Annotated in this window: 51 protein-coding genes (2 of these 51 cut by a window edge); 25 read left to right on the top strand and 26 right to left on the bottom strand. The window is 55.8% G+C overall.

Translation table 11 applies throughout. The features are described 5' to 3' along the window. Positions 1–665, bottom strand: the 5' portion of a protein-coding gene (locus MWU61_RS00780; RefSeq protein WP_247127187.1) for an inositol monophosphatase family protein. Its footprint begins 139 nt before the window's first position; 665 of the gene's 804 nt are visible here — the first part of the coding sequence; the start codon lies at positions 663–665; its stop codon lies beyond the left edge, outside the window. Positions 666–738: 73 nt separating this feature from the next. Beyond that, the gene (locus MWU61_RS00775) at positions 739–1113 is read right to left on the bottom strand and encodes a helix-turn-helix transcriptional regulator (protein WP_247125954.1); all 375 of its coding nucleotides are present in this window, start codon (positions 1111–1113) and stop codon (positions 739–741) included. A gap of 285 nt (positions 1114–1398) precedes the next feature. On the opposite strand from MWU61_RS00775, the gene MWU61_RS00770 reads away from it, so the two are divergent. Next, positions 1399–2358, top strand: a complete 960-nt coding sequence (locus tag MWU61_RS00770) for an NADPH:quinone oxidoreductase family protein (RefSeq protein WP_247127186.1) — start codon at positions 1399–1401, stop codon at positions 2356–2358. A 189-nt stretch (positions 2359–2547) separates the two neighbouring features. Next, positions 2548–3285, top strand: coding sequence for a Bax inhibitor-1/YccA family protein (locus MWU61_RS00765; RefSeq protein ID WP_247125953.1), 738 nt, complete (start codon positions 2548–2550; stop codon positions 3283–3285). A 62-nt stretch (positions 3286–3347) separates the two neighbouring features. Here the strand turns inward: MWU61_RS00765 and MWU61_RS00760 are convergent, their stop codons facing one another. The 4 genes from MWU61_RS00760 to MWU61_RS00745 are packed head-to-tail and all read right to left on the bottom strand — an operon-like array spanning position 3348 to position 6512. Continuing rightward, complete coding sequence (locus tag MWU61_RS00760; RefSeq protein ID WP_247125952.1) at positions 3348–4361, bottom strand: LacI family DNA-binding transcriptional regulator; 1014 nt, start codon at positions 4359–4361, stop codon at positions 3348–3350. Between the two features lie 5 nt (positions 4362–4366). After that, complete coding sequence (locus tag MWU61_RS00755) at positions 4367–5251, bottom strand: NAD(P)-dependent oxidoreductase (RefSeq protein WP_247125951.1); 885 nt, start codon at positions 5249–5251, stop codon at positions 4367–4369. Then, positions 5248–5745, bottom strand: coding sequence for a gluconokinase (locus tag MWU61_RS00750; protein ID WP_247125950.1), 498 nt, complete (start codon positions 5743–5745; stop codon positions 5248–5250). Before MWU61_RS00750 ends, MWU61_RS00755 begins: the two co-directional genes overlap by 4 nt. Then, positions 5745–6512, bottom strand: a complete 768-nt coding sequence (locus MWU61_RS00745; protein WP_247125949.1) for an SDR family oxidoreductase — start codon at positions 6510–6512, stop codon at positions 5745–5747. The genes MWU61_RS00750 and MWU61_RS00745 overlap by 1 nt, the downstream gene beginning before the upstream one ends. Positions 6513–6615: 103 nt before the next feature. Here MWU61_RS00745 and MWU61_RS00740 point away from each other — a divergent pair, with 103 nt between their 5' ends. Continuing rightward, positions 6616–7647, top strand: coding sequence for an L-idonate 5-dehydrogenase (locus tag MWU61_RS00740; RefSeq protein ID WP_247125948.1), 1032 nt, complete (start codon positions 6616–6618; stop codon positions 7645–7647). On the opposite strand, the gene MWU61_RS00735 is transcribed toward MWU61_RS00740, so the two are convergent. Further along, entirely contained in the window at positions 7644–10238 is a 2595-nt protein-coding gene (locus MWU61_RS00735) for an ATP-binding protein (protein ID WP_247125946.1), read from the bottom strand. The two genes, MWU61_RS00740 and MWU61_RS00735, sit on opposite strands and share 4 nt — an antisense overlap. Beyond that, positions 10238–10717: a molybdopterin-dependent oxidoreductase gene (locus tag MWU61_RS00730; protein WP_247125944.1), complete on the bottom strand. Its 480-nt coding sequence runs from the start codon at positions 10715–10717 to the stop codon at positions 10238–10240. Before MWU61_RS00730 ends, MWU61_RS00735 begins: the two co-directional genes overlap by 1 nt. 308 nt (positions 10718–11025) lie before the next feature. Between MWU61_RS00730 and MWU61_RS00725 the strand changes: the two genes are divergently transcribed. After that, positions 11026–11631, top strand: a complete 606-nt coding sequence (locus tag MWU61_RS00725) for a response regulator transcription factor (protein WP_247125942.1) — start codon at positions 11026–11028, stop codon at positions 11629–11631. A 55-nt stretch (positions 11632–11686) separates the two neighbouring features. Here MWU61_RS00725 and MWU61_RS00720 read toward each other — a convergent pair whose 3' ends face one another. The 4 genes from MWU61_RS00720 to MWU61_RS00705 all read right to left on the bottom strand — a co-directional run bounded on the left by MWU61_RS00720 (position 11687) and on the right by MWU61_RS00705 (position 15735). Continuing rightward, complete coding sequence (locus MWU61_RS00720; RefSeq protein ID WP_247125940.1) at positions 11687–12862, bottom strand: AGE family epimerase/isomerase; 1176 nt, start codon at positions 12860–12862, stop codon at positions 11687–11689. A gap of 8 nt (positions 12863–12870) precedes the next feature. Then, positions 12871–14181 carry a TRAP transporter large permease gene (locus MWU61_RS00715; protein WP_247125939.1) on the bottom strand — a complete coding sequence of 437 codons (1311 nt, stop codon included), beginning with the start codon at positions 14179–14181 and terminating at the stop codon, positions 12871–12873. Next, a complete protein-coding gene (locus MWU61_RS00710) occupies positions 14178–14672 on the bottom strand; it encodes a TRAP transporter small permease (protein ID WP_247125937.1) in 495 nt (164 codons plus the stop codon). Before MWU61_RS00710 ends, MWU61_RS00715 begins: the two co-directional genes overlap by 4 nt. 73 nt (positions 14673–14745) lie before the next feature. Continuing rightward, a complete protein-coding gene (locus MWU61_RS00705) occupies positions 14746–15735 on the bottom strand; it encodes a TRAP transporter substrate-binding protein (protein ID WP_247125936.1) in 990 nt (329 codons plus the stop codon). A gap of 151 nt (positions 15736–15886) precedes the next feature. Here MWU61_RS00705 and MWU61_RS00700 point away from each other — a divergent pair, with 151 nt between their 5' ends. Beyond that, on the top strand, positions 15887–16666 hold the full coding sequence (locus MWU61_RS00700; RefSeq protein ID WP_247125935.1) for a FadR/GntR family transcriptional regulator: 780 nt from the start codon (positions 15887–15889) through the stop codon (positions 16664–16666). Between the two features lie 7 nt (positions 16667–16673). Here MWU61_RS00700 and manD read toward each other — a convergent pair whose 3' ends face one another. Continuing rightward, positions 16674–17900: a D-mannonate dehydratase ManD gene (gene manD, locus MWU61_RS00695; protein ID WP_247125934.1), complete on the bottom strand. Its 1227-nt coding sequence runs from the start codon at positions 17898–17900 to the stop codon at positions 16674–16676. A gap of 10 nt (positions 17901–17910) precedes the next feature. Beyond that, positions 17911–19050: a Gfo/Idh/MocA family oxidoreductase gene (locus MWU61_RS00690; protein WP_247125933.1), complete on the bottom strand. Its 1140-nt coding sequence runs from the start codon at positions 19048–19050 to the stop codon at positions 17911–17913. A 242-nt stretch (positions 19051–19292) separates the two neighbouring features. Between MWU61_RS00690 and MWU61_RS00685 the strand changes: the two genes are divergently transcribed. From MWU61_RS00685 to MWU61_RS00675, 3 genes are all read left to right on the top strand, one after another. Then, the gene (locus MWU61_RS00685; RefSeq protein WP_247125932.1) at positions 19293–21743 is read left to right on the top strand and encodes a heavy metal translocating P-type ATPase; all 2451 of its coding nucleotides are present in this window, start codon (positions 19293–19295) and stop codon (positions 21741–21743) included. Continuing rightward, the gene (gene cueR, locus MWU61_RS00680) at positions 21740–22132 is read left to right on the top strand and encodes a Cu(I)-responsive transcriptional regulator (protein WP_247125931.1); all 393 of its coding nucleotides are present in this window, start codon (positions 21740–21742) and stop codon (positions 22130–22132) included. The genes MWU61_RS00685 and cueR overlap by 4 nt, the downstream gene beginning before the upstream one ends. A 68-nt stretch (positions 22133–22200) precedes the next feature. Next, complete coding sequence (locus MWU61_RS00675; RefSeq protein WP_247125930.1) at positions 22201–25110, top strand: AMP-binding protein; 2910 nt, start codon at positions 22201–22203, stop codon at positions 25108–25110. Here MWU61_RS00675 and MWU61_RS00670 read toward each other — a convergent pair. After that, complete coding sequence (locus MWU61_RS00670) at positions 25088–25852, bottom strand: SDR family oxidoreductase (RefSeq protein WP_247125928.1); 765 nt, start codon at positions 25850–25852, stop codon at positions 25088–25090. The two genes, MWU61_RS00675 and MWU61_RS00670, sit on opposite strands and share 23 nt — an antisense overlap. A 222-nt stretch (positions 25853–26074) precedes the next feature. Here MWU61_RS00670 and MWU61_RS00665 point away from each other — a divergent pair, with 222 nt between their 5' ends. The 12 genes from MWU61_RS00665 (at position 26075) to MWU61_RS00610 (ending at position 41921) form a co-directional block, all read left to right on the top strand. Continuing rightward, positions 26075–26659 carry an ANTAR domain-containing protein gene (locus tag MWU61_RS00665; RefSeq protein WP_247125926.1) on the top strand — a complete coding sequence of 195 codons (585 nt, stop codon included), beginning with the start codon at positions 26075–26077 and terminating at the stop codon, positions 26657–26659. Continuing rightward, entirely contained in the window at positions 26656–27789 is a 1134-nt protein-coding gene (locus tag MWU61_RS00660) for a CmpA/NrtA family ABC transporter substrate-binding protein (protein WP_247125924.1), read from the top strand. Before MWU61_RS00665 ends, MWU61_RS00660 begins: the two co-directional genes overlap by 4 nt. Before the next feature lie 260 nt (positions 27790–28049). Continuing rightward, on the top strand, positions 28050–29423 hold the full coding sequence (locus MWU61_RS00655) for a CmpA/NrtA family ABC transporter substrate-binding protein (protein ID WP_247125922.1): 1374 nt from the start codon (positions 28050–28052) through the stop codon (positions 29421–29423). Between the two features lie 107 nt (positions 29424–29530). Beyond that, complete coding sequence (locus MWU61_RS00650; RefSeq protein WP_247125920.1) at positions 29531–30604, top strand: ABC transporter permease; 1074 nt, start codon at positions 29531–29533, stop codon at positions 30602–30604. Between the two features lie 5 nt (positions 30605–30609). Continuing rightward, positions 30610–32286, top strand: a complete 1677-nt coding sequence (locus MWU61_RS00645; RefSeq protein ID WP_247125919.1) for a nitrate ABC transporter ATP-binding protein — start codon at positions 30610–30612, stop codon at positions 32284–32286. Between the two features lie 5 nt (positions 32287–32291). Next, the gene (nirB, locus tag MWU61_RS00640) at positions 32292–34724 is read left to right on the top strand and encodes a nitrite reductase large subunit NirB (RefSeq protein WP_247125918.1); all 2433 of its coding nucleotides are present in this window, start codon (positions 32292–32294) and stop codon (positions 34722–34724) included. Next, on the top strand, positions 34721–35062 hold the full coding sequence (gene nirD, locus MWU61_RS00635; RefSeq protein ID WP_247125917.1) for a nitrite reductase small subunit NirD: 342 nt from the start codon (positions 34721–34723) through the stop codon (positions 35060–35062). The genes nirB and nirD overlap by 4 nt, the downstream gene beginning before the upstream one ends. Further along, positions 35059–37635: a nitrate reductase gene (locus MWU61_RS00630; RefSeq protein ID WP_247125916.1), complete on the top strand. Its 2577-nt coding sequence runs from the start codon at positions 35059–35061 to the stop codon at positions 37633–37635. Before nirD ends, MWU61_RS00630 begins: the two co-directional genes overlap by 4 nt. Then, positions 37632–38555 (top strand): glycosyl transferase family 3, encoded by a 924-nt coding sequence (locus tag MWU61_RS00625; protein WP_247125915.1) that lies wholly within the window; start codon positions 37632–37634, stop codon positions 38553–38555. The genes MWU61_RS00630 and MWU61_RS00625 overlap by 4 nt, the downstream gene beginning before the upstream one ends. Next, the gene (gene cysG, locus MWU61_RS00620; RefSeq protein WP_247125914.1) at positions 38552–39958 is read left to right on the top strand and encodes a siroheme synthase CysG; all 1407 of its coding nucleotides are present in this window, start codon (positions 38552–38554) and stop codon (positions 39956–39958) included. The genes MWU61_RS00625 and cysG overlap by 4 nt, the downstream gene beginning before the upstream one ends. Before the next feature lie 41 nt (positions 39959–39999). After that, the gene (locus MWU61_RS00615) at positions 40000–40755 is read left to right on the top strand and encodes a DeoR/GlpR family DNA-binding transcription regulator (RefSeq protein WP_247125913.1); all 756 of its coding nucleotides are present in this window, start codon (positions 40000–40002) and stop codon (positions 40753–40755) included. Positions 40756–40787: 32 nt separating this feature from the next. Further along, positions 40788–41921 (top strand): MFS transporter, encoded by a 1134-nt coding sequence (locus tag MWU61_RS00610; protein WP_247125912.1) that lies wholly within the window; start codon positions 40788–40790, stop codon positions 41919–41921. 26 nt (positions 41922–41947) lie between these two features. Here MWU61_RS00610 and MWU61_RS00605 read toward each other — a convergent pair whose 3' ends face one another. The 7 genes from MWU61_RS00605 to MWU61_RS00575 all read right to left on the bottom strand — a co-directional run bounded on the left by MWU61_RS00605 (position 41948) and on the right by MWU61_RS00575 (position 49476). Then, positions 41948–44515: an HWE histidine kinase domain-containing protein gene (locus MWU61_RS00605; protein ID WP_247125911.1), complete on the bottom strand. Its 2568-nt coding sequence runs from the start codon at positions 44513–44515 to the stop codon at positions 41948–41950. Next, positions 44512–44928: a hypothetical protein gene (locus MWU61_RS00600; protein ID WP_247125909.1), complete on the bottom strand. Its 417-nt coding sequence runs from the start codon at positions 44926–44928 to the stop codon at positions 44512–44514. The genes MWU61_RS00605 and MWU61_RS00600 overlap by 4 nt, the downstream gene beginning before the upstream one ends. Positions 44929–45282: 354 nt before the next feature. Beyond that, complete coding sequence (locus tag MWU61_RS00595; protein ID WP_247125908.1) at positions 45283–45822, bottom strand: hypothetical protein; 540 nt, start codon at positions 45820–45822, stop codon at positions 45283–45285. A 28-nt stretch (positions 45823–45850) separates the two neighbouring features. Beyond that, positions 45851–46090 (bottom strand): hypothetical protein, encoded by a 240-nt coding sequence (locus MWU61_RS00590; protein WP_247125906.1) that lies wholly within the window; start codon positions 46088–46090, stop codon positions 45851–45853. 89 nt (positions 46091–46179) lie between these two features. Then, entirely contained in the window at positions 46180–47505 is a 1326-nt protein-coding gene (locus MWU61_RS00585) for a HAMP domain-containing sensor histidine kinase (RefSeq protein ID WP_247125904.1), read from the bottom strand. Next, positions 47474–48157, bottom strand: a complete 684-nt coding sequence (locus MWU61_RS00580; RefSeq protein WP_247125903.1) for a response regulator transcription factor — start codon at positions 48155–48157, stop codon at positions 47474–47476. Before MWU61_RS00580 ends, MWU61_RS00585 begins: the two co-directional genes overlap by 32 nt. Positions 48158–48186: 29 nt before the next feature. Continuing rightward, complete coding sequence (locus tag MWU61_RS00575; RefSeq protein ID WP_247125901.1) at positions 48187–49476, bottom strand: ferric reductase-like transmembrane domain-containing protein; 1290 nt, start codon at positions 49474–49476, stop codon at positions 48187–48189. Between the two features lie 230 nt (positions 49477–49706). Here MWU61_RS00575 and MWU61_RS00570 point away from each other — a divergent pair, with 230 nt between their 5' ends. Continuing rightward, complete coding sequence (locus MWU61_RS00570; RefSeq protein ID WP_247125899.1) at positions 49707–50621, top strand: endonuclease/exonuclease/phosphatase family protein; 915 nt, start codon at positions 49707–49709, stop codon at positions 50619–50621. 30 nt (positions 50622–50651) lie between these two features. Here the strand turns inward: MWU61_RS00570 and MWU61_RS00565 are convergent, their stop codons facing one another. The 4 genes from MWU61_RS00565 to MWU61_RS00550 form a co-directional block, all read right to left on the bottom strand. After that, the gene (locus MWU61_RS00565; protein ID WP_247125898.1) at positions 50652–52142 is read right to left on the bottom strand and encodes a malonyl-CoA synthase; all 1491 of its coding nucleotides are present in this window, start codon (positions 52140–52142) and stop codon (positions 50652–50654) included. Continuing rightward, on the bottom strand, positions 52139–53437 hold the full coding sequence (locus tag MWU61_RS00560) for a malonyl-CoA decarboxylase (RefSeq protein WP_247125896.1): 1299 nt from the start codon (positions 53435–53437) through the stop codon (positions 52139–52141). Before MWU61_RS00560 ends, MWU61_RS00565 begins: the two co-directional genes overlap by 4 nt. 75 nt (positions 53438–53512) lie before the next feature. Then, a complete protein-coding gene (locus MWU61_RS00555; RefSeq protein ID WP_247125894.1) occupies positions 53513–54175 on the bottom strand; it encodes a GntR family transcriptional regulator in 663 nt (220 codons plus the stop codon). Between the two features lie 12 nt (positions 54176–54187). After that, on the bottom strand, positions 54188–54574 hold the full coding sequence (locus tag MWU61_RS00550) for a YciI family protein (protein WP_247125893.1): 387 nt from the start codon (positions 54572–54574) through the stop codon (positions 54188–54190). An 88-nt stretch (positions 54575–54662) separates the two neighbouring features. Here MWU61_RS00550 and MWU61_RS00545 point away from each other — a divergent pair, with 88 nt between their 5' ends. The 4 genes in view from MWU61_RS00545 to MWU61_RS00530 are tightly spaced (at most 41 nt apart) and all read left to right on the top strand, a layout consistent with a single transcriptional unit that may run on beyond the window. Further along, positions 54663–55544 carry a fumarylacetoacetate hydrolase family protein gene (locus MWU61_RS00545; protein WP_247125892.1) on the top strand — a complete coding sequence of 294 codons (882 nt, stop codon included), beginning with the start codon at positions 54663–54665 and terminating at the stop codon, positions 55542–55544. Then, positions 55541–56206: a malonic semialdehyde reductase gene (locus MWU61_RS00540; RefSeq protein WP_247125891.1), complete on the top strand. Its 666-nt coding sequence runs from the start codon at positions 55541–55543 to the stop codon at positions 56204–56206. Before MWU61_RS00545 ends, MWU61_RS00540 begins: the two co-directional genes overlap by 4 nt. 10 nt (positions 56207–56216) lie before the next feature. Then, on the top strand, positions 56217–56675 hold the full coding sequence (locus MWU61_RS00535) for an OsmC family protein (RefSeq protein ID WP_247125889.1): 459 nt from the start codon (positions 56217–56219) through the stop codon (positions 56673–56675). Positions 56676–56716: 41 nt separating this feature from the next. Then, a protein-coding gene (locus MWU61_RS00530) for a C4-dicarboxylate TRAP transporter substrate-binding protein (protein ID WP_247125887.1) crosses the window boundary here: on the top strand, positions 56717–57671 show its 5' portion. The gene runs 119 nt beyond the window's last position; 955 of the gene's 1074 nt are visible here — the first part of the coding sequence; the start codon lies at positions 56717–56719; its stop codon lies beyond the right edge, outside the window.

The raw sequence follows: 57671 nt of genomic DNA, 5'->3' as shown, positions 1-57671 counted from the left end.
GCGATTGGCGCATGGATATCATAAGGGTGAAGACCCGCTTCGATCACAAGATCGACCTGACCCGCCGCCAGCAATGCGTAGCCATAACAATCCATCCCATAGCGGGTCAGCTGAACCTGTTCCGCGACTTTGCGAAATGCTTTTGCGTCGGCGGCTGTCCCGACTTCAGGGAATGTCGTCAGCAAACGCGCTTCGCCAATCGCAACCGATTTCCGTGTTCCGAGCGGACGTTCCCCAAGCGGTCCAGTCATTGAAGACTGACCAAATCCACCGACAAAACGCTCATTGATGTAAGGTTGGTCAATCACGCCAAACAGTGGGCCAGTCGCATTGGCCACCGAAATCAGAATGCCCCATGTCGGGGTTCCACTGACGTATCCACGCGTTCCGTCAATCGGGTCAAGAACCCACGTGAAACCGGATGTGCCGGGTTTTGTGCCGAATTCTTCGCCTAAAATACCATCGTCCGGCCGTTCCTCCGCGAGAATTGCGCGCATGACCTGTTCGGCGGCTTTATCGGCGATTGTGACTGGATCGTATCCATCGACATCTTTGTTATCGGTCGAAAGATCGGTCCGTCTAAAATGCTTTAGCGTTTCTGGCCTGGCGGCGTCTGCCAACAGGTGCGCGACACGTACAAGATCGTTTTGAGTTTTGGTATCAATCGGTTGCACGTAAATCTCCCTGACGCGGTCAATGTAGCGGTATCCCGCCAGACCGCGTCAGGTCAACAATCGTTTAAGCAGCTTCGCTGAGTACGCGCGCAAGATCGAACAAGCGACGGCGCTGATTCTCTGGGATCGCGTAGTATGACCGCAGCAATTCAAGCGCTTCTTTGTCGGTCAAAATGTCCGAAGGCATATCTGCGGCGCCAGTTTCTACTGGGTTGCCAGCATCTTCGATGCCTTCAAAGAAGAATGACACAGGTACGCCCAACACGTTTGCGATATCCCAAAGGCGGGATGCGCTGACGCGGTTCATTCCGGTCTCATACTTTTGAATCTGTTGGAACTTAATGCCGACTTTTTCGGCAAGCTGTTGTTGTGTTGTCCCGTTCATCCACCGGCGGTGGCGAATGCGTTTCCCGACATGTACGTCTACTGGGTGACTCATTTCATTTTCCTAACTGTCACGTCCCATGCGCGGCGTTTAGCGCTACGACTAGGTTGTTTTGTCTCGACCATCCCGTCCCGGATTGTCTTGTACAAACGTGCAATCACCTTATAGCACAAAACACGCAACGGTTGCAGCGCCTGACCTTACCTTAAGGACAGGTATAATTGTTCATCGGCAGCATTTTGGTCGTTTTACATGCTCTAGATAGGATGCTTCACCTTCAGTCTTACCCGATATAGGTTAATATGAACTGAACGAAAAACGATGACGGAATCCCCTTTTATGCGCGCATACCTTGTTACCGATCACGAAAATCCACCGTCTTTCGCCGATATCGAGGCCCCGAAACCTGCATCAGGACAGGTCCAGTTAGACATTGCAGCGTGCGGTTTGAACTTCGCCGATCTCTTGATGGCAAAGGGCACATATCAGGAAACACCTAACGTACCTTTCACCCTTGGCATGGAGGTTTGCGGCACTGTCACAGCGCTTGGCGAAGGCGTCACATCGCCGGCTATCGGCACGCGTGTTGTCGTTTTTGGTGGATCGGGCGGGTTGGCTGACAAGGGCGTCTTTCAGGCTGATCTTTGCCGCGAAGTCCCTGAAAACATGCCACCTTCCATCGCCGCCGGTTTCATGGTCGCGTACGGCACATCGCATTTGGCATTGACGCGTCGGGCCAATTTACAGGCGGGCGAAACACTGTTGGTTTTGGGTGCTGCAGGCGGCGTTGGCCTGACTGCTGTTGAAATCGGCAAGGCCCTTGGCGCGAAAGTGATCGCCGTCGCGCGCGGCGCTGACAAGCTGGCCCATGCGCAAGCGGCTGGCGCCGACCACCTCATCGACAGCAAAGTTGAAGACGTCAAAGAAGCAGTCAAAGCGCTTGGCGGTGCCGATGTCGTCTACGATCCAGTGGGCGGCGACCTGTTTGACGCAGCGTTACGCGCTTGCAACCGTGAAGCGCGTATCATCACGATCGGTTTCGCAAGCGGCAAAGTGCCGCAAATTCCGGCAAATATTATTTTGGTGAAAAATATCACCGTCATTGGGTTCTACTGGGGCGGGTATTTAAATTTTTGCCCGGATGCATTGACCGAAAGCATGGCAGAATTATTCCAGATGTACGTGGACGGGAAACTGAAGCCCCACGTCAGCCATATCCTTCCGCTTGATCAAGCACCGGACGCCTTGGAACTTTTGCGCAGCCGTCAATCCACAGGCAAAGTCGTCGTCACCCCATAAATTGGCCGAACTTCTGTCGCAGAATGGTCCGTTTTTAGTGCCGTATTTACCAAGGTGAGGCTTTCCTGCGTATTTCGGTCAGAATAACGCACTTGCATCACCTTACCCCCTTGAAAAACCGGCCTTCCCTGCCAATATCTACACTAAGACGTCGTCCTTGGCGTCCGCAGTTCTTTTTTGGAGGTATCCATGGCTGAATATCAAACAATCCGGACGGCGGGCGGGGTCCGCACGGCGGCGATTGATGAAGGGCTTCGCGCCCACATGAACAAAGTCTACAGCACGATGTCTGTAGGTATGCTGGTCACATTCGCAGTGGCGTGGGCCGTAGGCTCTAGCCCCGCATTGCTCAGCATCTTTCGCGACCCAAACACATTGCAGCCAAACATTCTTGGCTGGATCGCAATGTTCGCACCACTTGGCATGGTTTTTGCCTTTGGTGCCGCGATCAACAAATTGTCCGCTGCTGGCGCGCAATTGTTCTTCTACGCATTCGCAGCCGTGATGGGCCTGTCGATTTCCTGGATCTTCGCAGCCTTCACAGGCATGTCGGTGGCACAGGTGTTCCTGATCACATCGATCTCTTTCGCGGGTCTGTCCCTTTGGGGCTACACCACGAAGAAAGACATCTCTGCATGGGGTAGCTTCCTCATCATGGGTGTGATCGGCCTGATCGTCGCGTCCATCGCGAACCTGTGGTTCCAGTCCGGCGCAATCGCGTTTGCTGTGTCCATCTTGGGTGTGCTGATCTTTGCAGGCTTGACTGCTTATGACACACAGAAGATCAAAACCGACTATATCGCGCACGCCGCACACGGCGACAAAGAATGGTTGGCAAAGTCTGCGATCATGGGTGCCTTGAACCTGTATCTCGACTTCATCAACATGTTCATGTTCCTGCTGCAGTTGCTCGGCAACCGCGAATAAGAGATACGAAAACAACAATACGAAGCCCCATCAAACCCAACGTTTGGCGGGGCTTTTTCGTTCTAGGCCTGCACCAACGTTGATCCACCGACCCGTAGCACGGGGTCCATCCCAACCACCACTTTATCCTGCGGCCCATTCATCATCGCGATCACATGCTGCGCCGTCGTTTGCCCTATCGCATTTGGTCGCGGATCAATCGTCGTCAGCGTTGGGACACAAGCGCCTGCAATATCGTAGGCCCCGAATCCGACCACAGCCATATCGTCCGGTACCGCAATCCCGCGCCGCTGGCATTCTGACAGGGCACCAAACGCCACCAGATCAGACACACAAATCACGGCAGTCGTATCCGGCCAGTCTTCGTGCAATGCAGCCATCGCTTTGGCCCCGTTCTGCATAGGGTTCTGCGGCGCGCCCGAACCGATCAACCGCGTCGGATCAAGCCCATGCACCGCCATCGCAGCCACAAAACCCGCGCGCCGATCAACGCCCCGCGTATCGCTGTCAGTATCCCCGCCGATAAACCCGATCTTGCTGTGACCAAGCCCCACAAGATGATCCACAAGCGGCGCAATCACAGCGCGGTTCGAAAACCCCACCACATGTCCAATTGGATCATCCGGCAAATCCCACGTTTCGAACACTGGCACGCCAGCAGCGGCAAGCAGCTTGCGTGCCCGCGCCGTGTGCCGCCCACCTGTGACCACAATCGCCTCTGGTCTGCGTTGCAGGAAATCCGCGATCAGTTCTTCTTCGCGGTGCATGTCATAGTTCGTGTGCCCGAGCAGCACTTGATAACCTGCCGCCGACAAAACACCCGTCAGCGCCTCGACCATGGTTGCAAAGTTCGCATTGTTTAGCGACGGGATCGTCACGGCGACAAAGTTGCTGCGCTGCGCCCGCAAGGTCGCGGCAGTGCTATCGAACACATAGCCCAATGCGTCCGCCGTTTCCTGAATGCGCGCGCGCGTCCCCGCCCCGACCGATGCATCCAGCTTGAACGCGCGGCTCACGGTCATGACCGAAACGCCTGCCGCTTTCGCGACGTCCTTCATCGTGGGGCTGCGTTTCATCCGAATTAATCCGCCAGCTTTGGCGGGCCCGTGAAATACACCATCAACGCCGCCTGATCTTCACCGCCCAATCCCGCAGCCGTCAAAAGCCTGTGTACTTCGGCGCAGGTCGCCGTCATCGGCATCGCGGTATTGGTGCGACGCGCAAGGTCCTGCGCCCCGTTCAGGTCTTTCACCATATTGTCGATCCGGCCCGTCCGGCGGTAATCCTTGGCGACAAAGCGCGGCATATATTCCTGCAGGATCGCACTATCCGCCCGCCCGCCTTTCAAGGCAGTCGGAATTTTCGCGGCATCGACGCCCGCATCAAGCGCCAATTGCGTGGCTTCAGCCACCGCAAGAAAATTCAGACCACACAGAACCTGATTGATCAGCTTTGTGGTCTGCCCCGCCCCCGCAGGCCCCATATGCGTGATATTGCTCGCCAGATGCTGCAGAACCTCACGGGCTTCAGCAAAATCGTCGTCCGCCCCGCCAACCATCAATGTCAGTTCACCAGTGGCCACCTTTGGCGCACCACCCGACAACGGGCTATCGACCCACCGCAGGCCAAGACCAGCAGCACGTTCCGCAAATGATTTTGTGGCATCGGGATCAATTGACGACATATCAATGATCAACGTGCCGGGCTTTGCACCATCAGCGACACCGTGCTCACCAAACACGGCGGCTTCCACGATATGCGGCGCATTCAAACTCGTGATGACGTAGTCGGCATGGGCCGCGGCCTCTGCCGCTGAATTTGCGCCGACCGCGCCCTTTGCGATCAACGCATTGGCTTTGTCCGCGTCGAGATCAAAGACCACAACAGACTGCCCAGTCTCAACCAAACGCGCCCCAATTGCGCCGCCCATAGCCCCTGCCCCGATCAATGCAATTTGAAGCGTCATGCGAAATCCTTCCCTGTTTTCGCCACGAAAGCCGCAACAATCGCAGCGGGCGGTTGATCAATATCGACCGTTATAGCCGTTTCATCCGTGTCCGGCATTTCAAGTGCGGCAAACTGACTGTCGAGCAACGCTGTCGGCATAAAATGATCTGCCCGCGTGGCCATACGTTCCGCGATAACGGCTTGAGAACCATGCAAATGCAGGAACGCCACAGGCCCGCCCGCCGCGTCACGAATGATATCACGGTACGCGCGTTTCAAGGCCGAACAGCCAATCACCACTTCACCTTCATGTTCACGAAACGCAGCCCCGACATCGCGCAACCACGGCGCGCGGTCGGCGTCATTCAGCGGCGTGCCAGCCGCCATTTTCGCGACATTTGTTACAGGATGCAGGTCGTCGCCATCAACAAAAACGCCACCAATTGCATCTGCAAAAGCGGCACCAATCGACGACTTTCCGCAGCCGGATACGCCCATCACAACGTAAAACATTACAGCGACGCCGTGATGCCGCCGTCCACAAACAGGCAATGACCGTTCACAAAAGTCGACGCATCCGAGCTCAAGAAAATGCACGCGCCAACCAGTTCTTCGACATTGCCCCAGCGCCCCGCTGGCGTGCGCTTGGCCAACCACGCGCTAAATTCCGGATCAGCAACAAGGGCCGCGTTCAACGGCGTATCGAAATACCCCGGCGCCAATGCGTTGCAGGTCAGACCATATTGCGCCCAGTCGGTCGCCATGCCCTTTGTCAGGTTCGCAACCGCGCCCTTTGTGGCCGTGTAAGGCGCGATACCGGGGCGCGCGAGTGCCGTTTGAACCGACGCGATATTCACGATCTTACCTGCCTTGCGTTTAATCATATGGGTCGCGCAGGCTTGGCCAACGTGGAAAACCGATGCGATATTCGTCTGCAAAAGGCGCTCGAACGCATCAGCCGGAAAATCTTCCAGCGCGGTCCGGTGCTGCATCCCTGCATTGTTCACAAGGATATCAATCGCGCCGGTTTCAGCCTCAAAACCATCCACAGCCGCCCTTACCGCATCATGGTCCGTCGCATCAAAGGACAAGACATCAACAGTCGCACCCGTCTCGCGCAACGCGGCAGCGGCGGCATCCAGTTTCCCGGTATCGCGCCCGTTCAAAACAATGCTTGCGCCTGCTGCCGCCATTCCTTTTGCCAAGGCGAAACCGATCCCTTGGGATGAACCTGTAATCAAGGCGCGCTTGCCTGTCAGATCAAATAATGCCGTGCTCATCCGCGTTTCCTTTACTCTCGACAAGTGGTTTGGCGATATTTATGTTATCGTTAACAATTGGTGTCAAGCAATGCTGGCCACCACCCCGAAAGGCACCGCAGATATGAAATCCATTGTCATCCACGCGCCCAAAGATTTGCGGATACACGAAAGCGAAATCACCCCACCCGCAGCGGGCGAAGTGCAGATTACCATGGCGGCTGGCGGCATTTGCGGGTCCGATTTGCATTACTATCACCACGGTGGGTTTGGCGCGATCAAGCTGCGCGAACCCATGGTTCTGGGGCACGAAGTCTCCGGTTACGTCACAGCATTGGGCGCAGGCGTCATAGGCTTGAGCATTGGTCAATTGGTGGCCGTGTCCCCGTCCCGTCCGTGCCAATCCTGCAAGTTCTGTTTGGAAGGCAGCCAAAACCAATGCCTGAACATGCGGTTTTACGGCTCCGCGATGCCGTTCCCACATATCCAAGGCGCATTCCAACAGGTGTTAAACGTCGATCCCGCACAATGCGCCGTGGCAGACGGTTTGACGCCCGCAGAGGCGGCAATGGCTGAACCGCTCGCCGTCTGTTTGCACGCCACGCGCCGCGCTGGCGGCATGGTCGGCAAATCTGTTCTGGTGACGGGCTGCGGCCCGATTGGTATCCTGTCGATCCTCTGTGCCAGACGGGCCGGCGCCGACCACATCGTCGCAACGGACCTGTCCGACTTCACACTGCAAATGGCGCAACAGGCTGGCGCTGATGAAGTCATCAATACGGGCACCACGCCTAATGGTCTGGATCGGTTCTGCGCGGACAAGGGCACATTCGATGTGCTTTACGAATGCTCTGGCGCGGCCCCTGCCCTGGCGGCGGGTATCCACGCGATGCGGCCTGGCGGGACCATTATACAGCTAGGTCTCGGTGGCGACATGACCCTGCCAATGATGGCGATCACGGCCAAAGAACTGATTTTAAAAGGGTCCTTCCGCTTTCATGAAGAATTCTACACGGGGGTAAGCCTGATGCAAAAAGGGCTGATCAACGTGAAACCACTGATCACCCACACCGTTTCACTAGATGACGCTGTGAAAGGCTTTGAAATTGCATCAGATCGCAGCCAAGCCATGAAGGCGCAAATCGCTTTTACCTAACCGGCGCTGTCCAAATCCAGCATGTCCCGCAAAGCATCTTTGGTTACAGACCAGATCTCAGTCACATCCCGCAAAGCATCAGTCACGTCTGCTAATTCTTCTGCAACAAGAAGACTTTCGACATGGTGCAACCGATCACGCAAGGCAGGTGCGCCAATAACCGACGCAGATCCCGCAAGACGGTGGATTTCTGATCGCAACGCGTCCCCCTGCAGGTGGTGATCCTCAGGCCCAAAACGGCCCGTCGCGTCATCAACTTCCGCGATGAAATCGCCAACCAATGCGTGATGCTTTTCGGTTCCAACGGCGTCTGCCAAATCACCGATCATTTCATGATCCAAAAGGTCATCACCCTGCGCCGGACTATCGGCGGTCACACCGTTCAACAGTTCGTTCAGGCGCGCAATACTCAGCGGTTTCACAAGAACATCGTTCATGCCTGCCGCAACAAACCGTTCAATGTCAGCTGGCATCGCATGGGCCGTCACCGCAAAAATAGGTGTATCGGCATTGGGCCCTGCGCCCGCGCGGATACGTTTGGTCGCTTCGACCCCGTCCATCACGGGCATGCTGACATCCATCAAAACAACATCGAACCGTCGGCGACTAGCGATTTCGACACCTTCGACGCCATTGTGCGCCTCGATGATGGTGTGGCCCATTTTCTTAAGCATCGCGTCGGCCACAATACGGTTGATCGCGTTATCTTCGACCAGAAGGATATTCATGCCGTCTGCGATCTCTGACTGCTCATCAGCGTTCTGCGTTTCACTTTTCGCCTTGGGTGCAGTCTGGCTGTCCATAGCCAGATTTGTCGGAAGCCGGACCCAAAATACAGTGCCTTCGCCCAACGTGCTTTCGACGCCAATTTCGCCATCAAGGTGTTCGACCAGTCGACGGACAATACCAAGCCCCAATCCCGTGCCCTGTTGCGCACGCGTGTAGGACGGATCAAGCGTCACAAAGTCATCAAAAATGCGGCGCTGATCTTCTTCGGAAATACCGACACCTTCGTCAGACACCCGCAATTCCCAGAAACTGCCATCCGCATCGCGTTCTATTTCAACATCAATCTTACCATGCTTGGTAAATTTGATCGCGTTGCCCACAAGGTTCGTCAGAATTTGGCGTAACTTCGTCGCATCGCCCATCACACGGTCAAACTGCGGATCTAGAACTTTCAATTCCAGCGTATTTTTCGATTTCTCAGCTGCGACCTGTAAACTTTCCAACAATTCGTGCGTGACAGCGACCGGGTCGTAGGGCCGTTGAATCTTTTCTTCAGCGCCGGCTTCAAGGCGCGACATATCCAGCACGTCATTGACGTGTTGCAGCAACATGTCAGACGACGTGCCCATCACATCAGCCATGCTCGACTGGGTTTTGTCCAAATCGGTAGACCGCAATAATTCAAGCGCCCCGACGATGCCATTGAGCGGCGTACGCATTTCGTGGCTCATCACCGCGACAAGATCGGCTTTCGCCCGTTCGCCAGCGACCGCTTCATCACGGGCGCGCACCAATTCTTCTTCTTTTGCGACCTGTTCGGAAATATCGCGCAAGTAAGACACGAAAATCTCGCCCTCCGGCCCTTCAGCCGACGAAATCGAAAATTCGACAGGGAAAATGCGCCCGCTTTTGTGCATCCCTTCCAACTGAATACGCCCTTTACCCACAACATGGGCTTCCTTGGACCGAATATAGCGCGCCATCCCAGCTTCATGGCCTTCACGATACTTCGGCGGCACAATCGAGTCGGACATTTTCGTCCCGACGATTTCGTCGCGTGTGTAGCCGAATACTTCTTCAGCGGCTTCATTAAATTCAATGACTTTGCCGTCCAGACCAACCACAACAATTGCATCCAGCGACGTCTGCACAATGACGCCCATCCGACGTTGGGTCATCAACTTTTCGACAGCATCGCGATCAGCGCGACGCATGGATCGCATCAGCGCAAAGACAACTAGGAAAAGTGCGGTCACGAGCAGGAAAACGAGAATGCCAAGGCGCGTCAACGCATTGGCAACGTTTTCGCGCTGCTCACCAGAGAGCTCTGCAAAATGTTCGATTCCCAAGATGGACGTCGCGCGCGCCAACGGTCGGACCGCTTCAATCCTTGTAACTAAATCTGGCAGCATAGCCGCCAACGCATCGTCAGGTCCGTCGATGATTGGGACGAGATCATTCACGAAAACGGACATGGCATCCAGATTGTCGACAGCATCCGGATTAGTGCGCAATCCCGCCAATGCGGGGCTTTCGCGCAGCGTATCGACCCGTGAATAATAGATATCGAACCGCTGACGGACATTGCGCAACTGTTCCTCTTGCGGCAGGTCCGTCCGTCGTGCTTCGGACAAAAGCGCAAATAGTTCAACTTCGGTCTGGGCCAACGACCATTGCGTGCTGTCAGCGTTTGCAGTGGCCAATGCGTTGATTTCGCGCCGTGCGTCGGAGCTGAGAACGTAAATCCCAACCATGCACGCCAGCACAACGCCGCAAATCAACGCAGCGCTAAACCACGCGCTTCGTCCTTGTGATTTTTTGCGATTCTCCAGCAGGCCCTGCTGCGGCTGAGCAAATGGCATTATTCGCTCGTCTCAATGCGATCCAACTGCCAAATGCTGCGCGAATACGTCACTTCCGACTGGTAATCAGGGTTATCGTCATACGGGTAAACCACCCAAAGCGGGCCTTTGTCGCGTACCGACATCGGTTCACCGTCCTTGAGGAACGCAATCACTGCGCCGCCTTCGACGGCATCGGACATCGGGATTTCGACCGTGTAGTCATTGATCGCGGAAGCTAGAAAAACGCCCTCCGTGACCTCAAGCGTTTCTGCCAGATTGCGCAGCGGGACACCGGTAAAGGATGACACCCCGTCAGTCCAGATCGTTGATGTGTCCACGGTCACGGTGCCCAAACGGTCAAGGCCGTCTTGGTCGTATTCAATAACGCTCTCGCCGTGTGTCACGGTCAAAAGCACTTCACCCTCAGCATGTGCGATGCTCGTCAACAAGGCGAAACTCAGAAACGTTTTGGCTAACAACTGATAAGCTTGGGTCATTGGCAGTTTTTACCTCTTATAAGGCCCAGATACGCGGGCGCGTCCCCGTCCTAGCACGAGTTGTCGCAACTTCATTATGTTCATACGCATAACAAACTATCCGAAAGGATAGATTCCAGCGTCCAAAGAATCGCACACTTATGCATCAGGCAATATTGGTACAAAGAACCTTAAAAGTTATCTACTTTAGCAGAAATTTGCCACAAATGCGTGGTATCTAGGTTGTAAAAGGTCCATCATACCAATTCGGTTAGGTCCCCAATCGTTTTTATTGTAGTCTGCCAAAAGAGGTAGATAGAAAGTATAGTATGCGTATTCTAGTTGCTGATGATCATGATCTTGTGCGTGAAACGATCGCTTCGTTTCTGTTGGTGTCTGACGGTATAAACGTCGTCGAAACTGCGGGCACGCTTGATGAAGCACTCTCCATAGTTGAAGACAGCGTCGCGTTTGATTTGGTCCTTTTGGATTACAATATGCCCGGCATGAATGGCCTCACAGGCCTCAAACGTATGAAAACCGCGACAAACGACGGTCGTGTCGCGCTGTTGTCCGGGACTGCGTCACCCCAAATTGCCCAAGACGCAATTACAGAAGGCGCAGTGGGGTTCGTCCCCAAAACGCTCGGTTCCAAATCAATGGTCAGCGCCGTTAAGTTCATGATTATGGACGAAGTTTACGCGCCCTTTGATTTCATGAAACAGGTGCAGGAAAAGGCCGTTGGTAACCTGTCTGAACGCGAAACGTCCGTTCTGATGGGCATTTGTGAAGGCAAATCCAACAAAGAAATTGCGCGGGACTTAGATCTGCAAGAAGTGACAATCAAGCTGCACGTGAAAACGCTCAGCCGCAAATTGGAAGCCCGCAACCGCACCCATGCAGCGATGATCGCTAAAGAACGCAATCTCGTTTAACAGCGGGCAACCTGCGCTAACTTGCAGTGTTCCGGATCACATCAAAACCACTGGCCTAATTGGCCAGTGAACGTGGTGCAGCGCCCCACAAACCTGCCCGCGCGCCTTCGGTCATTGCAATCACCACGTGATACATCAACCGCGTTAGTGCCTCCGGCCAGATCGTGTCGCCCGCTGTATCAATCTGATTGATGTAAACAGGGCGACCTTTGAACCACCGTTCAAACATCAAACACATCAGGGTACAGGCCTTATCACCTGCCGTTTTGTCCCCCGCCGCGTGCCGCAATGCGTAGGCTTTAATCGCTTCGGTCTGGGGCCACAAAAGGAACGTTTCTTCCAATACCGCCCCATCAGCCAACACCGCATCAAACGCCAGACCATCGCGCGCAAATCCATGCTGGTCGGCAAAGGCCAACAGTTTCATCGTAGTGTCATGCAAACTCGGATCGTTCGCCAAATCCACCTCTTCCAGCAACAACCAAGCCCATTCACATTGGTGCCCGACTTCACGGCGCAGCCCATCGTTGCCCGGTAGCGGGTCAAGATCAGGTGACACAAACTCGACAATACTGCCGTTGTCCTGATCCATGAAATGCCGCAATCCGATCCGCCGCACACCAGCAGCCCGATCCAACCACAGCGGCTTTCCCGTCATACGAAACCCCTGCAAACACGCCTCGTAAAGGTGCATATGCGGGTTCTGCGCGGGATTGAGTTCAGCCCCGATGTCGTCGTTCAATAACAAACCAGTCGCCGAATCCGTCAACGTGGTCTGCAAAGCAGCCCAGCAGTCCTCGATCAACGCGTCGTAGCTAGGATCAGGGGCCAGTTTATTCAGCGTCACCAACGCCAAAATCACAAAGGTCTGGTCATAACTGCGCGCCGCTTCATCCAGTGCATCTCCCGTGGGCGTCCCATCCGCGCTCATCGCACAACGATATAGCCCCGGTGCCTTACCATAGCGATCCAAGAACGCCGCCTGCGAAACCGCCGCTGCAGTCAACGCAGGATCACCCGACTGCATCGCTGCATGGGCCACGGTAAACACAGTCCGCGCCTGCGCCAGCACCGACTTTGTCGCCGACGGTTCAGGCCGTCCCTGCGCGTCGAGCTTGTCAAAGACACCCGCATCGCCATCGCGGACTTTCGCTAACCAGTCACCAAAATAGTCGGTCCAAAACCACTTTGCCCAAATCTGCGCATCCTTGCGGCACGTATCCGTCGTCATATCAAAGCCTAGTTAATGGTGTCGGGCATCAATTGGCGCGGCAGCCAAAGCGCGATTTCAGGGAACAGGATGATCAGCAACAAAATCGCCAACATCGGCAGTAGGATAACCACCACCTCGCGCATCACCTGCACAACATTCATGCCGCCAATCGAGGCCGAGATCAACAAACACAGCCCATAAGGCGGGGTCACCAAACCAAAGGCCAGCGACACAATCCCGATGATCGCAAACGCAACCGGATGGATGTCTGCCGCGGTCGCGACGGGCAACAGCACTGTGCCCAAAATGATGATCGTAGGGATCGCATCAATGAACAAGCCAAAAAACAGGAACAAACCGGCGATCACCAAGGCCGTACCAAAGGTGCCAAACTGCCAAGCCGTCATCGTATCCACGACCAATTGCGGCACGTGATAAAACGCGAGCAACCAGCCAAATGCCGACGCCGACCCAATCGCGAACAGTGAAATCGACGCAAAACGGCCCGTGTCATAAAAGATGTGACCAAGGTCTTTGATGGTCACGGTCCGGTAGACAAACATGCCCAAAATCAACGAATAGCCCGCGGCGATAATCGCACTTTCCGTCGGGGTGACCACGCCGCCCACGATACCGCCAATCACAAGGATCGGGGTCAGCATCGCCAAGAACGCGCCCTTAAAGGCAGTCACAATATCGCTGAAACTTGGTTTCCCGATGATCGGGTAGTTGTAGACCTTTGCGTAGCCATAAACCGTCGCCATCAAGGCTAAACCGATCATGATGCCGGGCACAGCACCCGCCAAAAACAACGCCCCGACAGAGGTTTGCATCACGCCCCCCCAGACGATCATCAGGATCGAAGGCGGAATAATAACGCCCATCACGGACGAACAGGCGGTGATCGCGATGGCAAAGCGGCGGTCGTAGCCTTCTTTGATCATCGCAGGGATCAGGATTTTACCACAACCGGCAGCGTCCGCCGTGGAGGATCCAGAGATCCCCGCGAACAACATCGACACGGCGACGTTCACGTGGCCCAATCCGCCGGGCATCCAGCCGGTCAACACGCGGGCCAAATCGATCAACTTGTCTGTCACCTTCCCTGAATTCATCAGGTTTGCAGCCAAAAGGAAGAACGGCACAGCCAGCAGAATGAACGAATTGTAAGACTGGAACATCCGGTCAAGCACGATGAACGGGGTCAGACGCAGTTCCATCACCACAATCGGGACCGTGGAAATCGCCAGCGCAAACGCGACAGGCACGCGCAATGCGACCAAAAGGATGAAACCGCCAACCAGAATGGCGCAGGCAAGCCCTGTTGAAATAATCATGCCGCTGCCTTCTTCGTATTTTTGTAAGTCTGGACCGCTTCATACAGTCGGTAGCCCGTGAAAACGGTCCACAATACGCCCGCGATGGGCACAGAAATATAGGTGATCATCATATTCGCCCGCATCATCGTCGAATTCTGGATGTAGCCAAATTCAGCATATTCCACGCCGTACCACGCAAATATCAAAGCAAAGCCAAGGATCATCAGCAGGACAAACCCGTCCTGAAGCAACTTCAAAAATGGACGTTTCGCATCAGGGATCACACGCACATCAAAATGCGTCCCATCCCACACGGCAATCATGGCACCGATCATCACGGCCCAAACGAAGATGAACGTCGCCAGTTCTTCGGTCCATAAAAAGACAGGGATCACGCCGGTATAGCGAGCCAAAACCTGCATCCCGACAGGGATTGCAAGCGCTGCAATTAGAAGGCCAAGCAACACCCGCAGGCCATCGCAAAGGCGGTCCAAGAAACGTCCAATCATATTGGGGGTCCGTTCTAGAAAAAGAACCACCGGCGCCCCAAAAGACGCCGGCAGTAGGGAGATTTAGGAACGTTTATTGGTCGCGGATCGCAGCAAGCAGATCAGTCGCGCCCAGCTCTGCGGCATAGGCGTCCTGCACAGGGATCACCATTTCCAGCAGCGCATCACGGCCTTCGAATTCTGCAACAACAACCTGACCCGCGTCGATCATCTCTTGCATCTTTTCGCCATCTTGGCCGCTTTCCAACGCACGACCGAATGCACCCGCTTCTGCACCTGCTTCCAGAACAGCCGCCTTCAGATCGTCAGACAAAGCGCTGAATGTGCTTTCGGACATCACCAAAGGACGTACTGTGATCGCGTGCTTTGTCAGCGTGATATTCGGGGCCACTTCGTAGAACTTCAGGTTCTGAATCGACGCCGCTTCGTTTTCGAAACCGGCAATCACGCCCGTCTGGATCGCGTTGTAAACTTCGTTGTAGGCAATCGCAGAAGGTGCGGCCGTCAATGCGTTAAAGATTTGCGCCTGAATAGGGGCACCCATCACGCGCATCTTGTGACCAGCAAGCTCTTCAAGATTCGTGATTGGTTCAGCAGAGGCAAGGTTACGCACACCGCCACCCGCATAGCCGATCACGCGAATGTTCGCTTTTTCCAGCAGTTCAGCTTCAAGCGGGGCCATCACGCCGCTGGACAGCGCAGTGTTCCAGTGGTCCAGATCGCGGAACAGGAACGGCATGTCCATCAACGGAATAGACGGGGCAAATGTCGCCATGTTGGACGGGGCCATGATCGCGAAATCGATCGCAACGCCTTGCTGCAGGAACGTGACAAAATCGCTTTCGTCGCCAAGTTCACCGTTCAGGCTCAGATCAAATGTGACGTCTTCGGCTTTTTCACCAACCAGACGTTCGAATTCGCGCAATGTCTTTGTGTAGGCGTGTTCTTCGTCGAACATGCTGGCACCACGCAACGCAGTTTCAGCGGCAGCGGACGTGGCGGTCATGGCCGCAACAGAGACAGCACCGATCAAAAGGGCTTTCAAAGATTTAAAGTTAAACACAGGTTTCCTCCCAGAACTTCATCGCCCGCTAGTGGCAACGCGCCCCAGCAGTACAATCATGTGGTTCGCGCAGTTGTTCAGATTCGGTAAAATTTGTAAACACTTGTAAACGTACTGCCAAAAATTGCAGCATGTTTGGAAAGAATCCGCTATGAAACACAGCGCCCACCACATCGCGTCACGGCACAAGGAGACCTACGTCATACCCCATTCGATCCTGCCCCCCGTGTCAGAAGCACCACCTGCGACGAACGACAGGTCCCTTTCAGATCAAGCCTATGAAAGCGTGTTAGCGATGATTGTCGCGGGTGATTTCCCCGCCGGACAAAAGTTGCCAACAGAACACGCGCTCAGCGATCAGTTAAAAGTCTCGCGGCCGATTTTACGCCGTGCTTTGAAACAGTTACGCGAAGACGGCGTGATCGTTTCCCGCCAGGGATCGGGGTCATTTGTGCAGCGACGCCCCGAAGGTGTCATGCTGGATTTTGCGCCTGTGGGGTCCATCGCCGACATCCAACGGACGTTCGAATTTCGCGCCGCCATCGAAGGTGAAGCCGCCTATATCGCCGCCCAGCGCCGGACCGAAGATGATCTCGTGCGGCTCAAACAGGCGCTCGATCAGCTTGATCGCTGTGTGGTGTCAGGCAAGCTGGGCGTGGACGACGATGAACGGTTTCACGTCGCTGTTTGTGCCGCCTCCGATAACAAATATTTCCTCGCCGCGCGCAGTTCGATGCAATCCAACATCCTGACAGGCATGAATCTAACCCGCAGTTTGTCCCTCACCAAAACACAGGCGCGCCTCGAACTGGTGCAAGCGGAACATCACGCGATCTACGACGCACTTGTCGCGGGCGACGCGGACGCAGCACGGGACGCGATGCGCGACCATGTTAACAACGCGCGCCAACGGGTTTTTGAAGGGACCTAGCGCCGCGCTAGTAGTCCCACATCGTACCATCTTCCAGCCGCACAATCGGGTGACTACCCGCTTTGTAACTGTATTGCGCGGCCTCATCTTCGTTGAATTCAACCCCAAGACCAGGCGCGTCACTGACGTAGAACATCCCGTTTTCAAGGTAATGATCAGACGGGAAAAGGGCGTCACACTCCGGCGTGCCAAGCACCAAATATTCCTGAATGCCGAAATTCGGCGCCCAGACGTTCAGATGCGCCTGCGCCGCCATTGAAATCGGCGAATGGCTCGGTGCGCCGTGAAAACCCGTTCGCACATTGTGCAACCCAGCCAGATCAACGATCCGCTTTGCATGGGTAATGCCGCCTGCATAGGTCACGCTGACGCGGATGAAATCAATCAGGTTTTGCTCGATCAGGTTGTTACATTCCCAGATCGAATTGAAGACTTCGCCTATCGCGACAGGCACCGTAGAATGCTGGCGCAACATCTTCAGCGCGTCTTGATCCTCGGCAGGCGTCGGGTCTTCGAGCCAGAACAGATCGACAGGTTCAACCGCCTTCGCAAAAGCAGCCGCCTCACGCGGGGTCAGGCGGTGGTGGACGTCGTGCAGGATTTTCAAGTCTGGCCCGAACCGGTCGCGGATTTGCAGCAGCGCATCCGGCATGTAGCGCATGTAACGCCCCGTATCCCAGATTTCGACCTTGGGCTTAATGCCACTGAAATCGGTGATGTAATTCTCGACGTCGCCCTTGGTTTCGGACACCCCGTACCCCGCCGTCGGCATGCCCGGAATTCCGCATTGCACACGCACCGCCTTGTAACCCTGATCGACGTAGAACTGGATCGACGTCATCAGATCGTCCAGATCAGCGCCGGTTGCATGGGCATAGACCATCGCGGCTTTGCGGCTTTTCCCACCAAACAGCTGATAAAGCGGCATATTCGCGAGTTTGCCTTTGATGTCCCACAACGCCATATCAATCGCGCCAAAGGCCGCCATCGCAATCGGGCCTTTGCGGAAATAGGCACCGCGATAAAGGTACTGCCAGATGTCTTCGCTATTGCGTGGGTCCATTCCGATGATCGCGGGGATCAGGTAATCCGTCAGATACGCCGCAGGTAGTGTTTCGCGATTGTTCAGCGTCGCATCGCCCAGCCCGTAGACACCCTGATCGGTCATGATTTTAAGCGTGACATAGTTCTTGCCGGGGCCGCCGACAAAGACTTTTGCGTCCGTGATTTTCATGGTGGTCCCCTTATGCCAAGCCCGTCACATCGGTCCAACCGTCCGATTTGCGGATGATATCAATGATCTGCTGAAATTGCGCGCCTTGGACGAACGTCGGGTAAGGATCGACCTGTTCGCCCTTGATATCGCGCACCAATTCGCGGGCGAGGTAGTGCCAGCATTGTTCGGTTTCACCCGCCATATCCGGATTTGCATCGACAATATCCTGCGGTAGTGGCAGGTCCGTCCATGTGCCGTCGCTGCCGTAATGCGACAGTTGACCGGTGCCATAATGGCCCTTCAGATATATCGCGCCTTTGGTGCCGTAAAAGATGATGTGATCGTCTTGGAACCGCGGCACAAGCCCGCCGTGTTTGAACAGAACCGACACCGGTTTGGCGGCGAAAGGTCCCGCCAGTTTGGCAAGGACCGTATAGGACCATTCCACGTCGCTTTCGCCCCATTTCAGCGTCGGATCGTTCAGGTCCTTGGGAATATAATCGCGCCGCGTCATGAAGTTATGCACGCCGTCCACAATGGGCGCACGGCCCATATCATCGCGGACATCGCCCATGATTTGCAGGATTTGATCCCCGACAACTGACGTCACAATCGCAAGCGAATGGGTGAAGTTGTTATTCAGCCGCCCGCCCCCTGCGTCCTTGCTATGGGACCACCCAAAGGGAATGTTGCGATCAAGGTTGAAGTGCGAAATGCTCTCGACCTCTGTCGGCTCGCCAATCGCGCCTTCGGCCACGAGCCGTTTCGCGTGCAGCACGCTCGGCGTGTAGCGGAAACTGGCGGCATAGGCAGTTTTAACGCCTGCCTTCTCCGCCAGATCGCGCAGCTCCACCGCAGTCTCCCCGCTATGGGTCATCGGTTTATCGCAGAACACATGACAACCAGCCGCAATCGCCTGTTTGATCGGTTCCACATGCGCACCACCCGGTGTGGCGATTGATACGACATCCGGTTTACAGGTCTCCAACGCAGCCTGCCAATCGGTCCCCGCAAAAGGAATATCCATTTTCGCGGCGACATCTTTCACAACGCTTTCCGTACGGCCAACCATGCCGACAACCTCGGCCCCCGCCCCGCGAAATGCATCTGCGTGACCTTGTCCCGCGAACCCTGTGCCTGCGATCAGGACTTTCAAATTACGCCCCATATGTTGACCCGAGACATAGACAAAGTGATTGCAGTGAACGTTTAGACACACTGACCTCCCAATTCGGTGTTGATCGACCCAACGCTCCCCCGCGCTTGGGCCTACGGATTCTAGTATACCAGATCGGCAATCAATTTGTCACCAGACTTTCATTTCGCAGCAAAAGGTCATCTATCGCCCTTGACCTTCCAGTCACTGGAAGCCCTATATCCCTTTGTGATGATCACACGAAAGCAATCACAATGAACGACCCGCAAACACTGACCCTTGGCGTCACACAGCTTAGCTGTGCATCCTGCGTGGGGCGGGCCGAAACGGTTTTGCGTGCGGTCACAGGGGTCGTGGTGGCAGACGTCAACCTTGCAGCGGAAACCGCGAAACTGCAGGTCTCACCAGATTTCGCAGCCACTGATGCTGTTGCAGCGCTCGACACGGCTGGCTACCCCGCAGCCTTAAACACCACACGCTTCACGGTCGAAAACCTCAGCTGCGCATCCTGCGTCGGCCGCGTTGAACGCGCCGTCTCGGATGTGCCGGGCGTCGTGTCCGCCGCCGCAAACCTCGCAAACGATGAACTGACCGTGGTTTCTATCGACGCACATGTCACCCCTTCAATCACAACTGCCGCCGCAAAAGCCGGATACCCCGTCACACTAATCGCAGACGATCACCCCGCCCCCGATGACACCAAAGCCGCAGAGGCCGCGACCCTGAAGCAGATGACCGTCATCGCCGCGATGCTCACGCTGCCTGTCTTTATCCTCGAAATGGGCGGTCACATGATCCCCGCCTTCCACCATTGGGTCATGTCCACCATTGGAATGGGCACCAGTTGGACGGTGCAATTTGTGTTGACCACCATCGTGCTGGCGTGGCCCGGACGGCAGTTCTTCACCAAAGGCATCCCTGCCCTTGCCAAAGCTGCACCCGATATGAACAGCCTCGTCGCACTTGGGTCCGGGGCTGCGTGGACCTTTTCCACCGTCGCGCTTTTCGCGCCCGCTATTTTGCCGGACGGCACACAAACCGTGTATTTTGAGGCAGCAGCAGTCATCGTCACGCTCATCCTGCTCGGAAGATATCTAGAAGCACGCGCCAAAGGCCGCACTGGCGACGCCATTCGCAAACTGGTCAAACTCAGTCCGCAAACCGCCCTTGTTGAACGTGATGGCACCTTTACCCCCACAGATGTCGACAGCATCATCACCGGCGACGTCATCCAAACCCGCCCCGGCGAACGGATTGCAGTCGATGGCACAGTGACCGCTGGCACATCCTACGTGGACGAAAGCATGATCACGGGCGAACCTGTGCCGGTCGAAAAAACCACAGGGGCCGCACTCGTCGGCGGCACGATCAACGGCAACGGCGCGTTAACCTACACGGCGACAAAGGTGGGCGCAGACACCACTTTGGCACAGATCATCCGCATGGTGTCCGACGCACAAGGTGCCAAACTGCCGATCCAAGATCTGGTCAACCGCATCACCCTATGGTTCGTTCCCGCAGTCATGGCGATTGCCTGCCTGACGATCATTGCATGGCTGGTCTTTGGCCCATCGTTTAGCTTTGCATTGGTCGCAGGCGTCGCGGTCCTGATCATCGCCTGCCCTTGCGCAATGGGTTTGGCGACACCAACATCAATCATGGTCGGCACAGGACGGGCGGCAGAGTTGGGCGTTCTTTTCCGCCGTGGCACCGCGCTGCAAACGCTCAGCCAGGTGCAAACAGTCGCCTTTGATAAGACGGGCACATTGACCAAAGGCCGCCCCGAACTGACTGATTTTGAAACACTGAATGGCTTTAGGCATGACGACGTGCTGCGACTTGTGGCCTCTGTCGAAGCGCAATCCGAACATCCCATCGCCGCCGCCATTGTGCGTGCAGCAAAGGCGCACGGCCTGACCCTGACACCCCCTGACGATTTCACTGCGATCACAGGGTACGGTGCCAAAGCAACCGTCGCAGGCCACGAAATACTCGTCGGCGCGGACCGCCTAATGGCGCGCGAACAGATCGCAATTGACGTCCCGCACACAAAGTTCGGCGAACAAGGCAAATCACCGCTCTATGCGGCAATCGACGGCAAACTTGCCGCTATCATCGCGGTCGCTGATCCGATCAAGCCAAGCAGTAAAACGGCGATTGCAGCCCTGCATGACCTTGGCCTATCCGTCGCCATGATCACGGGCGATAACGCGGCCACCGCACAGGCCATCGCATCCCAGCTGAACATCGACACCGTCGTGCCAGAGGTCCTGCCCGATGGCAAAGTCGCCGCGATCCAATCGGTGCAGCAAAACGGCACACAGACCGCATTTGTAGGGGATGGCATCAACGACGCGCCCGCTTTGGCCGCATCGGACGTCGGCATCGCCATCGGCACAGGCACCGACATCGCGATTGAAGCCGCCGACGTCGTACTCATGTCGGGCGATCTGCGCGGCGTCGTCAACGCGCTGCACCTCAGCCAGAAAACCATGCGTAATATTAAGCAAAACCTGTTCTGGGCGTTCGGCTACAACGCGCTTTTGATCCCAGTCGCGGCAGGCGTTTTTTACCCGCTTTTCAATCTGTTATTGTCCCCCGCGCTCGCGGCGGGCGCGATGGCACTTTCCAGCGTTTTTGTTGTCACCAACGCGTTACGACTTCGCTGGGTCAACGCCCCCATGACAGAGGACGCACGCTCATGAACATCGGAGACGTCGCAAATCGCACCGATCTACCGCCCAAAACGATCCGCTATTACGAAGACATCGGGTTGATCAAACCGCAACGCGATGCCAACGGGTATCGCAGTTTTCAGGACGCCGATATTCACAAGCTGGCCTTCATCGGGCGGTCCCGCGCCTTGGGGTTCACGATTGACGACTGCCGCAATCTATTGGCGCTTTGGGACGACAAAGACAGGGCTAGCGGCGACGTGCGCGCCATAGCCAAACAACACCTTGCTCAGATCGAAAACAAGATTGCGGATTTGCAATCCATCCACGATACGCTGTCGACCTTAGTGACCAAATGCGCAGGCGATGATCGCCCCGATTGCCCGATCTTGGAAACGCTCGAAACCCTGCCGCGATAGCCCGCCACTCCGCTTAACATCTGTGCAAATTTTCGCCCACCTCGTCCATTCGGTCGAGAGGTGCCGCTTTGATATTGCCAATCCCCACGTTTTTCGCGATGCAGTCTCCACACATTCGCACAATGTCGCAAATCGCGGACAAAGTGACGCTTTCGGAGCCTGCATTTTTGACCCAATTCGTACCCGGCCACCACACCATCCCAGACCAAATCGCGAAAGCAATTGCAAAATACGCAGGCGCCACAGCATTTTCTGACGCCGATCTTTGCCTGACATATGGCGACATCGCAGCGCTGGCCCACGCCTTAAAGGCACATCTTCCCACCCACGGTCCCGTGGCTGTTTTTGGCAAGCCTTCGACGGCCTTTGGGGCCGCAACGACAGCCTGCATCGTGATGGGCCGCCCCTTTGTGCACCTTGATCCGGCGATGCCCACAGACGTTTTGGCCAATATCCTTGCCGAACTGGAAACCAAAACCGTTCTGCAATGCCAACCCGCCAAAGACGGGCAATTGCCAGCGGGCTGCGACTTGATCGATATCCCGCAAATCATCTCCGAACGCCCACCCGCACCTGACGACACAATCGAAGCGGGACACGTGAAATCGGACGACGCGATCTACATCGTCGCGACCTCCGGCACGACAGGCAAACCAAAGTGCATCCCCGTCACGCAAGAAGCCGCATTCTTGTCCTACGCATGGCGCGACGCCTACACGCCCTACGCGCCGGGCCAATCCATCGGGGCCTATATCTTTGCGATCTGGGAAATGTTCCGCCCTTTACGCGATGGCGCGCGCGTCTGCTTTCCAACTTTCGAACAGTTGCTGAATCCGCGCGAATTGGCTGCATTCCTGATCGAACACAACATTTCCGAGATGCTGTTCACGCCGTCCGCCTTGGACAAAACGTTGCAAGCATCGACCACAGAAATGATGCAAAACGTGCCGCTCAAACGGATCATCCTCAACGGCGAAGTTGTCACCGACGCCCTGATCGCAGCCGCGCAGGAAAAGCTGCCAAATGCCACGCTTTGGAACCTCTACAGCATCTGCGAAACCCATGACATCGCGATGACCAACGTCTCGGCAACCGACCGCAGCGCAGGCGCCGTTGGCGTCGCGATGCCGTATCTGCGCCCAGTCATCTTGGATGATAACGACGCCCCATGCCCCACAGGCACCCCCGGTTTGTTACACTTCGAAGGGCCGCGCATGTTGGGGCCTGGTTACGTCAACCGCCCGCAAGAAACGGTACTGCGTTTCCGCAACCTGACGCTTGATGGCCAAAAGACACGGCTCTACGACACTGGCGATCAAGGCTTCGTCGATGAAGACGGCGTGATCCACGTTTTGGGCCGCGTGGCGCATATGCTGAAACTGCGCGGGCACAGCATCCAGACCCAAGACCTGACGGCATCCTTGGCAAGCTTTATCGGATTTCAACAGGCGGTCCCATGGATCCAGGACGTCGCGGGCCAAGGCAACGCATTGGTGTTCTATTACGCAGCCAACGCGGCGCAAACGACTGATAACGCCACGAAATGGGGCCTCAGCGCAGGCGAAAACCGTATTCCCTCTGCGTTGGCGAAGGCGTTGCGCAAAGCCCTGCCCGCCTATTGTATCCCCAGCTATCTGGTCGCTCTGCCTGAAATCCCGATTAATACGGTGTCCGGAAAATGCGATTTCAAAGCATTGCCCAAGGTCGCGGGCGCACATGCGCAAACCACTGAAACAGACAAGCGCGCAACGGTCTCCGAAGCGGCCAAAGCGCTTGGATGCACGGCCGACATGATCGACCCGAGCCTGTCATTTCATGACCTTGGCGGGGATTCATTGATGGCCGTGACGCTCGTTCTCGCGCTTGAAACCGCTTATGGCCGTCGGGTCGATTTCGATTTTGCGTTGAATGTCCCGCTCGACCGTTTGCACAACATCTTGACTGAACCGATGATCCCGCCAAAGCCGGACAGCACATTCGACACCCCCGGCATATTGCTGACTGGTGCGACCGGGTTTCTGGGGCGACACGTGCTCACAGCAGCAGCCAAATCATTGCCGGACGACCACGTCATCTATTGCCTCGTCCGCCCCAAACGACGGGACGCGACGGACCGGATGCGCGACATCGCGACCGACAGCGGCGTGCCGATGAACCGGATCAGGATCATCACCGCAGCACTTGAAGACCCGCAATTTGGGCTGCCCGCAACCCAGTATCAATCGCTCTGCGATGCCACACAAAGCGTGGTGCATTGTGCCGCGATGGTGAACCTCGCCGTGGATCGCGACACGATGGAAGATTGGTCAAAAGACGGCATGGAAAACATCCTGCAGTTCTGCAAGGACGCGCAGGCCGATCTGCGGTTTTCGTCCACCTCTGCGGTGTTTCCCGACACAGGCGGGCGACACGCCGAAACAGCAACGAACGTCTACGAAAATTGTGGTGGCTACGGTGCTGCAAAAATCGCGGCCGAAGCGTTGATCGCGGCCTCCGGTATTCCGGCAACTATCGTGCGGCTTCCGTCACTTTACAGCGTCACGCAGCCAAACCCGAACGACATTTACGAGACGATCATGACCGCCTGCCGTACGGTCCATGCGGTGCCCGAAGGCCTGATGTTCCGCATGATTGATGTGCAGCACGCGGCGCAGTTCTTAGCAGAGGTCGGGCAGATCCACGGGCCCCAAACCTACAACCTGACACCCGACATTTGGGCCACTATTGACGACACTGATTATACAAAACTACCAGTGCAAACGTGGTTGGACAAAGCACCGCTCAGTGACGCACAGAAAGCGCTGATTGCCGCTGATCTATCCGTCTTGCACGCCGATGCGACCCTTTCCCACGAAAGGGCGCAGGCGGCATGGCAGGCCATATCTGACCTGCCGTTCGATCACATCAGCGACCCCACCGCATTGCTCAACGCACGGTTTGGCCGCGACGCGGTACCTACCAAAGCGATCCCGCGTTGACCTGAATATCTTCCATCGTGATGGCGCGACCAGCGTCGCTGACCAAGAACGCAACGAGATCAGCGATTTCGGACGGCTGGACCAACGCGCCTTGCGGATTGGACGCCTCGTATTTGGCCTGCACCTCTGCACGGGTGGCACCCGTATCTGCAATTTCCTGATCGACAAATTGCTTCAGCATCTCGGTTTCGACCCACGTCGGGCTGATGCTTGTGCAGGTCACGCCATGTGCCGCGCCTTCCAGGCTGACACATCGACCAAGCCCCAGAAGACCCGCTTTTGATGTACAATATGCGGCGTTATCAGGCATCCCGTTGTGGGCGGCCACGGACGCCAGATTGATGATCCGGCCAAATTTCTGCGCAACCATCCCCGGCATCACGGCGCGGATCATTTTGAACGTACCCGTCAGGTTTGTATCAATGGTGTCATCCCAAATCTGGTCGGAATGGCCAATGACAGGGGCTTCTTCATATACGCCGGCAGTATTCACCAAAATATCGACACGCCCGTGATCCGCTACGACCTTTTCAACAAAGGCTGCCACGCTCGCGCTGTCACGCACATCCAATCCAACGACCGCAATAGGTGCGCCGATCTGTTCATGTAGTTTAGCCACAGCTGCAGGATCATTACCGCGCCGCGCCCCGATGCAGACAGTTGTGCCCGCCGCATGCAGCCGCTTTGCAATTGCAAGTCCCATACCGGACAGGCCGCCCGTGATAATTGCCACTTTCGTCATTGCTGATCCATCCATGTACTGATTGGGGATAATTATTGGTTCGGTATGCGCAGAACGCTTTCAAAGTACAACCAATGGTTCACTGTCGCCCGATCCCGCGCTTGACTAAAAAATGTGCGTTTCGCCCAAAATCCTAGCGTCCCGTCGCGCACGCAAAATCGAAGGCCCGAAACACAGGTCCGCCTCTCGTGTTTGCCGCCCCTGTGGGACACATCTTGCGCCATGCAAATGGCCACCCGTATTCTTGTCGTCGAACCCGACCCCGAAAAAGCACGCGAAATTATCGACGCGCTTGTAGATGGTGGCTGGCCCGACGTGACCGTCATCGGTCAAACCACCGGACTGGCCGAAGCCGTCCGCACATCATCCCCCGACATCGTGCTGATCGATATCGCCAATCCTGACCGCGACACGCTGGAACATCTCAGCCTGATCTCCGACACCAAGGCCCGCGCCGTCGCCATGTTCGTCGATCAAACCGACGAAGGACTGACCCAAGCGGCCCTGAACGCTGGCGTCAGCGCCTATGTCGTGGACGGCCTGCAAAAGAACCGGATCAAACCCGTGCTGGAAACGGCCATCGCCCGTTTTCAGATCATGCGTAAAATGCAATCCGAACTGTCAGCCGCGAAACAAGCCTTGGAAGATCGCAAGACCATCGACCGCGCCAAGGGCATCCTGATGCGGCAACGCAAACTGGACGAAGATGCAGCCTACGCCCTGTTGCGCAAAACCGCGATGGACCAAAACCGCAAGGTGATCGACGTCGCGTCGGCGCTCGTGACAGCGGCGGATCTGCTATCATGAAGGGACACGTTCTTAATTGCGGCTACTTGCCACTTGTTGACTGCGCCCCGCTGCTCATTGCAAAGGAATTGGGCTTTGCCGCTGAAGAAGGGCTTGATCTGCGGCTGATCAAGCAACCCTCTTGGTCGGCGCTGCGCGATAACCTAATCCTTGGGCAGTTGGATGCGGCCCAAATGCTGGCACCGATGCCCATTGCACTGCGGCTTGGCATCGGCGGGGTCCGTGCCGACGTCGATGTGCTGTCGGTGCTTTCCGTCAACGGCACCGTCTTCGGGCTCAGCCAAGCTTTGATCTCGGCACTTGCCCCGGTTCCCTACGGCGACCCTGACGCGATCCTTGCCAAACTGGCACAGCACGGCAAAACGTTGCGGATCGGCGTGCCATTTCATGCATCCACGCATCGGCTACTACTGTCTTACCTGCTGGCACGTTGTCCTGACATTAAAACTGACGTCATCACTGTGCCGCCGCCGCGCATGGCCGCAGCTATTGCTGACGGACAAGTTGATGCGTTTTGGGTCGGCGAACCATGGGGCAGCGTTGCTGTCAAAAACAATGCAGCGGCTATCGTCCTGACAGGATCGCAAATCTGGTCCTTCGCGCCGGAAAAAGTGCTGGCAGCGCGGTCCAATTGGGTAACCGACAACCCCGAACCGACACGTGCATTAATGCGGGCGACCTACAAAGCAGGACAATGGCTCGGCCAACGCAGTAACGCGGCCTTGGCCGTCGATATTCTCGCACGCAGCGAACACCTCGACTTGACCGACGACCTGATTGATCCGGGCATCAGCGGTGAAGTGACGCTTGATCCGACCATTGGCCCCCGCCACATCGACAACTTCTTACTGTTCTTCCGGAATGCGTCGCAGTTCCCGTGGCGCAGTCAGGCCGCGTGGATCGCAACCCAGCTTGGGGCCGACGAAAACGAAATCGCGGAAGCGAAACGGTGCTTCCGCAGCGATCTGTACCGCGAAAACCTAGGCAGCCTTGGCGTTGATCTTCCCGGTGCATCCGAAAAAGTCGAAGGGGCGCTCGCCCACGAGACGGCAGTCGCATCAACCCGTGGAAACATGATTCTCGGGCCTGATGCCTTTTTCGATGGCAAAACTTTCGATTTTCACGGCTAAAACCGCACAGTTTTTAGGCAACCTCTGCACCGCAGCAGATTCTGACGCTGCATTGCAGAATCCACGTTGAAGTTCCGACACCCAGCCCGCAAATTATCTTCAAGGGGCATCGAAGCCCGTTACGCGCACAGACCAACGATGGTGGTGCAGCATTCAGAGCAAAGCCGCTCGTATGGACTACGGATCTCCTCCCCCGTGTCCCTACGTGCGGCTTTTTTCGTTTCCAAAGGTCTAACAGGGCCGCCAACAAGGACAGATAAATGAAGACTTCTTTTGCTTTCACACTTGCCACGGTGGCCAGTCTTATGGGGTCCACCGCGACGGCCCAATTGCTTGAACTGGAAAAGGACGAACTGACGTTCGGCTTTATTAAACTGACAGATATGGCCCCGCTTGCCATCGCTTATGAACTTGGCTTCTTCGAAGACGAAGGCCTGTTTGTGACGCTGGAAGCCCAAGCAAACTGGAAAGTATTGCTTGACGGTGTGATCGGCGGTCAGTTGGACGGCGCGCACATGTTGGCCGGTCAGCCATTGGCAGCGACAATCGGCTACGGGACTGAGGCCCACATCATCACACCATTTTCCATGGACCTGAACGGTAACGCGATCACCGTCTCCAACGAAATCTGGGAAGAAATGAAGCCGAACGTTCCGATGATGGACAACGGCCTGCCACAACACCCGATCAGCGCCGAAGCATTGGCACCTGTCGTCGAAGATTACAAAGACCAAGGTATCCCATTCAACATGGGCATGGTTTTCCCTGTCTCCACACACAACTACGAAATCCGCTACTGGTTGGCAGCTGGTGGTCTTGAGCCGGGCTATTATTCCCCTGAAGACATCTCTGGTCAGATCGGCGCAGACGTTCTGTTGTCTGTGACACCTCCACCGCAAATGCCTGCGACAATGGAAGCCGGTACGATCTACGGCTACGCAGTGGGCGAACCATGGAACCAGCAAGCTGTGTTCAAAGGCATTGGCGTTCCGGTCATCACTGACTACGACATGTGGAAGAACAACCCTGAAAAGGTCTTCGGCATCACAGACGAATTCGCCGAAGAAAACCCGAACACAACAATCGCGCTGACCAAAGCTTTGATACGCGCCGCGATGTGGTTGGACGAAAACGACAACGCCAACCGCGAAGAAGCCGTGGAAATCCTGTCACGCTCTGAATACGTCGGTGCAGACGCCGAAGTGATCGCAAACTCTATGACTGGGTTCTTCGAGTTTGAAAAAGGCGACGTGCGCCCTGCTCCGGACTTCAACGTGTTCTTCCGCTACAACGCGACATACCCGTTCAAATCCGATGCGATCTGGTACCTGACACAGATGCGCCGCTGGGGTCAGATTGCTGAACCGAAGTCCGACGAATGGTTCATCGAAACAGCTGAATCTGTCTACCGTTCCGACATCTACCTTGATGCGGCCCGCGCGCTGGTCGACGACGGCATGGCGAACGAAGCTGACTTCCCATGGGACAGCGACGGTTTCAAAGCACCGACACCTGCCGCTGACATCATCGACGGCATCGGCTTCGACGGTCGCACACCAAACGCCTACATCGACAGCCTGCCAATCGGCTTGAAGGGCGACCAGATCGTGGTCGGCTCCGAAATCCAAGGCTAATCGCCCCTAAATCTGCACCGCGCTGTCACGACGGCGCGGTGCACGCATTGTGCACGTGTTGTGCACGCATTGTGACATCACATTTTTCGCCCCAATGAGGCTCTGACATGACCGCCATCGATCCCGAAACACTTTCCTCCGAAGCCCGCCGCGCGCGGCTTTTCACCCGGATCAACACCGCAGATAAGTGGTTTCAGGTGCTGGGTCTGGCATGGGTCACACCGATCCTCAAAGCAGCAGCAGGCGACAATCCCAAAGCACAGCTTGGCGAAATCTGGCGTCTGTTGGGCGTGCCATTGCTGGCGATTTTCCTGTTCTTGGGCGCGTGGGCAGCCCTTGCGCCAAAGGTTCAAACATCACTCGGCGCGGTACCAGGACCCGCACAGGTTTGGGAACAAGTCGGTAACTTGCACGCAGACGCAGTACGCGAAGGCGAAAAAGAAGTCGCCTTCTACGAACGCCAAGAACAGCGCAACGCAGACCTCGTCGCAAACGGCCAAGCTGATCGCGTGAAAGAGCGGACTTATACTGGGAAACCAACATATTACGACCAAATCTGGACGTCGATCAAAACCGTCTTCTTTGGCTTCCTGATCGCATCCGCTTTCGCCATTCCGCTAGGCATCGCCGCTGGTTTGTCGGCCACTGCCAACGCCGCATTGAACCCGCTAATCCAAATCTTCAAACCCGTCTCACCGCTCGCATGGTTACCAATCGTGACCATGATCGTGTCCGCAGTTTATGCCAGCAACGACGGCATGTTCTCGAAATCCTTCCTGATCTCCGCGATCACCGTGACGCTCTGCTCGCTGTGGCCAACGTTGATCAACACGTCCCTAGGTGTGGCATCCATCGACAAAGACCTTGTCAGCGTGTCCCGCGTTCTGAAAATGAACACATGGACCAAGATCACAAAGCTGGTTCTGCCGTCCGCTTTGCCCCTTATTTTCACCGGTTTGCGCCTGTCCTTGGGTGTAGGCTGGATGGTTCTGATCGCCGCTGAAATGCTGGCCCAGAACCCCGGTTTGGGTAAATTCGTCTGGGACGAATTCCAGAACGGGTCTTCCCAATCTCTCGCCAAAATTATGGTTGCTGTGTTCACCATCGGGATCATCGGCTTCCTGCTCGACCGTGTGATGTTCGCCCTGCAATCCATGTTCACATTCTCGAATAACCGGTGATTGATATGAGCATTCTCGAATTCAAGAACGTCTCAAAAAGCTTTGGCACAGGCACCCACGCCAGCCACGTTTTGAAGAACATTGATCTGACCGTCGAAGAAGGTGAATTCCTTGTTTTGCTTGGCTTTTCCGGCACCGGCAAAACGACACTGATCAATCTGATGGCGGGGTTAGAAACCCCGACATCAGGCGAAGTGACCTTCAAAGGCAAGCAGATCAAAGAACCTGGTCGTGAACGCGGCGTGATCTTCCAAAGCTATTCATTGATGCCGTGGCTGACCGTGAACGGCAACGTGATGCTGGCCGTGGACACGATGTTCCCGAACTTGTCTAAAGACGAACGTCAGGCGAAGGTTGATCATTACGTCAAAATGGTTGGCCTCAGCCACGCCGCGACCCGTCGCCCCGCTGAATTGTCGGGTGGTATGCGCCAACGTGTCAACGTGGCGCGCGCGCTTGCGATGGACCCTGAAATGCTGTTGCTCGACGAACCGCTGTCCGCGCTTGACGCGCTGACACGGGCCAATCTGGCGGACGAAATTGAAGGCATCTGGTCTGAAGATAAAAAGACCTGCGTCCTGATCACGAACGACGTGGACGAAGCCATTTTGCTGGCCGACCGGATCATCGCGCTGAACCCTGACGGGACCTTGGGCGAAGAGTTCAAAGTCGATCTTCAGCGCCCCCGCGACCGCATGGAAATGAACAACAACGACACGTTCAAACGCTTGCGCGCGGATGTGACGAACTACCTAATGGATATCGGCATTGCCGCGAAAACGGCTGACACGAAGCTGTTGCCAAATGTCACGCCGATCCATTCTGTCCCTGCCGCCGTTCTGAAGGCTCAAGAAGGCGGGATCGAAGAAAAGTACCTCAACTTCAGTCAGTTGGACAAAGTATACCCTACGCCTAAAGGTCCGCTGACCGTTGTCGAAAACTTCGATCTAAAGGTGGAAAAGGGCGAATTCATCAGCCTGATCGGCCATTCTGGTTGCGGCAAATCCACTGTCCTGACGATGGCCGCTGGCCTGAACGACATCTCTAAAGGTGCGATCAAGCTGGATGGCTGGAACGTCGAAGGTGCCGATCCGGAACGCGCCGTTGTCTTCCAATCGCCGAACCTGTTCCCTTGGCTGACCGCCAAGGAAAACGTAGCGATTGGCGTTGACAAAGTTTACCCAAAAGCCAGCCAAGCGGAACGCCAAGATGTCATTGAATATTACCTTGAGCGCGTCGGTCTCGCTGACAGTATGGATAAGGGCGCCGCGTCGCTTTCCAACGGCATGAAGCAACGTGTGGGCATCGCCCGCGCCTTTGCTTTGTCCCCGAAATTGCTGCTGTTGGATGAACCGTTCGGCATGCTCGACAGTCTCACGCGTTGGGAACTGCAAGAGGTGCTGATGGAAGTTTGGTCACGCACGAAAGTGACCGCAATCTGTGTGACGCATGACGTGGACGAAGCCATCTTGCTGGCAGACCGCGTCGTGATGATGACCAACGGCCCACAGGCGACAATCGGGAAAATCACAGACGTGAAACTGCCACGTCCACGCACCCGCAAGGCCCTGCTCGAACACCCCGATTACTACACGTACCGTCAGGAAGTTCTCGATTTCCTTGAAGAATACGAACACGGCGCAAAGCCGAAACCCAAAGCCACAGCGATTGCGGCGGAGTAAATCACATGAGTGACCATCTAATCATTATCGGCGCAGGCATGGCGACTGGCCGCGCGATTGAAGACCTGCGTAGCGCAGGGTCCGATATCAAAATCACCCTGTTCAACGCGGAACCGCGCGGGAACTACAACCGCATTATGTTGTCCCCTGTTCTTGCGGGCGACAAAACTTACGAAGAAATCGTCACGCACGACGACGCTTGGTATGCGGAAAATGATGTAACCTGCCGTTTCGGCGAAAAGGTTGATGCGATTGACCGCGAAGCAAAGACAGTCACCGCGGCAAACGGCGATGTGCTGTCCTATGACAAATTGATGTTCGGGACCGGATCCAACCCGTTCATGATCCCCCTGCCCGGTCATGATCTGGACGGCGTGATTGCCTACCGCGATCTGGAAGATACGCAAAAAATGATGGACCTAGGCCCTGACAACAAATGCGTTGTTATCGGCGGTGGTCTGTTGGGTCTGGAAGCCGCCGCAGGCATGGCTGCACGCGGTGTCGATGTCACCGTGATCCATATCATGGGGCACCTGATGGAACGTCAGTTGGATGAAGCCGCAGGATACCTGCTGCGTAAGGCGTTGGTTGACAAAGGCATTACGGTTAAATGCTCTGCCAACTCTAAAGAGATTCTTGGTGAGAACGGCAAGGTGCGCGCCCTGTTACTTGATGACGGGACTGAATTGCCCTGTGATCTGTTGGTTATGGCCGTGGGCATCCGTCCAAACGTGAAACTGGCCCAAGATGCGGGTCTGGCTGTTGGAAAAGGCATCCATGTCGATGACCAGATGGTCACGTCTGACCCCGATATTCTGGCCGTTGGCGAATGTGTCGAACATAACGGTGCGATATTTGGTTTGGTTGCCCCGCTTTACGATCAAGCCAAGGTTGCCGCGAAAACTCTGCTGGGTGAAGACGCGACGTTTGTTCAAAAAGAATTGTCTACCAAGCTGAAAGTCACGGGTTGTGATCTGTTCAGTGCCGGTGATTTTGCCGAAGGCGAAGGCCGCGAAGACATCGTTTTCCGCGACCCTGCGCGCGGCGTCTACCGTCGTTTGGTCATCGAAAACAACGTGATCGTCGGTGCGGTGATGTATGGCGACACGGCCGATAGCAACTGGTTCTTCGGCCTGATCAAAGACAAAACCGACATCGCCGACATGCGCGAAACGGTGATCTTTGGCCCTGCGTTTCAAGGGGGTGCCGCAGTGGACCCGCTCTCAGCCGTTGCAGCCTTACCGCGTGATGCGGAGATCTGTGGGTGCAACGGCATTTGTAAGGGCGAAATCGAAGATGCGATTGCGGCGGGGTCCACGGACCTTGCTGGCATCAAAGCGACAACCAAGGCGTCTGCGTCTTGCGGGACATGTACGGGACTTGTCGAACAGGTTCTGGCCGTCACGCTTGGCGATGACTTTGTGATCCCAGCGGCTGCGACCGTTTGCGGTTGCACCGACATGACCCACGAAGACGTGCGGCGCATGATCAAATCCCAGAAACTGACGTCGATGAATGCAGTTTGGCAGGAATGCGGATGGAAAACGGTGGACGGCTGCCCGACTTGCCGCCCCGCCCTGAACTTTTACCTGCTGGCTGATTGGCCGCTGGAATACAAAGACGACCCGCAGTCCCGTTTTATCAACGAACGCAAACACGCGAACATCCAGAAAGACGGCACGTTTAGTGTCGTGCCACGGATGTGGGCCGGGATCACCACGCCGGACGAACTGCGCGCTATTGCCGATGCTGCCGACAAATACATGGTGCCAACCGTGAAGGTGACTGGCGGTCAACGGATCGATTTGCTGGGTGTGAAGGGCGAGGATTTGCCGGGCATCTGGAAGGATTTGAACGACGCTGGCATGGTGTCCGGCTACGCCTATTCCAAAGGTCTGCGCACGGTGAAAACCTGTGTTGGGACGGATCACTGCCGGTTTGGCACGCAAGACAGCACGGGTCTCGGCATCAAGCTCGAAAAGACGCTGCACGGTGCTTGGACGCCGCACAAGCTGAAGCTGGGCGTGTCTGGTTGCCCGCGAAACTGTGCCGAAGCGACCTGTAAGGACATTGGCGTGATCTGCGTCGACAGTGGTTACCAGATCAGCATCGGTGGTGCGGCTGGTATGGACGTCAAAGAAACCGAACTGCTGGTGCAAGTCCCGACCGAGGATGAAGCGATCCTCGTCATCAAGGCCGTATCCCAACTGTACCGCGAACAGGCCAAATATCTTGACCGTATCTACAAATGGATGGCCAAAGTCGGGCTTGATTGGATCAAGGAACAGATCGTTGATGATCTGGATAACCGCGCTGCTTTGGTGGATCGTTTCGAGCTGTCGCAGACTATCTACCGCCATGACCCATGGGCGGAACACGTGAAGAAAGCGGAAACATATCAACCGCTTGCAAACCTATCGTTGGAGGCCGCAGAATGACCCAGTGGATTGATGTTGCACCGTTGGACGACGTACCCGCACGTGGCGCACGGATGTTGAAAACCGCACATGGCTGTGTCGCCGTGTTCCGGACTGCGGATGACGAAGTCTTCGCGCTGGATAACGCCTGCCCGCACAAACAGGGCCCATTAGCCGAAGGGATCGTGCATGGCAAATCCGTTACCTGCCCGTTGCACAACTGGGTGTTCAGCTTGGAAACGGGCATGGCGCAGGGACAAGACGTGGGCCAAGTCGCCACATACCCCGCCCGTGTTGACGCAGGTCGTATCCTGATCGACGCGGCCCAACTGACCGGACGCGCGGTGGCTGCGGAATGACCCTGACGAAGACCACCTGCCCTTATTGTGGCGTTGGCTGCGGCGTGCTTGCTGGGGCTGATGGTACGCTGAAGGGCGATCCGGATCATCCTGCCAACTTTGGGCGGTTGTGTTCCAAAGGGACCGCATTGGGCGAAACCATCGATCTTGATGGTCGCCTGCTGCATCCGGTGGTCGACGGCAAACGCGCGGATTGGGACAGCACGCTGTCACTCGTCGCCGACAAATTCAGCGCTGCGATTGCCGAACATGGTCCTGATAGTGTGGCCTTTTATGTGTCGGGCCAATTGCTGACCGAAGATTACTACGTCGCGAATAAGCTGATGAAGGGCTATTTCGGGTCGGCCAATATCGACACGAATTCACGTCTTTGCATGGCGTCTTCTGTTGTGGGACACAAACGCGCTTTTGGCACAGACACCGTCCCTGGCACCTATCAGGATTTGGAACAGGCCGATGTGATCGTGTTGGTCGGATCGAACCTTGCGTGGTGCCACCCTGTGTTGCATCAACGGATCGCTGCCGCGAAAGAAGCCCGCCCAGACATGCGGGTGATCAATATTGATCCACGCAAAACTGCGACAAGCGATCTGGCCGATACGCACCTCCGGATTGCACCTGACGGTGACGTGGCACTATTCAACGGTTTGCTTAGCCATATCGCCGCCACTGACGCTGTCGACCAAGACTACGTTGATGCGCACGTCAACGGGTTCGATGCAGCCATTGCCGCGGCCCGTGACACGAACGTCGCTGATACGGGTCTGACCGATATCGAGTTGCAGGACTTTTACGCGCTTTGGGCGGGCACGGAAAAGGTCATGACCCTTTATTCCCAAGGCGTGAACCAATCCGCCAGCGGTAGCGACAAGGTCAACGCGATCCTGAATTGCCACCTTGCGACGGGTCGTATCGGCAAGGTCGGCGCAGGCCCGTTTTCCCTGACCGGACAACCTAACGCGATGGGTGGTCGCGAAGTTGGTGGTCTGGCCAATATGCTCGCCAATCACCTCGAAATCGAAAACGCGGACCACCGTGACGCGGTGCAATCTTTCTGGGAAAGCCCCACAATCTGTACGCAAGCGGGTCTGAAAGCCGTTGATCTATTCGACGCCTGCGCATCCGGTAAAATCAAAGCCTTGTGGGTCATGTCCACCAACCCCGCGGTGTCGATGCCGAATGCCGATGCGGTCGCTGATGCGATCAAAGCGGTGCCTTTCGTTGTCGTGTCCGACATCATGGAACGCACTGATACGGGCGATCTGGCCGACGTATTGCTGCCTGCCGCTGGTTGGGGCGAAAAGGACGGCACAGTCACGAATTCCGAACGCCGGATTTCACGGCAACGGTCGTTTCTACCGATGCCGGGTGAAACGCGCGCGGATTGGAAAATCATCTGCGATGTCGCTGCGAAGATGGGGTTTGGTGATGCATTCGCATTCGAAACGCCGGCTGATGTTTTCGCCGAATACGTCGCCCTGTCCGCCGATGTGTCAGGCTTTGACCGCGATTTGGATCTGAGCGTTTTTGCAGATGCCGATTATGCGAACCTGATCCCGACACAATGGCCCGCGAACGACCGTCGCTTCTTTGCCGATGGCAAATTTTACCATGCGGACGGCAAAGCCAAGATGCTGCCAATAACCGCCCCGACCCTGAGCAAGACAGATTTCCGTTTGAATACAGGCCGTAACCGCGACCAATGGCACACGATGACGCGCACCGGTAAGACTGCGCGGCTTGGGGCGCATCTTGCGGAACCTTATCTGGAACTACACCCCGAAGATGCCAATGCCAAAGATGTCACGGACGGTGATCTAGTCACCGTCAGCAATGACTTCGGACAAGCCGTGCTGCGTGTTCTGGTGACTGACCGTGTGGCAGTTGGCCAGCCCTTTGCCCCGATGCATTGGACGAAACAGCGCAGCCGCAACGGGACCGTGAACGCGACGCTCGCGCCCGTGACTGATCCGTTTTCGGGTCAACCTGCCCTGAAAGGCGGCGATGTGGCCGTGGCAAAATTTGACGCCGCTTGGTTCGGGTTTGTGGCCTGTGCCAATGCGATGGAACCGACGGCTGATTACGCAGCACTCGCCCGTACGCAGACAGGCTGGCAGATGGAAATGGCGGGTCAGACGTTGCCCGACGATTGGGCTGAGTTCACGATCATGCTCACTGGCTTAGCTGATGCCGATGTCGCCCTAGTGACTGATCCCGCGTCAGGCACAACGCGGATTGCGATTTCCCAAGATGGCGTCGTGCACGCACTTGGCTTCTTTGGCAAATCCCCCATCGCGTTGTCACGCAACACGGCTATCAACGCGATTGGCACGACCGACGCGCCACTTTCAGCGCTCAGCGGCCGTCCTGCAGCCGATCGTCCTGATCCTGGTGTGACCGTATGCGCCTGCCTGAATGTGGGCCGGAACACATTGTTGAACGCAATCGCGGGCGGCGCCGCTACGGTCCCCGCTTTGGGCGATTGCACCGGTGCCGGAACCAACTGCGGATCGTGCAAACCCGAATTGGCAGCGCTAATCGCAAGCGCAACAATCCCGATGGCAGCCGAATGAGCCTCGCGCCCTATGTCCAGATCGTCGCCCGCGGCCAAGGGCGCGCACGGCCTATGACGCTGAATGAGGCCCGCGCTGCCATGACGCTGATGCTATCGGGCGATGCGGAACCCGAAGCTGTTGGCGCATTGCTGATGGTGTTGCGTTTGCGCGGCGAAGTCCCCGCTGAAATCGCAGGGTTCACCGCCGCATTGCGAGACCATGTGCATGGCACGATCCCAGCGGCTGATCTGGATTGGCCCGTTTATGCGGCAGGCCGGACACGCGGTGTGCCGCTGTTTTTGCTGTCTGCAAGGTTGGTCGCGCAGGCAGGTTACAAAGTTTCGATGCATGGCTGGAACGCCCCTGCTGCCCTACGTGACCACCTGCATTTGGCAGGGCCGAGCATTACCTACAGCCCACTCGAAGATATCGCGCCTGCCGCGTTTCGCCTGCTGAAATTGCGCGATACCTTTGGCTTGCGATCCTGCATCAACACGGTTCTACGGATGTGGAACCCGTCGGGTGCTGCTGCGACGGTACAAGGTGTGTTTCATCCGTCATATCGCAGCCTACAGGCTGAAGCCGCGCATTTGTTGGGCCAGACCGATCTGACAATTATCAAAGGGGGCGGTGGCGAATTCGAACGGCATCCGTCCAAAGGCGTCACTCTGTTTGGCCTGCGCGGTGGCGATCATATTGCCGAAGATGCGCCCGCGCTTTTGCCCGTTACCCGCCGTTTGCACGAAGCCGATGACGCGCTGGACCTTGGCCAAATCTGGCAAGGCCACCGCACGGATAGCTTCGCCACAGCAACGGTCACCGGAACGGCTGCGCTGGCTTTGTGGACCCTGCGCGCCGCACCAACCTTACCCGACGCACAAACGATGGCTGATGATCTTTGGGATCGCCGCCATCAGACAGAAGGACTAAGCGCATGAAAACCTTCCCGATGTTTCTGACAATGGCGGGTCGCCGCGTTGTTATCGTGGGTGGCGGCGAACAAGCCGCACAAAAGTCACGGTTGATCCTGAAAACCGAAGCCGAAATCGTTGTGATGGCCCCTGCCTTGGACGAAGAGCTGTCAGCGCTCGCCGCCGCTGGTAAATTGCGCCATGACACATCACCGATTACCGCCGCACATTTTGAAGATACCGCTTTGGTCTTTGTCGCCTCTGGTTGCCCGGGCATCGATGCCGCGATCCACGCGATTGCCAAGGATGCAGGTGCGACCGTCAATGTCGTCGACCAACCTGCGTTGTGCGACGCAATTACCCCGTCGATCGTGGACCGTGACCCTGTTGTCGTGGCGATTGGCACCGAAGGCACAGCGCCCGTTCTTGCCCGCCAGATCAAAACGCAAATGGAACAAGCGTTGGAACCGCGGCTTGGGGATCTTGCCGCACTTGCGGGACGGTTGCGCGACGCAGCCGCCGCCCGTCTTGCCCCACGCGCACGGCGTGATTTGTGGCGCTGGGTCTTTAACGCAGCCCCGCGCGAAGCCCACGCACGCGGCGCAGAACGCGAAGCGGCCAGCCTGATCAAGAACGCGATCGCCACAGGCGAGATTGACGCAAAAGGTGCGGGCAGCGTGTCGCTGGTCGGAGCCGGTCCGGGATCAAAGGACCTCATCACATTACGCGGAGTGCAACGCTTGCAAGAAGCCGACGTGATCTTTTACGACCGCCTGCTGGAGCCTGAAATCTTGGAACTGGCCCGCCGCGATGCCGAACGCGTTTACGTGGGCAAGGCCCCCGGATGCCATAGCTGGCCGCAGGAAAAGATCACGCAAACGTTGATCTCTGCCGCAAAACGCGGGCAGCGCGTGGTGCGGTTGAAGTGCGGCGATCCCGGTATCTTTGGACGCGGTGGCGAAGAGGCGCGTGCATTGAAAGCCCATGACATTGACGTCGAAATTGTACCGGGCGTTACTGCTGCTTGCGCGGCAGCCGCTGCGATTGGCGAAAGTCTAACAGACCGCGACGAAGTGAATACCCTAGTACTGACGACGGGGCATCTGCAAGACGGCTACGTTGTCCCCGAGGCCGTGATGAACATGCGTCCGGGCACTTGCGTGGCGCTGTATATGGCAGTGGGCGCTGCGGCAGATATCGGTGCCCAGATTGAGGCCCTGTATGGTGTTGACCAAATCGAAATTACGGCAGTGGCCCACGCACAACGCAGTTCGCAGAAGGTCGTCAAAAGCTGCGTGCGCCAGCTTTCCGATGATCTGAAGTCGGCAGGCATTACGGATACGGCGATTGTGTTCCTGCGGTGGCCTGACACGAAACAGATCGAACAGCCTGTTGTTCCCGCGGCACCGAAGTTGACGATGGTCTCGTAAATCAAGTATGCATGATTCTGCAGCTTTTTGCAGGATTTTGCATGAATCTAAATATCCCAGATACGCGCCAACAGGTTTTGGCCGAACGTCTTGCTGACGGACGACAAATCATTGCGCAAGACGTCGCTGTCGAATTTGATGTTTCTCTCGATACGATCAGACGCGACATTCTCGCGCTGGAAGCGGACGGGAAAGCCCAACGCGTGCGCGGTGGCGCAGTGCCGATCGCAGCACCTTCATCCCCGTTACATTCACGCTTGGCGAAGCAACCGCCCGTCAACACGGCACTGATTGACGCAACAATCGCCTGGATCGCAGACGCCCCAACGGTCCTTTTTGACGGCGGTACAACGACGCTCGCGATTGCCGCGCGTCTGCCGATCATCCCCGGACGGCTTGTAGTGACACCGTCACCATGGATCGCGGTCGCCTGCCAAGAACGCAGCATCCCTGTGTTTTTGTTAGGCGGCACATTAAGCGCGTCGGGCGGGATCGCGACGGGCGACGTGACACATGCAAAGATCGCGACGCTATCTGCGGACATCGCGGTGCTGGGCGCATGTGGGTTGGACTGCGACTTTGGCCTGAGTTCCGATGATCACGCCGAAGCAATGGTGAAGGCCGCGATGGCAACCGCCGCGTCCCGAACGCTGGTTGTGACAGATGCCGCGAAGATTGGCCGCCGCGCCCGACATCACACGCTGGCGTTAGACCAGATCGACGACATCGTCACCGACGCCCTGTCTGAGATGGCACTGCCGCTTTCACGTGCGGGCGCGCGCGTCATCACCGCATAATCACAAGACATTTCATTCTCCGAAGGACCGCCATGACCGATTACACAGAAACTGCGCCTGCACGCCTTGCGACGCGATTGGCGTTCTTGGTTGCGGGGTTTGCGATGGCCTGTTGCGCCCCGCTTTTCCCGTTTATCAAAGCCAATGTTGGCGCGGATGAAGGTCAATTTGGCTTACTGCTGCTTTGCTTGGGTCTTGGGTCAATTGTCGCGATGCCCGTCACAGGTGTGATTGCGGCGAGACGAGGAGCACGGTTGATGATCCTGTGCGGAGGTTTCGGTCTTATTGCGATGCTGCCGCTTTTGGCTTTGGTCAATACGCCCATCGGATTGGGGGTTACGTTGTTTGTTTTCGGAGCATCAATTGGCACGTTGGATGTTGCGATGAACGTCCATGGGGCCGAAGTCGAAGGGCGCGAGGGACGCCCGCTGATGTCTAATTTCCACGCACAATTCAGTATTGGCAGTCTAGTTGGGGCCGCAATGGTAACGGTATTGCTGTCTGTCGGTGTGCCGATCCCGTTGACTGCCCTGATCGGCGCGGTTCTGGCGGGCGGCGCGATGCTGCACACCCGTACACGGTTGCTGTCCGTCAGCGGAAATGATCCCGAACCATTTGCGGCCCCGCGCGGCGTCGTCCTACTGCTGGCTGCGCTTGCGGCGATCACGTTCTTGGTGGAAGGCGCTGTGCTGGACTGGGGTGCCCTGTTGGTCATCGAAAGGGACCTGAGCACAGCAAAGAACGCAGGCATCGGATATATTCTGTTTTCTGTGGCCATGGTCATCGCGCGGCTTGGCGGTGATCGGATCATCCGCGGATTGGGCGAATTTCGGGTGCTGATCGCGGGCGGGATGATCACCATATGCGGTGTCGCGTTGATCCTACTGGCAGACGCACAGGTCGCTGCATTTGCCGGATTTGTCCTGATTGGACTGGGGGCCGCAAACCTTGTGCCGATCTTCTTTAGTGCCGCTGGGCGTCAAACGATCATGCCAGCCGGACTGGCAATCGCATCGGTGACAACGACAGGTTACGCAGGGGTGCTGCTTGGGCCCGCGCTGATCGGGTTCACGGCCGATGCGACGAGCCTACCCAGCGCCTTCTGGTTGGTCGCGGCGTTGATGGCCGCGGTGCCACTGACAGCCCAAATTGTCGTACGCAAATGATGTCCGGAACTAGCGTGGCAGTCAGATCAGTTCACCGCGCGGAACACGGCATCCCTTAGCTTTTCAGCAGTGAACGGCTTTTTCACGACGTGCGTTGGCGGGTAATTTGCGGTGATGCTTTGCGCGTCGCCATACCCAGTCGCCAACACAAACGGGATGCCGCGTTCTGCAAGCACAGCGGCAATCGGAAGAGACGTCTGATCACCTAAGTTCACATCAAGCAAAGCGAAGGAAACGTCAGCCTTTTCCAAAATTGCCAGCGCATCATCGACGGATCCGGCCATATGCACATGGTCGGCCCCGCAATCGCTTATGATATCAGATGCATCCAGCGCGATGACCATATTGTCTTCGACGACCAAAACTTCACCGGACAAAAGAACATCCGGCGTCATCGGTTTCGCATCGTTCGATTGTGTTGTCGGCAAGACCGGTTCTTTTTCGTTGGAGATAAAGCGAGACGGGATCGTTAGGTCTGCTTCGAAACCTGTCAGCAAAAACCGTGTTTCGACCTTACCTTTGAGTTCGTAAGGGATAGTCTTTTCGATAATCGTTGACCCAAATCCACGGCGCAGGGGGGCCTGCACAGGCGGGCCACCAACGTCGCGCCATTGAATAATCAATGCGCCATCGGCTTGTACCTTCAGGTCAATCGACACGGCACCTGACCGATCCGTCAAAGCACCGTATTTCGCAGAGTTGGTCATCATCTCGTGTATCACAAGCGCGAGGGTCGAAAACGCTTCGGGCATCAGCATCGGGGCGTCACCCGTGATCTTAACACGGTCGTTTCCATTCAGCAGAAAGGCCTGACCTTCAACGTTAATCAACTGACGCAAAGAACTTGGTGACCATTCCTGATTGGTCAATTGGTCATGTGCGCGGGCAAGCGCGTGAACGCGTCCATCCAGAACCTTTGTATAAGTTGCAACATCAGATGCGCCACTACGGCTTTGCGCGACCAACCCTTGGATCAAGTTCAGGATGTTGCGCACGCGGTGGTTCAATTCCGCGACAAGAAGTTCTTGTTTGTCGGCCGCTTTCCTGCGGGTTTCGTTTGCTTCATCCGTCAGTTTCAAGACGATTTCGGTCAAAGAAATCCGCAGCCCTTCGGCGACCATCTGTTCACCCTCGGACCAACGCGCGGACGTGTTCCGGACCATCTCGCTCCAAGTGTCGAAACTTTTGCGCGGTGTCAGACGGGTGCCGTTCGGTCCGACCGTGACCGGTTTGTTCGGATCACCCGCCCATTTGACCGATTTGACGATTTCACGGCGGAAAAACACGATATAGTCGCGCGGCGTGCGCGAGATGGGCACAGCCAAAACTCCGGCGACATCAGCATCTTGGTCCTCAATAGCAGGATAAACCGCAGGTAACGCATGCGTCGAAAAAACCTGACCGGACGGCGCAGTATTCAAAAAGCGCACCAACTTGCGAAAGCTTGCTTCATCAGGCGTATCACCGTGCGAAGCGAAGCGGCCATCGGTGTAGACCGCAACGCCATCGTTTGCGATCAGACCGCTCAATTCGCCAACGATTGAATCGAAACCTTCGATCAAGTCGGCCCCACCCGAAATCTGCACCATCAGATTGTCGTGCATCTGGCGGGTTTCTTGGGTCTTGAGCCGCGTCTCTAGTTCCATCTTTTGGATCAGTTCGTAAGTGAAGAACTGCGTGAACAACTCAATGGCTGTGCGCCGTTCAAAATCGACGTAACGCGCAGCTTCGTGGTGACACGCAAATAGGCCCCAAAGTTTTCCGTCTTTGATGATTGAAATCGACATCGACGCGCCAACGCCCATGTTCCGCAGGTATTCCAAGTGGATTGGGGACACAGCACGGGTCACGCAAAGCGACAGATCAAGCGGTTTACCATGGACGTTTGTCGCTGGCAGGATGGGCGAAACGGCCCCGTCCACATCCGAAATCAAGCGCAGCGGACTACGCAGATACAACGCACGGGCCTGTTTCGGAATATCGCTTGCCGGGTAACGCAGCCCGAGAAACGGTTTCATATGAGCGCGGCGTTTTTCTGCGATCACTTCGCCCGCACCGTCATCATCGAACTTATAGACCATCACGCGGTCAAAACCTGACAAGGCTTGCACGGCGACCGCGGCTTGTTCGCACGCCTTCATGACGTCCGGCGCACGGGTGACACGCGCAACAAGCGGCTGCACGAGGCTCATTTCATCGCGCGTTTCCAGCGCAACCTTCGGTTCAAATTCAAATACATAGGACTGGTCCACCGCGCTGATCGAAATATCGAAGTAAGTGCCATTTTCAAGCACGTCATATCCAAAGACGCGGGCCGTCGGCATTGTTGCATTCAACATCTGCAACTTCGTCCGCAGGTCATGGACCATGCGTTGTGATAACAGATCATTCAGACGGCCACCGATCGCGGCATCTGGGTCGATATTCAAAAGCTCTTGGACGTTCGCCGACACGTGCTTGACCATAAAGTCGGATGAGGTCGCAATCAGGCAGCCATAAGACTGCACATTGCCTAAAAACTGGATAGGTTCACGGTCGCAGTTGGTCAGATCGACAGTTTCATTTGGGTCCAACTGGAGGCTTTCGTCAGTCAAAGGGTTGCATCCTTTCTTGAAGCAACGTTTTCGGAAGCCGAGATAAATAACTGAAAAAGCGTTCTCGCATCTTTTACAATATACGCAGCACGCGCATGCGCAACAGGGATGTCAGACAGGGCGCGACATGTAGCTGGCCACAAAGTCGGGTCGCTGGACTGGCTGAAATACGTCTTGGCGTTTTGAACCACCGGATCTTGCGATTGGGCCCAGCGCCGTGACAGGACCTTTGACCCTAACCGTGATCCAGCGACCAAATAGTCGATCGCCAAAGGGTCGATCTGGTGCTCGAGCGCGGGTGCATCGACAGGATGATCAATGCCAAGCACCGCTGCATCCAAAGCAAGACCATTGATCATGTCCTGCAACGTCGCACCAGACAAATTCGGGGACCGCAGTCGCGTTTGCATCATCTGAAAACAAGCCAAATGAACACCGACGAAAGCCTTAAGACCATCCCGGCTAGCGATATCAATTTGTGTGAATTGATGATCCAGCTGATCATGCGCAACACGCGTTTCTTGACGTAGAATATTTCGGAAGTCTTGAGGCAAAGCGTGAAACCATATGGAAGCGAAGTCGCGCGGGGTGTCGCTTCGATGAAAGGGGACAACTTTCATGACGCCGTGCAGCTGTCATTAATCTATGACATAGCAAGTTACACTAAATGCGTCCATGGGGCACCGCTGCACAAGTGTCTTATATTGCAAGCCACGCATGTGAAAAGGGCCGCCAATTTGGCAGCCCTTCCCGTATTGATGGATGTCTTACGAACGATCACGACCGTTTTTGCGGTGTCCGCGATCGTCTTCTGTCAACGCACCGTCATCATTGCGGTCCAGACGTTCGACAATGTCGCCGAATTTCTCGTCCATTTCGGCTTGCGTGATTTGACCATCGTCATCCGCATCAAGACGTTCGAAACTATGAGCGACCCGTTCTTGCATCAGTTCCAGATAGATAGACTGGAATTCGTCGATAGAGATATCGCCTTCACCAGATGCGTCTGCACCAGCCACCAGTGCGGTCCGGAACAAATCGATTTCATCTTGCGTGATCGCACCGTCATCATTTGCGTCGTTCAGTAGTGCGCCGAATGCCATACCGCCGCCGCGACGTTCGCCACGGTCACGACCATGATCGCGGTCGCCCCGATGATCAGCACGCGTCACTTGACCATCAACGGATGTTTCCGCCTGTTCAGTAACAACGTTTGTGTCAGCGGTTTGTGCGCCTGCCATACCGATACCTGTCAGTGTCAAAGCAACGGCAAGAAACGTAGCGGGGATCATTTTTTCGGTTTTCATTTTGATTTCCTTAAGGTTGGGTTGGGAGTTAGGCAGGCTGCGCATCAGATGCGTCGGCCTGTGTATCGGGCGAAGCCGCCCGAGGTTGATCAGTGTTGCACTGAGGTTGATTGCGCCAAGCAATGGCGATCATCGCAACGGTCATCAGGATCGACATGCCAAAGGCGAGGCCCAGCATGGTCAGCCCAAATACGGCGACAAAAGGCGCGATGAGCACTGCGACCAGTGCGGCCCCTGCAGTTGCTGCGTATGTTTTGAACTTTTCCATTTTTGTCTTTCCATCTGTTGTTGCGATGAAAGACATTTGGAGGGTGGAGATGACGGTTGCTTGGCGCGAACCTTACATTTTTGTCAGGTTCATTTTTTGTTAAAAATCATGCGGGCAAACAGCCCTTGCCCCGCGGGGTTATCAGATAGATCGATACGGGCATCATGCAAATCTGCGATCTTTGCGGCCAAGGCAAGCCCGAGCCCTGCCCCTTCGGTCGTGCGACTTTTTTCCAACCTGTACAATGGTTCCAACGCGCGATCCCGCTCTGCTGCGGGTATGCCTGGACCGTCATCCGTGAGGCCAAGTTCATGCGAATTGGCGACAAGAACCATAGATGATCCTTCGGGCGTGTGCCGCAATGCGTTTTCGATCAGATTGGCCAAGAATTGCGTCAACAGCACACGAACGCCATTAATCTCAACCGCGGAAATCTGGGTTGAAAAATGTCGTCCGCTGTCTTCGACCACTGGCGCGTAGGTTTCGGCCAATTCGGTCGCAACGGCCGCAAGATCGACAGGTGCGAAGGTCTGCTTCATGGCACCGGAATCCAGTTTCCCAAGCTGCAAAATCGCATCAAATATCGACATGACACGGTCAGTTTGTTCCAACGCTGCGCCGATCCCATCAATCGGATCGCCATCACCAGTCAGCGCAGTTTCAAGTCTTATGCGCAACCGTGTCAGCGGCGTCTTGAGATCATGCGCGATATTGGCCGAAAAGCTGCGTGCCTGCACCAGCAGCACATCAATCCGCGCAATGGCGTCGTCCACTTGATCACCAAGCATTTTCAGGTCGTCTTCTTGGCCCTTGGCATGCACCCGCGCGGATAAATCGCCTTGCGCCGCTTGATCAAGCACCGCTGAGATGGCCGTGATCCGCCGTTGGCTGCGCCAGCCAAACAGCAGCCCAAATACCAACGCGACAATCGCGGCCAACGTCCCGACCCAGAGAAATGCTTGGGTCAAAACCTCATCGAAGATAGCGAATTCGCCGATGTTCTGCCCAACAACCAGCCATCCACCCGACACTGCCCCGCCGTAAAACATCCAAACGCTGTCATCGTCGCGCCTGCGTGGCAAAAGCCGCTGATCGGTAAAGAACCCCTGCCGCCTTAGACTACGGTCTTGTGATGCCGTTTCAGGCGTGAAGAAAAACCGTTCCAGTCCGGTATTGCGCAGGTCTTTGAGATCGAATTCACCAGCGGCCACGTCGCGCACGATCTGGATATGGCGGCGTTCGATACGGTCATCGGCCCGTCTGGACATTTCTTCGCGGACTTCGAAGGCCGCGATTACCCCTGCCCCGACTAGCACGACGATGAACACGCCGGTCAAAAGCACCGTCTGCCGCAGCGCTGTCATCCGCCAGATGCGGGCAGCATTAGCCTTGAGGGTCGAAAATATATCCAGCACCTCGGATCGTCCTTATCACGGTATCGCCAAACGGCTTTTCAATCTTTCCACGCAAGCGGCTGACGTGGGTTTCCACGACGCTTGTGGTCGGGTCAAAATTCATGTCCCAGACTTTTTCCAGCAACATGTTGCGCGTCAAAACGCGCCCCTTTGCCCGCATGAATGCTTCGAGCAGTCTAAATTCCTTGGTGTTCAAATCAATATGCTGGCCCTGTCGCGTGCAGCTTTGCTTCAACAGATCCAGAGCAATATCGCCAACGTTCAAAGACGTCGCTTCAGCCGTTTGGGCTGGTTGTGCTCGACGGCCAAGTGCGGCGACACGCGCTTCCAATTCGGTCAGCGCGAAGGGTTTGGGAAGGTAGTCGTCAGCACCGGCCTGCAGACCTTCGACACGATCATCAATGTCGGACAATGCCGTGAGAAACAGCGCGGGCGTTGTATTCTTGGATGCGCGCACGGCTTTCAGAACAGACATACCGTCCAGACCCGGCGTCATCCGGTCGAACACCATCACGTCAAAATCCTGAGTGGTGGCCAAGACCAACGCGTCTTTGCCGTCGGTCACCCAATCGACGACGTGACCCGCCTTTGAAAGGCCATCACGGACCCAACTACCAATCTCTTGATCATCTTCCAAAAGCAGGATTTTCACTGTGTTTTCTCCGGGTTCACGGATCAGGCTTAACGCTTAAATCCACGCGGGACCAGTGGCACGAAAGTAGTCGAAAGCATCCTCAGCACGCTCTGTATTGACTTCCAAAGGTCGGAAACATGCCATGCATTCCTGAAATCGAAGGCTTCGGTGTGGATGCGCCCCGTCTGCCCCATGTCGCGCCAAACCGCTGCAATCATTGCTTTCAATTGCTCTGATCCACACATGAACAGGGCTGGCCCTTTGGGTATCTGACCGATTACAGACTGGACTTGATCCTGTGTTAGGCGCCCCGCCACGCTGCTGTCCGCTTCGATTAAGGTCAGTTGCGGCAGTCTATCCGCATGGTGACGCAAGGCAGCCAAACCCACAGCCGTGTTTTGCCCACGGTAGCAATAGATCATTGTCACGCCTGCGCAGTCATCAGGTTTCATCGACTCAAGAGCCGCCAGAAAAGGTGTCACGCCGATGCCGCCCGCGAGCCACATTTGCGTAGGGCGGTTATCGGCGATTTTGGGATAGAAGCGCCCTTCTGGTGATCCTAACTCCAATGTGTCCCCTGCGCGGATGCGGTCCACCAAATTTCGCGTCCAATCGCCACCAGCCGCAATCCCGAACTTGCGTTGTCGACCGAAGCCACCTGCGATCGTGAAGGGATGGCGTTCTTCCCCAAGAGACGGATCGCGCAGTGTCGCAAATTGTCCCGGACGGTAGTCCTGCAAAGGATGGTCAGCGGCGACAGTCAATTCGATAGCTTGCCCCACCGTGTTCACATCTACGACGGACACAGTGGTCACGCCACGTTTGTGCCGCGATAGCGTTCGGCCCCATGCAATCAGCCCCAGAACGCTAACAACGGCAAGATAAATCCAAGGGGCGCTGAATGTCGCAAGCGGCGTGGCGGCTAGAAATGTGTGATAGACGGCGATTAGGAACATCGGCCCCATCAGCCAATGGCTGGCTTTCCAGATATGATAGGGGATCATCTTCAACGCAGACACCGCCGCTAAGATGAGCATGGCGTAGGCTGCAACGACGCCGGCGGCTTCGCCAGTTTCGGCAAGCGGCGGGAAAATCCCCCGCCCCACGGATGACGCCAGAGCCCAGTGCCCCGACAAACCAATCATCGACAAGATACCTGCTGCGCGGTGCGCTTCGTAACTTTTGTCCGGACCACCAAGGATCGTGTCCACCACCCGCCATCTCGCGGCAAGCACCAACGCCGCCGCCAACGCGGTCAGCGTTAACGCACCAAAACTTGCAGGCAATATATTGCTAACAGGCACAAACGGCGCGACGATTGTGACTTGTGCAAGCACGATGACACACATCCAGACTAACGAACCTGTTTGTTTCAGTCTCTTTTTCGCTGACGATAATCCCAAGCCCATTCCATGTCCCTTCTGATTGGATTGGAATGATCTAGGCGTCGATCTTTACCTCGGGCTTGCCGCAACATTACATTTTTGTCAGCAAAGCGAATTTGCCTGTGCGCAAGGCTATCGACGCGATAAACGGGGCAAGACTAACACGAAAGAAGCCCCCCCCCATGATCAAACGAATTGCCAAGATTTTCGTCAGCCTTGTTTTGACATGTTTGACCGTGGTCGGCTGCCAGATTGCGCGTAATTCAGGCGAAACCGCGCTGCCGCCTACGACGAATGAAACGCTGCGCATCGCGACTTACAACGTGCATTACATCATCCTGAGCAAAGAAACCGGCCCGTGGTCGGTCGCCGATTGGGAACGCCGGAAGGGCCCGTTAGACCTTGCCTTTAAGGAAATTGGCGCTGACGTCATTGCGTTTCAGGAAATGGAAAGCTTTGCGCGTGGCAATAACGGGGATACGAACCTGACGCTCGACTGGTTGCTGGAAAACAATTCCGATTACGCCGCGGCGGCCGTTGGCGACCCGAATGAATTTCCGTCAACACAGCCCATCTTGTACCGCACAACACAGTTGGACTTGGTCGATCAAGGTTGGTTCTTTTTCTCGGACACGCCGGATGTCATCTATTCACGCACCTTTAACGGATCATTTCCCGCTTTTGCGTCTTGGGCTGTTTTTCAGGACAAAAGAACCAACGATCAGTTCCGCGTTGTGAACATCCATACGGATTATGCCAGTCGGTCAAACCGCTTTCAGTCAGCGCAGTTGGTTGCTGATCGCATTGCCCCTTGGATAGCAGCGGGTGAAACGCTGTTTGTCGTGGGTGATTTGAACGCACGCATAGGCGACAAGACCACAAACATCATTGCAGATGCCGGTGTCGAGTTTGCGCCCGTACGCGGTGCGACGTATCACATGAACAGAGGCATCAATCTGTTTGGCGCAATCGATCATATTGGCAGTGTGGGAGCGGTTGAACTGGTTGGCGATCCCGCTGTTCTTAGACGCAAATTTGACGGCGAATGGCCGACAGATCACTATCCGGTTGCTGCGGATTTCAAGTTCAGCAGGTAATCATTCGCGCTTGTCTACGTGATGCTTAATTCAGTCCGTATTTTCAGCGCGCAACACATTCTTTTGCACCTTGCCCATAGTATTGCGCGGCAAAGCGTCGGTGATCATGTAGCGACGCGGGTGTTTGAACCGCGCCAGTTTCGGTTCGACCTGCGCTGCAATCGCGTCGGGGGTCATGTCCGTATTTTCGAGCACCACTGACGCCAAAACGCTTTCGCCAAAATCAGGATGCGGCACACCGAACACAGCGCTTTCAAGAACGCCGTCGATGTCGTTGATCACATCTTCGATCTCTTTCGGGTAAATGTTGTAGCCACCCGAAATGATCAGATCTTTTTCGCGCCCGACAATCGAAATGCGCCCATCCTCTGACTTCACACCCAGATCACCAGTGATGAAAAAACCGGTGTCGCGCAATTCTTCTGCCGTCTTCTCTGGCATTTTCCAATAGCCTTGAAACACGTTGTCGCCGCGTACTTCGATCATGCCGATTTCGCCTGCGGCAACCGATTTGCCGTTGTCGGTGACTTCGACCTCTGTGCCCGGCAACGCGTAGCCGACGGTACCCGCGATCCGATCCCCATCAAACGGGTTTGACGTGATCATGTTGGTTTCGGTCATCCCGTAGCGTTCGAGAATACGGTGTCCTGTGCGATCTTCAAACGCCGTGTGCGTTTCCGCGAGCAATGGCGCGGACCCCGAAACAAAAAGACGCATGTTGGCGACCAGATCACGCGTCAGCCGCGCATCGCCAAGTAGACGTGTGTAGAACGTCGGCACCCCCATCAACATCGTCGAATGAGGCAATTCAGAGATAATCGTATCGATGTCGAAAGCGGTCATAAACCGGACCTGCGCCCCCGCCAGCAACGACGTGTTCATCGCCACAAACAGCCCATGCGTATGGAAAATAGGTAAGGCATGGATCAAGCGGTCGTCAGCGCTAATCTGCCACAGATCTGCCAGGCTTTGTGCGTTCGACAGCAGGTTCTTATGCGACAGCATAGCGCCTTTAGATCGCCCAGTGGTGCCAGACGTGTAGAGCAACGCAGCCAAATCTTCTGGCCCGCGTGTCACAGTTTCAAAGGTCTTTGATTGCGCATCCGCCTGCGCGGACAATGTCCCTTGCCCTTTTGCATCAAGGGTCAGGATCGTCGTCCCATCCGCGCAAATTGACGCTACCTCTGCTTGGCTGCTTGCGTCACAGACCACCACTTTGGGTCCTGCGTCTTGCATGAAATACGCCAGTTCAGACTGCGTGTAGGCGGTATTCAACGGCAAATAAACCGCACCGGTCTGAACAGCCGCACCATAAAGCGCGATGGTATCCAGAAGTTTCGGCGCTTGTACTAGAACCCGATCGCCAGCCGATACGCCAGCATCTTCCAAAACATGCGCTAATTGCGCGACCCGACAAGTGAAATCTGCAAAACTCAGGGTGCGACCATCATCAAGCGTTAGGAAAGTTGCATCACTTTGGGCATGTGGCGCAATCAGCGCGTCATAGAGGGTATTGGTCACGTTGCGACTTCCTTGGGCTTCGCTGAAAGCGTTGAATTTGACAGTGCCACCGCAGGTTTTGCGGCTGTCACGATTGCGTTTAAGGCAAAATCTTCGTGGTGCCGCTGTGTGAGCGACAAATCGTATTTGTAATTGACCATAGCGCCGCTGGATTGAGCAAGACCATTGGCAGATATGTCCGCATCCGCATGTACATCAAAGACCTCTGCACCATTGCCCAAATGAAACCGCATGACGGGATCAACGGGCATCCCGTCATCACGTTTGGCATGTAAAAGATATCGGGCTGCCATTGCGCGAATGTCATGCGGTTCAGCGCTTTGGTCCAGAATGGCTGTCGCAATGTGCCCATGATCGGGATTAGACGTTTGGGTGGACAACCAGCGGTTCAGGCCGGGTATGGGGGACAGGGTGACGAAGTCTTCCAATTGCGGAAATGCGTGGGACAATTCCGCGACGACCTGTTTGATCAGAAGGTTGCCAAAGCTAATCCCCGTTAACCCGCGTTGGCAATTAGAAATCGAATAAAACACCGCAACTTTCGCATCTTCAACGGCGAGCGGGGTGCGCACTTCGGACAGTAGTTTCGTCACGGACCCAGGCACCGTTTCCGTCAGCGCGACCTCCACAAAAATCAACGGTTCATCCGGCATCGCGGGATGAAAGAACGCAAAGCAACGGCGATCCGAAGGGTAAAGCCTGCGTCGCAAATCATCCCAATCGTTGATTTGATGAACTGCCTCGTAAGCCACAATTTTGTCGAGCAACCGAGCGGGTGTATCCCAATCGATGGCCTTCAACACCAAGAACCCGCGATTAAACCAGCTGCTGAACAAATGGATAAAGTCGTGGTTGGTGCGTTGCAGTTCGGGGCGCGACTTCAAGATGCGTAGCAGATCGACCCGCATCCCGACGATGATCTGCGTCGCGCCAACCGGCTGGTTCAATCGGCGCAGTAATTCCTGCCGTTTGGGTTCAGCGGCAAATGACATGGCTTCGAAATTCTTGGGCGTGGGGTCATCCGCGTAGGATTGGACCAAACTGGAAAGTGCGCCCGTATCGACATCAAGCTCATCGTTCAGAAACGTGAAGAATGAAACTTTTTCCGCATCAGTCAGTGATTGGTAGCGTTGCAGTACCGTTCCCGCCAATGTCTGTCCGGAAACGTTTCCTTCGGCCGACAGAAGCGCGCGACATAAAGCGTAGATATCACGCGTATCATCTGTGCTGCGCAAAGTGCTGTTGCGATCAAACAATGTGGATAAAAGGTCGCCAAGGAATCGATTGCGCTGCACGTGTCTCTCCGTCTTCCGAAGTGATGCTGTCAGAATATCGATATTATTGCAATATTATAATTTAAATCGGTATATCTACAGATCGGTCAGCTGAGACATCAGGTATTCGCCTGTTAGTCGATAGTGGCTGAGCAATGCATCAGATGCCGCATCTGCATCGCGCTGCACGGCTGCTTCAAAGATGGTGTCATGCTCGGCTGCGATATCGCGGCTTTGATAGTTGTCACCAGACGCCGCTAGATAACGATACCGAATGTTCAGATCATAAAGCTGACTGCAATACCGTTCCAACATAGGCGATTTCGCATTGCTCAGCAGGGTCATGTGAAACGTCTTATGCGCATCTTCAAAGACATCGGTATTTGTCATGCGTTTCATACGGTGATGCGACAGGACAAGCTGTTCTTCCCATTCTGGCGTGCCCTGCCCGATAGACTGGCGCAATGCCATATCTTCCAGAACACACCGTAGTCTGAGAATCTCATCAAAATTTGCATGGCTCGCAGGGGCCGCGCGAAAACCGCGCTGATCGATCCGTTCGACCAGCATGTCAGAGGTCAGCAGGCTTAGCGCCTCGCGCACTGGCGATGCGCCAGTGTCCAGCAATTTGCGCAATTGTTCGATCTTCAGCTTTTTACCCGCCGGCAGTTCGCCGGTCAGGATCATATCCCGCAAGGACAGATAGGCCGCGCGGGTGGCAGATGTTTCTCTGCCGCTGGTGTCGTCCATCATGTTCATGCGGAAATCCCCTTAAGTCAGTGTTACGGCGTTCGTAGATAGACCAACCGACAAATTCAATGATCCCTCGTTGATCATCCAGCGTCGCAAGGTGAATGCCCGCGCGCCACTTTGGTGCATCGGATCTGCCTCTGCCAAAGCACGCGCCGCTTCAAGGCTTTCGGCCCGGTAAACGACCAACCCGACCCCTTGCATGTGGTCGCCAGTTTCGTCGGACATCGGCCCTGCGAAAGCCAAAATCCCCGCTTGTTCCAGTTTTGCCTGATAGGCGAGGTGATCCGGCAAGGCGGCTTTGACGTCCTGCGGTTCTTTAGCCGGTGTCGACATAGCGACGTATAATTCCAAGGCTAACGCGCCGCGCGACTTTGCTTCCGCCTTATAGTCTGCCCATGCAACCATTTTGCACTCCTTAGCAAAAATATCGATATTTATTGACTTACACTGCAATTGTAGGCAGAAATTATCCAAACTGACAAGGATTGTACTTATGAAATATTTGGTGGGCGAGACAGCGAACGGCGCAGCGGTTTTTGCCGTAAAGGGTAACGAGGCCGTTAATTTGACGGCTTTGGACGCTGCTGTCGGCTCTGACTTGATGGCCCTGATTGCGGATCCCGCGCTGGCAGAATCGGTTGCGGCGAAAGTTGACGGTGCTGCCAGCGTTCCAGTGACTGACATCACGCCTGCCCTGCCTGTCGCCAAGCCCGGAACGATCATTTGTCTTGGTTTGAACTACACTGACCACATCAAAGAGGGTGGCTACGACATCCCCGACTACCCTGCCCTGTTCATGCGCGGGAAGAATTCGATCATGGCAGCTGGCGCACCCTTGGTTCGCCCGACGTGTTCCGAAAAGCTGGACTACGAAGCAGAGCTGATGATGGTCATTGGCAAAGGTGGTCGTCATATTTCAGAGGCGGACGCGCTGGATCATGTGTTTGGCTATACCGTCTTTAACGACGGGTCGGTGCGTGACTATCAACGCAAAACCCACCAGTGGACCCCCGGCAAAAACTTCGACAACACGGGCGCAATCGGCCCATTTGTTGTAACGCCCGATGAAGTCCCTGCTGGGGCTGCTGGCCTGAAGATCGAAAGCCGCGTCGGGTCCGAGATTTTGCAGTCATCCAATACCGGCAACATGATCTGGTCGGTTGCGCAAACCATTGCAACTATTTCGGAATACACGACGCTAGAGCCCGGCGATTTGATCGCAATGGGCACACCACCGGGTGTTGGCCACGCCAAGAAACCGAACCCACGCTGGCTGGTCCCCGGGGAAACTGTTGATATCGAAATCGAAGGCATCGGCATTTGTTCGAACCCAATCGTTGATGAAAACGATAGCCAAGGGGTAGCGGCAGAATGAACGCGCCAACCGGTTCAGAACTGGACGCTTTGCGTGCCAAAGCGCAGGAAGACCACCGTACACTGCGTGCTCGCATCAGTCGTCTGTCCGACGATGCCATTGATCTGATCTTGCGCGAAGCAAGATCCCATTATGCGTGGACAGATCGCCCGATACCGGACGGGATGCTCGAGGAAATCTTCGACATCACCATCAATGGCGCCACGTCGATGAACACACTGCCTGCACGTTTCATCTTTGTGAAATCCAAAGAAGGTAAAGAACGGCTGGCCAAATCGCTTAAGCCGCAGAATGTCGCAAAGATGATGGGTGCGCCGGTCACTGCGATTATCGCGCAGGATATGGATTTTTGGCACGAACTGCCGTTCCTTTTCCCGCATGAAGACCGCCGCCATTTGTTTGATGGGAACGATGCCTATTGCGAAGACACCGCAGACCGCAATGCGACGTTACAGGGCGCTTATTTCATGATCGCGGCACGTGCTGTTGGTTTGGACGTTGGTGCGATGTCGGGGTTTTCAAACGCAATTGTTGACGAAGAATTCTTCAAAGGCACGCGTCTGAAATCAAATTTTCTATGCAACATTGGCTATGCCGATGAAACGGCACTGTTTCAAAAGCTACCACGCTTTTCGTTCGACAAAGTCTGTAGCGTAATCTGAGGGTACAAAGATGGCTGTTAAAATGAAAACCGTCGTGACGTACCGCGCCAAAGCCGCGTGTCCGACGCATGCGCGTACCGAAATTCCGGTGCGTGATTTGCATGTCGTTATTGATGAACCTGCGGAACGGGGCGGCACAAACCTTGGGCCAACCCCGACGGAAGCTGCAATGACAGCCTTAATCGCTTGTACCAACGTCATTGGGCATAAAAATGCAAAGCGGCTCGGCGTTGATCTGGGAGAGATCGACATCGACGCCAACTGCAAATTCGACCGGCGCGGCGTTCTCATGGAGGAAGAGATCGACGTGCCGTTTCCCGAAATCACACTCACGGTGAATTGCACCACCCCGGCCAGCCAAGAGGAGTTGGATTTGGTTGGGGTGGAGACTGCAAAGTACTGTGCCATTGCCAAGCTGTTCGAAGCAGCAGGCACGGATTTGACCGTGAATTGGGTGAAAGCAAACTAAAATCAATTGGGCGAATGCCCGTATTCTGGGAGGAATGACAAATGATGACGTGGACAAGACGCACCGTGATGGGTGCTGCGCTTGCGACGATGACGGCCCTGCCCGTCGCCGCACAAGAGACGATTTCAGCAGTTGTGATCGACGGTCATCCGGATCGCGCCCTATGGGTAAAAGAATTCACGAATTTCTTCATTCCGGAAGTTGACCGCCGTCTTGCCGAGAACGGCAATTACGTCATGGACTGGCAGGAAAACTACGGCGGCTCGATTGTGAAGCCGAAAGGCGTTCTTGAAGGCATCCAGTTAGGTTTGGGCGACATCGGGATCGTCACCACGATCTTCCATTCTTCCAAGTTGCCAAGCCAAGGCTTGTCTGCTGTCACACCGTTTGTGTCATCTGATGCTCGCGCTGTGGCTCAAGCCGTTGATGAAATTGCCCGCGAATTTCCGGCGATGCAAAACGAATTCGCAGCCCAGAACCAAGTGTATCTGGCGACGGGCGTGGTGCTGAACAGCTATCAGGTCTTTTCGACCCAAGAAGTCGCAGGAGTTTCTGATCTTGAAGGTTTCAAGGTTGCCGGCGCCGGTATGAACTTGCGCTATCTCGAAGGCATCAATGACGCAGCGGGCGTCCGTGGCGGCCTGACTGATTTCTACAACATGATGCAGACCGGTTTGGCCGATGCAGGCATGCTGTGGCCAGAAGCTGCCGCGACCTTCAAGATTTCCGAAGTAGCGCCTTACATGCTGCGCGCCGATCTGGGGGCTGTGAACTCTAAGACCGTGACGGTGAACCAAGACTACTGGAACAATCTGCCGGATGAAGTGAAAGAGGTCCTGCAAGCCGTGGCAATTGACTATCGCGATCACCTTGCAGGCATCGCAATGGATCGCGCTGCAGCCGCCGAAGAGACATATGTCGCAGCAGGCGGGACCATCGTTGATGTGTCCGAAGAAGACCGTGCTGCTTGGGCCGCCGCCATTCCGAACATTGCAC

Source organism: Loktanella sp. F6476L, assembly GCF_023015725.1.
In the GTDB taxonomy this organism is placed as follows: domain Bacteria; phylum Pseudomonadota; class Alphaproteobacteria; order Rhodobacterales; family Rhodobacteraceae; genus Yoonia.
This window is presented reverse-complemented; position numbering and strand designations above follow the sequence as displayed.

Excerpts from the sequence above, each read along its gene's own strand:
- MWU61_RS00550 (WP_247125893.1), bottom strand. The coding sequence starts at position 54,574 with ATGGTTGCATGGGCAGACTATAAGGCGGAAGCAAAGTCGCGCGGCGCG.
- MWU61_RS00775 (WP_247125954.1), bottom strand. The coding sequence starts at position 1,113 with ATGAGTCACCCAGTAGACGTACATGTCGGGAAACGCATTCGCCACCGC.
- MWU61_RS00665 (WP_247125926.1), top strand. The coding sequence starts at position 26,075 with ATGCAAATGGCCACCCGTATTCTTGTCGTCGAACCCGACCCCGAAAAA.
- MWU61_RS00555 (WP_247125894.1), bottom strand. The coding sequence starts at position 54,175 with ATGAACATGATGGACGACACCAGCGGCAGAGAAACATCTGCCACCCGC.
- MWU61_RS00710 (WP_247125937.1), bottom strand. The coding sequence starts at position 14,672 with ATGATTGGACGTTTCTTGGACCGCCTTTGCGATGGCCTGCGGGTGTTG.
- MWU61_RS00600 (WP_247125909.1), bottom strand. The coding sequence starts at position 44,928 with ATGATGCAAACGCGACTGCGGTCCCCGAATTTGTCTGGTGCGACGTTG.
- MWU61_RS00670 (WP_247125928.1), bottom strand. The coding sequence starts at position 25,852 with ATGACGAAAGTGGCAATTATCACGGGCGGCCTGTCCGGTATGGGACTT.
- MWU61_RS00715 (WP_247125939.1), bottom strand. The coding sequence starts at position 14,181 with ATGATTATTTCAACAGGGCTTGCCTGCGCCATTCTGGTTGGCGGTTTC.
- cysG (WP_247125914.1), top strand. The coding sequence starts at position 38,552 with ATGAAAACCTTCCCGATGTTTCTGACAATGGCGGGTCGCCGCGTTGTT.
- MWU61_RS00655 (WP_247125922.1), top strand. The coding sequence starts at position 28,050 with ATGAAGACTTCTTTTGCTTTCACACTTGCCACGGTGGCCAGTCTTATG.
- MWU61_RS00770 (WP_247127186.1), top strand. The coding sequence starts at position 1,399 with ATGCGCGCATACCTTGTTACCGATCACGAAAATCCACCGTCTTTCGCC.
- MWU61_RS00645 (WP_247125919.1), top strand. The coding sequence starts at position 30,610 with ATGAGCATTCTCGAATTCAAGAACGTCTCAAAAAGCTTTGGCACAGGC.
- MWU61_RS00720 (WP_247125940.1), bottom strand. The coding sequence starts at position 12,862 with ATGACGACGGATACGTGCCGCAAGGATGCGCAGATTTGGGCAAAGTGG.
- MWU61_RS00690 (WP_247125933.1), bottom strand. The coding sequence starts at position 19,050 with ATGGGGCGTAATTTGAAAGTCCTGATCGCAGGCACAGGGTTCGCGGGA.
- MWU61_RS00750 (WP_247125950.1), bottom strand. The coding sequence starts at position 5,745 with ATGTTTTACGTTGTGATGGGCGTATCCGGCTGCGGAAAGTCGTCGATT.
- MWU61_RS00660 (WP_247125924.1), top strand. The coding sequence starts at position 26,656 with ATGAAGGGACACGTTCTTAATTGCGGCTACTTGCCACTTGTTGACTGC.
- MWU61_RS00630 (WP_247125916.1), top strand. The coding sequence starts at position 35,059 with ATGACCCTGACGAAGACCACCTGCCCTTATTGTGGCGTTGGCTGCGGC.
- MWU61_RS00625 (WP_247125915.1), top strand. The coding sequence starts at position 37,632 with ATGAGCCTCGCGCCCTATGTCCAGATCGTCGCCCGCGGCCAAGGGCGC.
- MWU61_RS00735 (WP_247125946.1), bottom strand. The coding sequence starts at position 10,238 with ATGCCATTTGCTCAGCCGCAGCAGGGCCTGCTGGAGAATCGCAAAAAA.
- manD (WP_247125934.1), bottom strand. The coding sequence starts at position 17,900 with ATGAAAATCACGGACGCAAAAGTCTTTGTCGGCGGCCCCGGCAAGAAC.
- MWU61_RS00590 (WP_247125906.1), bottom strand. The coding sequence starts at position 46,090 with ATGGAAAAGTTCAAAACATACGCAGCAACTGCAGGGGCCGCACTGGTC.
- MWU61_RS00610 (WP_247125912.1), top strand. The coding sequence starts at position 40,788 with ATGACCGATTACACAGAAACTGCGCCTGCACGCCTTGCGACGCGATTG.
- MWU61_RS00755 (WP_247125951.1), bottom strand. The coding sequence starts at position 5,251 with ATGACGCTTCAAATTGCATTGATCGGGGCAGGGGCTATGGGCGGCGCA.
- MWU61_RS00725 (WP_247125942.1), top strand. The coding sequence starts at position 11,026 with ATGCGTATTCTAGTTGCTGATGATCATGATCTTGTGCGTGAAACGATC.
- MWU61_RS00595 (WP_247125908.1), bottom strand. The coding sequence starts at position 45,822 with ATGAAAACCGAAAAAATGATCCCCGCTACGTTTCTTGCCGTTGCTTTG.
- MWU61_RS00535 (WP_247125889.1), top strand. The coding sequence starts at position 56,217 with ATGGCTGTTAAAATGAAAACCGTCGTGACGTACCGCGCCAAAGCCGCG.
- MWU61_RS00540 (WP_247125891.1), top strand. The coding sequence starts at position 55,541 with ATGAACGCGCCAACCGGTTCAGAACTGGACGCTTTGCGTGCCAAAGCG.
- MWU61_RS00685 (WP_247125932.1), top strand. The coding sequence starts at position 19,293 with ATGAACGACCCGCAAACACTGACCCTTGGCGTCACACAGCTTAGCTGT.
- MWU61_RS00760 (WP_247125952.1), bottom strand. The coding sequence starts at position 4,361 with ATGAAACGCAGCCCCACGATGAAGGACGTCGCGAAAGCGGCAGGCGTT.
- MWU61_RS00570 (WP_247125899.1), top strand. The coding sequence starts at position 49,707 with ATGATCAAACGAATTGCCAAGATTTTCGTCAGCCTTGTTTTGACATGT.
- MWU61_RS00765 (WP_247125953.1), top strand. The coding sequence starts at position 2,548 with ATGGCTGAATATCAAACAATCCGGACGGCGGGCGGGGTCCGCACGGCG.
- MWU61_RS00615 (WP_247125913.1), top strand. The coding sequence starts at position 40,000 with ATGAATCTAAATATCCCAGATACGCGCCAACAGGTTTTGGCCGAACGT.
- MWU61_RS00730 (WP_247125944.1), bottom strand. The coding sequence starts at position 10,717 with ATGACCCAAGCTTATCAGTTGTTAGCCAAAACGTTTCTGAGTTTCGCC.
- MWU61_RS00700 (WP_247125935.1), top strand. The coding sequence starts at position 15,887 with ATGAAACACAGCGCCCACCACATCGCGTCACGGCACAAGGAGACCTAC.
- nirD (WP_247125917.1), top strand. The coding sequence starts at position 34,721 with ATGACCCAGTGGATTGATGTTGCACCGTTGGACGACGTACCCGCACGT.
- MWU61_RS00745 (WP_247125949.1), bottom strand. The coding sequence starts at position 6,512 with ATGAGCACGGCATTATTTGATCTGACAGGCAAGCGCGCCTTGATTACA.
- nirB (WP_247125918.1), top strand. The coding sequence starts at position 32,292 with ATGAGTGACCATCTAATCATTATCGGCGCAGGCATGGCGACTGGCCGC.
- MWU61_RS00650 (WP_247125920.1), top strand. The coding sequence starts at position 29,531 with ATGACCGCCATCGATCCCGAAACACTTTCCTCCGAAGCCCGCCGCGCG.
- MWU61_RS00545 (WP_247125892.1), top strand. The coding sequence starts at position 54,663 with ATGAAATATTTGGTGGGCGAGACAGCGAACGGCGCAGCGGTTTTTGCC.
- cueR (WP_247125931.1), top strand. The coding sequence starts at position 21,740 with ATGAACATCGGAGACGTCGCAAATCGCACCGATCTACCGCCCAAAACG.
- MWU61_RS00740 (WP_247125948.1), top strand. The coding sequence starts at position 6,616 with ATGAAATCCATTGTCATCCACGCGCCCAAAGATTTGCGGATACACGAA.